The 56,092-nt window shown below is 69.2% G+C and carries 51 protein-coding genes and 1 pseudogene (2 of these 52 running past the window's edge); 26 read left to right on the plus strand and 26 right to left on the minus strand.

Annotation, left to right across the window (positions count from 1 at the left end):
• The 9 genes from hutI to PO605_RS16040 form a co-directional block, all read right to left on the minus strand.
• A protein-coding gene (gene hutI, locus PO605_RS16000) for an imidazolonepropionase (RefSeq protein WP_047470621.1) crosses the window boundary here: on the minus strand, positions 1 to 584 show its start. The gene continues 724 nt to the left of window position 1, outside the view; only the first 584 of its 1,308 coding nucleotides appear in the window; the start codon lies at positions 582 to 584; its stop codon lies beyond the left edge, outside the window.
• Between the two features lie 28 nt (positions 585 to 612).
• Positions 613 to 1,173 carry a HutD/Ves family protein gene (locus tag PO605_RS16005; protein ID WP_047470627.1) on the minus strand — a complete coding sequence of 187 codons (561 nt, stop codon included), beginning with the start codon at positions 1,171 to 1,173 and terminating at the stop codon, positions 613 to 615.
• 23 nt (positions 1,174 to 1,196) lie between these two features.
• Positions 1,197 to 2,930: a urocanate hydratase gene (gene hutU, locus PO605_RS16010; RefSeq protein WP_012202089.1), complete on the minus strand. Its 1,734-nt coding sequence runs from the start codon at positions 2,928 to 2,930 to the stop codon at positions 1,197 to 1,199.
• Between the two features lie 39 nt (positions 2,931 to 2,969).
• Positions 2,970 to 4,541 (minus strand): histidine ammonia-lyase, encoded by a 1,572-nt coding sequence (gene hutH / locus PO605_RS16015; RefSeq protein WP_047470618.1) that lies wholly within the window; start codon positions 4,539 to 4,541, stop codon positions 2,970 to 2,972.
• Positions 4,542 to 4,654: 113 nt separating this feature from the next.
• The gene (gene hutC / locus PO605_RS16020; protein WP_026062963.1) at positions 4,655 to 5,425 is read right to left on the minus strand and encodes a histidine utilization repressor; all 771 of its coding nucleotides are present in this window, start codon (positions 5,423 to 5,425) and stop codon (positions 4,655 to 4,657) included.
• Positions 5,426 to 5,451: 26 nt separating this feature from the next.
• Positions 5,452 to 6,231 (minus strand): ABC transporter ATP-binding protein, encoded by a 780-nt coding sequence (locus tag PO605_RS16025; protein ID WP_012202086.1) that lies wholly within the window; start codon positions 6,229 to 6,231, stop codon positions 5,452 to 5,454.
• Positions 6,231 to 7,115, minus strand: coding sequence for an ABC transporter permease (locus PO605_RS16030; protein ID WP_016447378.1), 885 nt, complete (start codon positions 7,113 to 7,115; stop codon positions 6,231 to 6,233). Before PO605_RS16030 ends, PO605_RS16025 begins: the two co-directional genes overlap by 1 nt.
• Positions 7,116 to 7,133: 18 nt before the next feature.
• On the minus strand, positions 7,134 to 8,108 hold the full coding sequence (locus PO605_RS16035; RefSeq protein WP_013800043.1) for an ABC transporter substrate-binding protein: 975 nt from the start codon (positions 8,106 to 8,108) through the stop codon (positions 7,134 to 7,136).
• Positions 8,109 to 8,380: 272 nt separating this feature from the next.
• Positions 8,381 to 9,271, minus strand: coding sequence for a LysR substrate-binding domain-containing protein (locus tag PO605_RS16040; protein WP_272206631.1), 891 nt, complete (start codon positions 9,269 to 9,271; stop codon positions 8,381 to 8,383).
• 94 nt (positions 9,272 to 9,365) lie between these two features.
• On the opposite strand from PO605_RS16040, the gene PO605_RS16045 reads away from it, so the two are divergent.
• The 3 genes from PO605_RS16045 (at position 9,366) to PO605_RS16055 (ending at position 13,935) form a co-directional block, all read left to right on the plus strand.
• Positions 9,366 to 10,622 carry a CaiB/BaiF CoA transferase family protein gene (locus PO605_RS16045; RefSeq protein WP_016447376.1) on the plus strand — a complete coding sequence of 419 codons (1,257 nt, stop codon included), beginning with the start codon at positions 9,366 to 9,368 and terminating at the stop codon, positions 10,620 to 10,622.
• Positions 10,623 to 10,631: 9 nt separating this feature from the next.
• Complete coding sequence (locus PO605_RS16050) at positions 10,632 to 11,783, plus strand: acyl-CoA dehydrogenase family protein (RefSeq protein ID WP_047471898.1); 1,152 nt, start codon at positions 10,632 to 10,634, stop codon at positions 11,781 to 11,783.
• Between the two features lie 220 nt (positions 11,784 to 12,003).
• Complete coding sequence (locus PO605_RS16055) at positions 12,004 to 13,935, plus strand: RecQ family ATP-dependent DNA helicase (RefSeq protein ID WP_017405658.1); 1,932 nt, start codon at positions 12,004 to 12,006, stop codon at positions 13,933 to 13,935.
• A gap of 100 nt (positions 13,936 to 14,035) precedes the next feature.
• Here the strand turns inward: PO605_RS16055 and PO605_RS16060 are convergent, their stop codons facing one another.
• The 3 genes from PO605_RS16060 to PO605_RS16070 all read right to left on the minus strand — a co-directional run bounded on the left by PO605_RS16060 (position 14,036) and on the right by PO605_RS16070 (position 17,918).
• Positions 14,036 to 14,845, minus strand: a complete 810-nt coding sequence (locus PO605_RS16060) for a DUF4198 domain-containing protein (protein WP_047471901.1) — start codon at positions 14,843 to 14,845, stop codon at positions 14,036 to 14,038.
• Positions 14,846 to 14,851: 6 nt separating this feature from the next.
• Positions 14,852 to 15,340, minus strand: a complete 489-nt coding sequence (locus PO605_RS16065; RefSeq protein ID WP_012202078.1) for a hypothetical protein — start codon at positions 15,338 to 15,340, stop codon at positions 14,852 to 14,854.
• A gap of 172 nt (positions 15,341 to 15,512) precedes the next feature.
• Complete coding sequence (locus tag PO605_RS16070) at positions 15,513 to 17,918, minus strand: TonB-dependent hemoglobin/transferrin/lactoferrin family receptor (RefSeq protein ID WP_272206632.1); 2,406 nt, start codon at positions 17,916 to 17,918, stop codon at positions 15,513 to 15,515.
• A gap of 280 nt (positions 17,919 to 18,198) precedes the next feature.
• Here PO605_RS16070 and PO605_RS16075 point away from each other — a divergent pair, with 280 nt between their 5' ends.
• Genes PO605_RS16075 through PO605_RS16085 form a run of 3 tightly spaced genes read left to right on the plus strand, consistent with a single transcriptional unit; the run spans position 18,199 to position 21,540 of the window.
• Positions 18,199 to 19,572 (plus strand): aspartate aminotransferase family protein, encoded by a 1,374-nt coding sequence (locus PO605_RS16075; RefSeq protein WP_272206633.1) that lies wholly within the window; start codon positions 18,199 to 18,201, stop codon positions 19,570 to 19,572.
• A 7-nt stretch (positions 19,573 to 19,579) separates the two neighbouring features.
• The gene (locus PO605_RS16080) at positions 19,580 to 20,653 is read left to right on the plus strand and encodes a GNAT family N-acetyltransferase (protein WP_047473198.1); all 1,074 of its coding nucleotides are present in this window, start codon (positions 19,580 to 19,582) and stop codon (positions 20,651 to 20,653) included.
• Positions 20,635 to 21,540 carry an arginase family protein gene (locus tag PO605_RS16085; protein ID WP_016447368.1) on the plus strand — a complete coding sequence of 302 codons (906 nt, stop codon included), beginning with the start codon at positions 20,635 to 20,637 and terminating at the stop codon, positions 21,538 to 21,540. Before PO605_RS16080 ends, PO605_RS16085 begins: the two co-directional genes overlap by 19 nt.
• A 36-nt stretch (positions 21,541 to 21,576) precedes the next feature.
• Here PO605_RS16085 and PO605_RS16090 read toward each other — a convergent pair whose 3' ends face one another.
• The 9 genes from PO605_RS16090 to PO605_RS16130 form a co-directional block, all read right to left on the minus strand.
• A complete protein-coding gene (locus tag PO605_RS16090) occupies positions 21,577 to 22,806 on the minus strand; it encodes a DegT/DnrJ/EryC1/StrS family aminotransferase (protein WP_272206634.1) in 1,230 nt (409 codons plus the stop codon).
• Entirely contained in the window at positions 22,799 to 23,293 is a 495-nt protein-coding gene (locus PO605_RS16095) for a DMT family transporter (RefSeq protein ID WP_047217580.1), read from the minus strand. Before PO605_RS16095 ends, PO605_RS16090 begins: the two co-directional genes overlap by 8 nt.
• 164 nt (positions 23,294 to 23,457) lie before the next feature.
• On the minus strand, positions 23,458 to 23,826 hold the full coding sequence (locus tag PO605_RS16100; protein WP_012202070.1) for an EamA family transporter: 369 nt from the start codon (positions 23,824 to 23,826) through the stop codon (positions 23,458 to 23,460).
• Entirely contained in the window at positions 23,816 to 24,757 is a 942-nt protein-coding gene (locus PO605_RS16105; RefSeq protein ID WP_016447365.1) for an alpha/beta hydrolase, read from the minus strand. The genes PO605_RS16100 and PO605_RS16105 overlap by 11 nt, the downstream gene beginning before the upstream one ends.
• A gap of 174 nt (positions 24,758 to 24,931) precedes the next feature.
• Complete coding sequence (locus PO605_RS16110; RefSeq protein ID WP_016452236.1) at positions 24,932 to 25,636, minus strand: MtnX-like HAD-IB family phosphatase; 705 nt, start codon at positions 25,634 to 25,636, stop codon at positions 24,932 to 24,934.
• The gene (locus tag PO605_RS16115; protein WP_272206635.1) at positions 25,629 to 26,573 is read right to left on the minus strand and encodes an HlyD family secretion protein; all 945 of its coding nucleotides are present in this window, start codon (positions 26,571 to 26,573) and stop codon (positions 25,629 to 25,631) included. Before PO605_RS16115 ends, PO605_RS16110 begins: the two co-directional genes overlap by 8 nt.
• On the minus strand, positions 26,570 to 27,328 hold the full coding sequence (locus PO605_RS16120; RefSeq protein ID WP_016447362.1) for an ABC transporter ATP-binding protein: 759 nt from the start codon (positions 27,326 to 27,328) through the stop codon (positions 26,570 to 26,572). Before PO605_RS16120 ends, PO605_RS16115 begins: the two co-directional genes overlap by 4 nt.
• A 15-nt stretch (positions 27,329 to 27,343) precedes the next feature.
• Positions 27,344 to 28,498: an ABC transporter permease gene (locus tag PO605_RS16125; RefSeq protein WP_047473204.1), complete on the minus strand. Its 1,155-nt coding sequence runs from the start codon at positions 28,496 to 28,498 to the stop codon at positions 27,344 to 27,346.
• Complete coding sequence (locus tag PO605_RS16130) at positions 28,495 to 29,964, minus strand: efflux transporter outer membrane subunit (protein WP_047473206.1); 1,470 nt, start codon at positions 29,962 to 29,964, stop codon at positions 28,495 to 28,497. Before PO605_RS16130 ends, PO605_RS16125 begins: the two co-directional genes overlap by 4 nt.
• Positions 29,965 to 30,163: 199 nt before the next feature.
• Here PO605_RS16130 and PO605_RS16135 point away from each other — a divergent pair, with 199 nt between their 5' ends.
• A complete protein-coding gene (locus PO605_RS16135; protein ID WP_016447358.1) occupies positions 30,164 to 30,889 on the plus strand; it encodes a response regulator in 726 nt (241 codons plus the stop codon).
• Positions 30,874 to 32,052 (plus strand): sensor histidine kinase, encoded by a 1,179-nt coding sequence (locus PO605_RS16140; protein WP_016452240.1) that lies wholly within the window; start codon positions 30,874 to 30,876, stop codon positions 32,050 to 32,052. Before PO605_RS16135 ends, PO605_RS16140 begins: the two co-directional genes overlap by 16 nt.
• Positions 32,053 to 32,078: 26 nt before the next feature.
• Here the strand turns inward: PO605_RS16140 and PO605_RS16145 are convergent, their stop codons facing one another.
• Positions 32,079 to 32,732, minus strand: coding sequence for a TetR/AcrR family transcriptional regulator (locus tag PO605_RS16145; RefSeq protein ID WP_047473208.1), 654 nt, complete (start codon positions 32,730 to 32,732; stop codon positions 32,079 to 32,081).
• A gap of 45 nt (positions 32,733 to 32,777) precedes the next feature.
• Here PO605_RS16145 and PO605_RS16150 point away from each other — a divergent pair, with 45 nt between their 5' ends.
• Both PO605_RS16150 and PO605_RS16155 read left to right on the plus strand, forming a co-directional pair.
• Positions 32,778 to 34,472, plus strand: coding sequence for an acyl-CoA dehydrogenase family protein (locus PO605_RS16150; RefSeq protein WP_272206636.1), 1,695 nt, complete (start codon positions 32,778 to 32,780; stop codon positions 34,470 to 34,472).
• 45 nt (positions 34,473 to 34,517) lie between these two features.
• The gene (locus PO605_RS16155) at positions 34,518 to 36,038 is read left to right on the plus strand and encodes a class I adenylate-forming enzyme family protein (RefSeq protein ID WP_047474455.1); all 1,521 of its coding nucleotides are present in this window, start codon (positions 34,518 to 34,520) and stop codon (positions 36,036 to 36,038) included.
• Positions 36,039 to 36,083: 45 nt separating this feature from the next.
• Here the strand turns inward: PO605_RS16155 and PO605_RS16160 are convergent, their stop codons facing one another.
• Together PO605_RS16160 and PO605_RS16165 are read right to left on the minus strand one after the other, a co-directional pair.
• Entirely contained in the window at positions 36,084 to 37,196 is a 1,113-nt protein-coding gene (locus PO605_RS16160; RefSeq protein ID WP_272206637.1) for a siderophore-interacting protein, read from the minus strand.
• Between the two features lie 107 nt (positions 37,197 to 37,303).
• Positions 37,304 to 38,332 (minus strand): helix-turn-helix transcriptional regulator, encoded by a 1,029-nt coding sequence (locus PO605_RS16165; RefSeq protein WP_047472902.1) that lies wholly within the window; start codon positions 38,330 to 38,332, stop codon positions 37,304 to 37,306.
• 135 nt (positions 38,333 to 38,467) lie between these two features.
• Here PO605_RS16165 and PO605_RS16170 point away from each other — a divergent pair, with 135 nt between their 5' ends.
• The gene (locus tag PO605_RS16170) at positions 38,468 to 39,667 is read left to right on the plus strand and encodes a threonine ammonia-lyase (protein ID WP_016447351.1); all 1,200 of its coding nucleotides are present in this window, start codon (positions 38,468 to 38,470) and stop codon (positions 39,665 to 39,667) included.
• A 90-nt stretch (positions 39,668 to 39,757) separates the two neighbouring features.
• On the plus strand, positions 39,758 to 39,907 hold the full coding sequence (locus tag PO605_RS16175) for a hypothetical protein (RefSeq protein ID WP_016447350.1): 150 nt from the start codon (positions 39,758 to 39,760) through the stop codon (positions 39,905 to 39,907).
• Positions 39,908 to 39,999: 92 nt separating this feature from the next.
• Here PO605_RS16175 and PO605_RS16180 read toward each other — a convergent pair whose 3' ends face one another.
• Entirely contained in the window at positions 40,000 to 40,251 is a 252-nt protein-coding gene (locus PO605_RS16180) for a hypothetical protein (RefSeq protein WP_126311565.1), read from the minus strand.
• Here PO605_RS16180 and PO605_RS16185 point away from each other — a divergent pair.
• Positions 40,235 to 42,100, plus strand: coding sequence for a phosphoenolpyruvate carboxykinase (GTP) (locus PO605_RS16185; RefSeq protein WP_047472900.1), 1,866 nt, complete (start codon positions 40,235 to 40,237; stop codon positions 42,098 to 42,100). The genes PO605_RS16180 and PO605_RS16185 overlap by 17 nt on opposite strands.
• Positions 42,101 to 42,515: 415 nt before the next feature.
• Here PO605_RS16185 and PO605_RS16190 read toward each other — a convergent pair whose 3' ends face one another.
• Complete coding sequence (locus PO605_RS16190; RefSeq protein WP_047472899.1) at positions 42,516 to 42,935, minus strand: hypothetical protein; 420 nt, start codon at positions 42,933 to 42,935, stop codon at positions 42,516 to 42,518.
• A 147-nt stretch (positions 42,936 to 43,082) separates the two neighbouring features.
• Between PO605_RS16190 and PO605_RS16195 the strand changes: the two genes are divergently transcribed.
• The 13 genes and pseudogenes from PO605_RS16195 to PO605_RS16255 all read left to right on the plus strand — a co-directional run.
• Positions 43,083 to 44,042, plus strand: coding sequence for a LysR family transcriptional regulator (locus tag PO605_RS16195; RefSeq protein ID WP_016452246.1), 960 nt, complete (start codon positions 43,083 to 43,085; stop codon positions 44,040 to 44,042).
• Between the two features lie 49 nt (positions 44,043 to 44,091).
• Positions 44,092 to 44,982 (plus strand): metallophosphoesterase, encoded by an 891-nt coding sequence (locus PO605_RS16200; RefSeq protein ID WP_034365844.1) that lies wholly within the window; start codon positions 44,092 to 44,094, stop codon positions 44,980 to 44,982.
• 63 nt (positions 44,983 to 45,045) lie between these two features.
• A complete protein-coding gene (locus PO605_RS16205) occupies positions 45,046 to 45,468 on the plus strand; it encodes a universal stress protein (protein WP_016447345.1) in 423 nt (140 codons plus the stop codon).
• Between the two features lie 218 nt (positions 45,469 to 45,686).
• A complete protein-coding gene (locus tag PO605_RS16210; protein ID WP_272206638.1) occupies positions 45,687 to 49,364 on the plus strand; it encodes a choice-of-anchor U domain-containing protein in 3,678 nt (1,225 codons plus the stop codon).
• 172 nt (positions 49,365 to 49,536) lie between these two features.
• Positions 49,537 to 50,217, plus strand: a complete 681-nt coding sequence (locus PO605_RS16215) for a fumarylacetoacetate hydrolase family protein (protein WP_013800012.1) — start codon at positions 49,537 to 49,539, stop codon at positions 50,215 to 50,217.
• Entirely contained in the window at positions 50,214 to 50,975 is a 762-nt protein-coding gene (locus PO605_RS16220) for a fumarylacetoacetate hydrolase family protein (RefSeq protein ID WP_047471865.1), read from the plus strand. The genes PO605_RS16215 and PO605_RS16220 overlap by 4 nt, the downstream gene beginning before the upstream one ends.
• A gap of 27 nt (positions 50,976 to 51,002) precedes the next feature.
• Positions 51,003 to 52,460 (plus strand): 5-carboxymethyl-2-hydroxymuconate semialdehyde dehydrogenase, encoded by a 1,458-nt coding sequence (gene hpaE / locus PO605_RS16225; protein WP_047471863.1) that lies wholly within the window; start codon positions 51,003 to 51,005, stop codon positions 52,458 to 52,460.
• Positions 52,461 to 52,502: 42 nt separating this feature from the next.
• A pseudogene (locus PO605_RS16230) lies at positions 52,503 to 53,498 on the plus strand (tripartite tricarboxylate transporter substrate binding protein); the annotation flags it as partial.
• Between the two features lie 22 nt (positions 53,499 to 53,520).
• Entirely contained in the window at positions 53,521 to 53,847 is a 327-nt protein-coding gene (locus PO605_RS16235) for an aromatic ring-opening dioxygenase LigA (RefSeq protein WP_047471858.1), read from the plus strand.
• 1 nt (position 53,848) lies between these two features.
• Positions 53,849 to 54,667, plus strand: coding sequence for an extradiol ring-cleavage dioxygenase (locus tag PO605_RS16240; RefSeq protein WP_047471856.1), 819 nt, complete (start codon positions 53,849 to 53,851; stop codon positions 54,665 to 54,667).
• Positions 54,668 to 55,102 (plus strand): 5-carboxymethyl-2-hydroxymuconate Delta-isomerase, encoded by a 435-nt coding sequence (locus PO605_RS16245; RefSeq protein ID WP_012202041.1) that lies wholly within the window; start codon positions 54,668 to 54,670, stop codon positions 55,100 to 55,102.
• 1 nt (position 55,103) lies between these two features.
• Complete coding sequence (gene hpaH / locus PO605_RS16250; protein WP_047468572.1) at positions 55,104 to 55,937, plus strand: 2-oxo-hept-4-ene-1,7-dioate hydratase; 834 nt, start codon at positions 55,104 to 55,106, stop codon at positions 55,935 to 55,937.
• A 45-nt stretch (positions 55,938 to 55,982) separates the two neighbouring features.
• On the plus strand, positions 55,983 to 56,092 hold the beginning of the coding sequence (locus PO605_RS16255; RefSeq protein ID WP_016452253.1) for an NAD-dependent succinate-semialdehyde dehydrogenase. 1,345 nt of this gene lie beyond the right edge of the window; the window shows 110 of its 1,455 coding nt (coding positions 1-110); the start codon lies at positions 55,983 to 55,985; its stop codon lies beyond the right edge, outside the window.

Here is a 56,092-nt window from a genome sequence, read left to right on the forward strand (position 1 = left end):
AAGGTGGTGCGCACGGTCACGCCCAGGGCCTGGCCCAGGCGCCGGGCCACGCGCAGCTGCTTGCGCTCGTGCTCCAGCGCCAGGCCGTAGCCCGACTTGATCTCGATGGCGCAGACGCCCTCGTCCAGCAGCTGCTGCAGGCGCGGCAGGGCCTGGGCGAACAGCTCGTCCTCGCTGGCCTCGCGCGTGGCACGCACGCTGGAGACGATGCCGCCGCCGGCGCGTGCCACTTCCTCGTAGCTGGCGCCGTCCAGGCGCATGGCGAATTCGTTGGCGCGCTCGCCGCCATAGACCAGGTGGGTGTGGCAATCGACCAGGCCCGGCGTGGCCAGCATGCCCTGGCCGTCATGGCGCGGCAGGGACGCATATGCGGGCGGCAGGGCCTGCTGCGGCCCCACCCAGGCCACGCGGCCCTGCTGCACCACGATGCAGGCATCCTCCCCGTCATCCACGGCCTGGCCGGCCTCGAACATGTCAGGCGCCAGGCGCAGGTTCTGCCAGCAGCCGTCGGCCGAGGAGGATGGAGCGAGTGCGGAAGCAGGTGCAGAAGCGGATGCAGAAGCGGGTGCGTGGGGCTCGGTCATGGGGTGAGTCCTTGGATGTCGTGGTTCGTCAGCAGGCTTGCAGCAGCACCTGCACCAGCCGCGCGTCGTCGGTCTGCGGCACCAGCTGCTGCGGGTCGGGCTGCTGCGCGCTCCACCACATGCCCTGGCCGGGGATGAGCGCAGCGCCATCCGCCTGCCAGTTGCCCTGCAGCACCATGCACAGGCCGGCGTCGGCGCGGCCGGCGTCGGCAGCGCTGTCCAGCACCTGGACCTGCGCCCGCCACCGGCCGCGCCGTGCCATCACGTTGAAGTCGGTGGAAGTGCCGCCCAGCAGCGAGCAGCCCAGCGCCACATCGCCGGAGAAGGCAAACGGCTGCCAGCGCGCGTCCAGCACATGGTCGATGCCTTCGCCGCGCAGGTGCACGCCGTCGCCATCGAGCAGCATGATCTGCCGGTCCACGCCCGCAAAGGCCGAGAACGGGCCGGGCTGGTCAATGGTGGCCACGCTGATGCGCCAGCCAAAGGCCTCCATGCCCGCCCCGGGCGGCCAGCAGGCGATCTCGCGCGTGCTGCCGCCCCCGTTCTTCCAGGGGCTGGCGGCGATCTGGTTCAGGTCGAAATGCTGCATGGCCGTGGTGTCCTGCAAGCGGCTCACTTGACCATGGGCAGGTTCAGCTGATGGCGCTTGGCCGCAGCCACGGCAATGTCGTAGCCCGCATCCGCATGGCGCATCACGCCGGTGGCCGGATCGTTCCAGAGCACGCGGCCCAGGCGGGCGGCGGCCTCGTCCGTACCGTCGGCCACGATGACCACGCCCGCATGCTGGGAGTAGCCCATGCCCACGCCGCCGCCGTGGTGCAGGCTGACCCAGGTGGCGCCGCCTGCGGTGTTGAGCAGGGCGTTGAGCAGCGGCCAGTCGCTGACGGCGTCCGTGCCGTCCTTCATGGATTCGGTCTCGCGGTTGGGGCTGGCCACCGAGCCGCAGTCCAGGTGGTCGCGGCCGATCACGATGGGGGCCTTGAGTTCGCCGTTCTTCACCATCTCGTTGAAGGCCAGGGCCGCCTTGTGGCGCTCGCCCAGGCCCAGCCAGCAGATGCGCGCGGGCAGGCCCTGGAAGCTGATGCGCTCGCGCGCCATGTCCAGCCAGCGGTGGGTGTGCTTGTTGTCGGGGAACAGTTCCTTGATCTTGGCGTCGGTCTTGTAGATGTCCTCGGGGTCGCCTGACAGGGCCACCCAGCGGAACGGGCCCTTACCTTCGCAGAACAGCGGCCGGATGTAGGCGGGCACGAAGCCGGGGAAGTCGAAGGCGTTCTTCACGCCCTGGTCCAGGGCCACCTGGCGGATGTTGTTGCCGTAGTCCACCGTGGGAATGCCCATGGCCTGGAAGTCCAGCATGGCCTGCACGTGCTGGGCGCAGCCCTGGGCGGCGGCGGCCTTGAGCTGGGCATGGCGCGACGGGTCTGCCGCGGCGGCACGCCACTCGTCCACGGTCCAGCCCACGGGCAGGTAGCCGTTGATCAGGTCATGGGCGGAGGTTTGGTCGGTCACGATGTCGGGGCGGGCGCCGCCGGCCTGGGCGCGGCGCACCAGCTCGGGCAGGATCTCGGCGGCATTGCCCAGCAGGCCGATGGAGATGGCCTCGCCCGCGGCCGTGTGCTGGGCGATGAGCTCCAGCGCGTGGTCGATGTCGCGCGCCTGCTTGTCCAGGTAGCGCGTGCGCAGGCGGAAGTCGATGCTGCTTTGCTGGCATTCGATGGCCAGCACGCAGGCGCCGGCCAGCACGCCGGCCAGGGGCTGGGCACCGCCCATGCCGCCCAGGCCCGCCGTGAGGATCCACTTGCCCGTGAGGTCGTTGTTGTAGTGCTGGCGACCGGCCTCGACGAAGGTCTCGAACGTGCCCTGCACGATGCCCTGGGCACCGATGTAGATCCAGCTGCCGGCCGTCATCTGGCCGTACATGAACAGGCCCTTCTGGTCGAGCTCGTTGAAGTGCTCCCAATTCGCCCACTGGGGAACGAGGTTGGAGTTGGCCAGCAGCACGCGCGGTGCGTTCTCGTGCGTCTTGAACACGCCCACGGGCTTGCCCGACTGGATCAGCAGCGACTCGTCGGCCTCCAGCTTTTTCAGCGACTCCAGGATCTGGTCATAGCACTCCCAGTTGCGCGCCGCGCGGCCGATGCCGCCGTAGACCACCAGGGCCTTGGGGTTCTCGGCCACGTCGGGGTCCAGGTTGTTCTGCAGCATGCGGTAGGCGGCCTCGGCCAGCCAGTTCTTGCAGTGCAGTTCGCTGCCGCGCGGGGCGCGGATGACGCGGCTGGCGTCATAGCGGGGATTGGTGGCAGCGGTGGCAGCGTTGGCGTTGAGGATGGCGTCGTTGGCGTTCATGGCGATCTCCTGGGTGCGTAGGGTGAGCGGTTGCAGGGTTCAGGCAGCCTGGTGGCTGGGCAGGTGGCGGACGATGGCCTGGGGCCAGTCCGTGGCAAGCGCCCACTGGCGCATGGTTTCGATGTCGGGTGCCAGGTAGCGGTCACGGTCCAGGTGCGGAACCTGGCTGCGGATCAGCGCGTACTGCGCCTCGATCAGCTCGGAGCTGTTCAGGCTGCGGTCGAAGTCCATGCCCTGGGCGGCGGCCATGGCTTCCACGCCCACGATGACGGCGGTGTTGCGCGCCATCTCGCCCAGGCGCCGCGCGCCGTAGGTGGCCATGGAGACATGGTCTTCCTGGTTGGCCGAGGTGGGCAGGCTGGTGACGCTGCTGGGATGGGCCAGGCACTGGTTCTCGGCAGCCAGGGCGGCGGCCGTGACCTGGGCGATCATGAAGCCCGAGTTCACGCCGCTGTCGGCGATCAGGAAGGCCGGCAGGCCCGACAGGCCGGTGTCCAGCAGCAGGGCCATGCGGCGCTCGGAGATGGCGCCGATCTCGGCCAGGGCCAGGGCGATGATGTCGGCCGCGAAGGCCACGGGCTCGGCGTGGAAGTTGCCGCCCGAGATCACGTCGCCGTTGTCGAAGACCAGCGGGTTGTCCGAGGCGGCATTGGCCTCGATCACCAGCACGCGGGCCGCATGGCTGAGGTTGTCCAGGCAGGCGCCCATGACCTGGGGCACGCAGCGGATGGAGTACGGGTCCTGCACGCGGCCGCAATGGGGGTGGGAGGTGTCGATGGCGCTGCCGTCCAGCAGCTCGCGCACGGCGGCGGCCACGGCGATCTGGCCAAGCTGGCCGCGCGCCTCATGGATGCGGGCGTCAAACGGCTTGACCGAGCCCTTGATGGCCTCCAGCGTCAGGCAGCCCGCCACCAGGCCGGCGGCAAACACGCTCTCGCCCTGGAACAGGCCCACCAGGGCCAGGGCCGTGGATACCTGGGTGCCGTTGAGCAGGGCCAGCCCTTCCTTGGGGCCGAGCACGAAGGGCTCCAGGCCCACGTGGCGCATGGCCTCGGCGCCGGACACCACCTGTCCATCGATCTTGGCCTGGCCTTCGCCGATCAGCACGCAGGCCAGGTGCGACAGCGGCGCCAGGTCGCCGGAGGCGCCCACCGAGCCCTTGGCAGGGATCACGGGCAACACGTCGGCGTTGGCCAGGGCCAGCAGCGCATCGACCAGCTCGGGGCGCACGCCCGAGTGGCCTCGCGCCAGGCTCACGGCCTTGGTGGCCAGCACCAGGCGCACCACGGCGTCAGGCAGCGGATCGCCCGTGCCCACGCTGTGCGACAGCACCAGGTTGCGCTGCAGCTCTGCCAGGCGGTCATGGGCGATCTTGGTGGAGGCCAGCTTGCCGAAGCCGGTGTTGATGCCATAGACGACCTGGTCCTCATCCACGATGTGCTGCACATGGGCCTGGGCGGCGCGCATGCGCTCGTAGGCGGGCGCCGCCATGGACAGGCGCACGCCGCCCTGCTGGATGGCCCGCAGCTGGGCCAGGCTGACCTGGCCGGGCTGCAGCGTCAGCGCGGTGCCGGGACGGGAGGTGAGGCCGGGAGTCGTGATGGTGTTCATGGTGATGCCCTGTCGGTGTCTGGAAGGATGTGCCAGGATGGATGTCTATGCCTGTCTATACAATATCAATCGAAGCGGAACAGCGCAAGAGCGGGAACCCCGCCTTTCCGGCCTCAGCCGTCGTGCGATCCGCCGTCGGTGCGAAAGCGGCTGCCCAGCCGGTAGCGCATGCCCGGATGCACGCAGTGCACCCAGGTCACGGGCGTGCCCAGGTACCAGGTGCGGCGCGTCAGCGTCAGGCAGGGCTGGTCGGTCTCCATCTGCAGCCAGCGCGCCTGCTCGGGCGTGGGCAGCATGGCGTCCACCACATGCTCGATCTGGTCGAAGGGCACGTTGCGCACCAGGTACACCGAAGGCTGGATCAGCGAGAAGTCCTGCTCCATGAAGTCCGGCGCCATGCGCGGGTTCACATGGCGGTCTTCCAGCTGCACGGGCACGTCGTTCTCGAAATGCACGCCCTGCAGGTGGAACACCGAGCTGCCGGCGGACAGCTGCAGCGAAGCCGCCGCCTCGGGCGAGGCCGACTCGCGGCGCACGCTGATCAGCTCGAAGCGGTGGTCATGGCCGCGCTGGCGGATTTCCTCGGCGATGTTGGCGATGCGCAGCAGCGTGGACTGCGGCTTTTCCTCGGCCACGAACGAGCCCACGCCCGCCACCCGCACGATCACGCCCTGCTCGGCCAGCTCGCGCAGCGCGCGGTTGGCCGTCATGCGGGCCACGCCGAACTCCTGCACCAGCTCCTGCTCGGACGGCACGCGCTCGCCGGCCGACAGCGAGCCATCGGCGATCTTGCGCATCACATGGTCCTTGACCTGCTGGTACAGGGCCATGGGCACCTCCGCCGTCGTTGCGGAAAGACGAGAAGCCGTGGAGCGGGAAGACATGGTGTGGGCAGTGGTCATGAAAAGCGTCAGTGTGCAGCAGCAGCCAGCGACTCTGCGCGAATCTCTTCGGTCAGCCGGGCTTTCAGCTCCATGAACTCGGGCGATGTCTTGACCGTGTAGTGGCGCGGATGCGGCAGGTTCACGGGAATGTCGGCCTTGATGCGGCCCGGCCGCGCGCTGAACACGGCCACGCGGTTGGCCATGAAGATGGCCTCGTCGATGTCGTGGGTGACGAACATCACGGTCTTGCGCTCGGCCTCCCAGATTCCCAGCAGCAGCTCCTGCATGAGCACGCGGGTCTGGTTGTCGAGTGCGCCGAAGGGCTCGTCCATGAGCAGGATCTTGGGATCGTTGGCCAGCGCGCGCGCAATGGCCGTGCGCTGCTGCATGCCGCCCGACAGCTGCTTGGGAAAGTGGTTCTCGAAGCCGCGCAGCCCCACCTTGGCGATGAAGTAGTCGCTGCGCTCCTTTTGCAGCGCCTCGCTCACGCCCTTCTCGCGCAGGCCGAAGCGGATGTTCTGGGCCACCGTCAGCCACGGGAACAGCGTGTAGCTCTGGAACACCATGCCGCGGTCGGCGCCCGGCCCGTCCACGGCGCGGCCGTCCAGCAGCACCTGGCCCGTGGTCGGGAAATCCAGCCCCGCCGCAATGCGCAGCATGGTGGACTTGCCGCAGCCCGAAGGGCCGAGGATGGTGACGAAGTCGTTCTCGCGGACCTCGAAATCCACAGGCAGCAAGGCCTGCGTGCTCGTGCCCTTGTGGCTGGTGAAGGTGCGCGAAACACCTTGAATGGACAGCAGATTCATCACAGGGTGCTCCACTCGAACATGCGACGGTTCAGCGATTTGAAGATGAAATCGGACACCAGGCCGATGAGGCCGATCACGATGATGCCGAAGATGATCTGGCCCGTGTTCAGCAGCGCCTGGCTGTCGGTGATCATGTGGCCGATGCCCGAGGACGAGCCGATCAGCTCGGCCACGATCACATAGGTCCAGGCCCAGCCCAGCACCAGGCGCAGCGTCTCGGCAATGCCGGGCGCGGCGCCCGGGATCAGCACGCGGCGCACCACGCCGGTGTTGGAGGCGCCCAGCGTGTAGGCGGCCTCCACCAGGTCCTTGCGTGCGCCGCCCACGGTGACGGCCACCATCAGCGTGATCTGGAACACCGAGCCGATGAAGATGACCAGCAGCTTCTGCGTCTCGCCCACGCCGGCCCACAGGATCAGCAGCGGGATGAAGGCCGAGGCCGGCAGGTAGCGGCAGAACGACACGAAGGGCTCGAAGAAGGCCTCGACCGGCTTCCAGGCGCCCATGGCGATGCCCAGGGGCACGGCCACGACCGAGGCCAGGATGAAGCCGCCCATCACGCGCCAGACCGTCATGCCGATGTCGTGCAGGAAGCCGTACTCGGTGAACAGCAGCACGCCCTCGCGCGCCATGGTCATGGGGCTGGCCAGGAAGGTCGGGGAGACGAAGCCGCCCAGCGTCACAGCCGCCCAGACGAGAAAGAACAGCACGAAGAAGGCCACACCCAGCACCCACTTGGCCGTGGGGCTGACGGGCTCCAGCGGCGCCATGCGGCGGCGGCGGACGGGGGCTGGCGCCGCGGCGGGCGCGGGAGCGTGCGGTGTGGCGTGGGTCATGGGCTTGTTAGCCGGCTGGACTGCGGAAGTGGATGCGGCTTGCATGGTCATCCCCTGGCGGGCTTACTGGATGAAGCTGGCGTCGTACATCACGCCATAGTTCTCGGGGATGGAGCGGATGATGCCGGCCTCCTTGAGGATCACGGCCGATTCCTTCATGAACGGCACCAGCTCGTTGGCGAAGAATTTCTGGTTGGCTTCCTTGTCGGACCACTTGAGGTAGGAGGCCGACTTGCCGAACTGCTCGCCGCTTTGCTTGACGGCCGTGCCCATGATCTCGAAGGACTTGGTCTTGTCGGCCTCGATCATGGCCACCGCATCGAAATACGACTGGGCCAGGGCCTTGGCGGCGGCCGCGTTGGCCTTGAGCCACTTGGGATCGCAGCCCACGGTGTCCATGACCATGGGGTAGTCGATGGTGGTGGCCAGGATCTTGCCCGCCGCCGGGTTGGCGCGGATGGTGGACAGGTAGGGCTCGTAGCTCATGGCCGCATCGTTCTGGCCGGCCACGAAGGCCTGGGCCGCGGGCTGGGGCTCCAGGGAGACGGTCTTCACATCCTTCATGGTCATGCCGTTCTTGTGCAGCATCCAGGCCAGGCCGAAGTACGGCGCCGTGCCCGGCGCGCTCACGGCCACGGTCTTGCCCTTGAGGTCGGCAAAGCCCTTGACGTCATTGCGCACGGCGATGCCGTCGGCGCCATAGGACTTGTCCATCTGGAAGATCTGCACGATGGGCACGCCGTTGGTGTTCCAGGCCACATGCGTCTCGATGGTGGTGGCCGCGCACTGGATGGCGCCCGAGGCCAGGGCCAGGTGGCGGTCCTTCTGCGGAATCATCTTCAGGTCCACCGCCAGGCCGTTCTTCTTGAAGATGCCGGCCTTGTCGGCCAGGGTCAGCGGCGCGAAGCCGGTCCAGCCCGACATGCCCAGGGTGATCTTGGTCTCCTGCGCGGCAGCGGGCTGCAGTGCGGCGGCAAGGCAGAGGGCGGCGGCCAGCGGCCCCAGGGGCAGGCGGCGGAACGTGGGGATCGAACTCATGTGGCACTCCTCGGTCGGGAAAGCAAGTTGGCAATGGCAGTTTCGGGGTCCGCGGGCAGACCGGTGCGGAAGCCCGAAGTGTGTTTTTGCCGACCAAACATGTATATACAGGATTACCCGGCAAACCTGGCAAGGGCGGAAACCTGCATCCATCTGCGGTCAACACAGAGTGCGGGAGCAAGCACCGTGCCAACCCATCTTGTCCATACAAGCTGGGGAAAGTCCCTGGTCGCGATTCACCACCGTGGTGCAGGCCACCGCACGGCGCGCCGCTACGGTGCAATCACAGCCCGCGCCACCTTCAAAAAAGGTGCAATCAGCGGCGAGGCATTGCCCGCCGGCACGGCCAGCACCACGGGCTGGGGTGCCACGCGGCCCCGGATGCGGCGGCAGGCCAGGCGCTGGCCATCGTGGGCGCGGTCCACCACCGGTCGCGTGGTCAGCACGCTCAGGCCGTGGCCATTGGCCACCATGGAGCGCAGCATCTCGATGGAGGCGAACTCATGGGCCACCAGCGGCGTCACGCCGGCCTCGCGGAACAGCGACAGGAAATACTCGCGGCTGTGCGGCAGGTTGATCAGCACCAGCGGGTGGTCCGCCACTTCGGCCAGGCTCACGCTGGTCCTGGCCGCCAGCGCATGGCGATGCGGCAGCAGCACATAGGGCGGCAACGCCGCCACGGGCAGCAGCTCCATGCGGGGACGCGCCAGGCCCGTGTTGTACTGCAGGGCCGCATCGAGCTCGCCGCGCTCCACCTGCTGCGTGAGCGAGGCGATATCGCCCTCCACCAGCTCCAGTGCAATGCCGGGATGGCGGCGCTGCATCTGCGCCAGCAGCGCCGGCACCCAGCGCGCGCCCAGCGTGCTCAGAAAGCCCAGGCGCAGCACGCCCGCCACCGCCGCCGTGCGCGGCCCCTGCAGGCTGCGTGCGCCGTCCAGCAGCGCCTGGGCATCGCGGCTGCGCACCGCGCCGGCCGCCGTGAGATCCAGCCCCCTGGCATGGCGGCGCACGAACAGCGCCTCGCCCCACTGCGCCTCCAGGTCGGCAATCGCCTTGGAGATGGACGGCTGGGACACGCCGATGGCTTCTGCCGCGCGCGCCGCACTGCCATGGCGTGCAGCGGCCACGAAGTACTCAAGCTGCCGGAGGCTGATATGGATCATCTTTTTGAATGCATTGCATCAGGATTGAATATTTTCCATTGATTCAATTGCGGGCCAGCATGCAGCCATCCACCACCTGTCCATGGCTGCATCAATGACCGAATCCGCCTCGCCCCCAGCCCCTGCCAGTACCGCCCGCCCGCTGGACGGCGTGCGCATCCTCGACTTCACGCGCGTGCTGGCCGGGCCGCTGTCCACGGCCCTGCTGGCCGACCTGGGCGCCGAGGTCGTCAAGATCGAGCCGCCGCAGGGCGACGACTACCGCGCCATCGGCCCCATGAACAACGGAGAAAGCGCGCTGTTCACGGTGATGAACCGCAACAAGCAAAGCCTGGTGCTGGACCTCAAGCACCCCGAGGCCGTGGCCCTGGTCCGCGAGATGGCCGCCCAGGCCGACGTGGTGGTGGAGAACTTCCGGCCCGGCGTGGCCGAGCGCCTGGGCATAGGCGCAAGCCAGTTGCGGGCGCTCAATCCGCGCCTGGTCTACGTCAGCGTCTCGGGCTTCGGCCAGACCGGGCCGCTGGCCCACCGGCCGGCCTACGACATCATCGTGCAGGCCATGAGCGGCCTCATGGAGGCCACGGGCGAGCCCGATGGCGCGCCCACCGTCGTGGGCGAGGCCGTCAGCGACGTGGTGGCCGGCCTGTTCGCCTCCTGGGCCACGCTGGCCGCGCTGCTGCAGGCCCGCGCCACCGGGCAGGGCCAGCAGGTGGACGTGGCCATGTTCGACACCACGCTGAGCTTTCTGGCCACCTCGGTGGCGCGCTACCTGTTCACGGGCCGGCCCGCGCGCCGCGTAGGCAACCGCCATCCGCTGTCCGCGCCGTTCGGCGTGTACCGCGCAGGCGACGGCCACTTCGCGCTGGCCGTGCTCAACAACAAGCTGTTCGCCGCCGCCCTGCAGGCCATGGAGCTGGGCAGCCTGGCCGGCGACCCGCGCTTTGCCAGCGACGAATCACGCTCGGCCCACGAACCCGCGCTGCGCGAGGCCATCGAGGCCTGGGCAGGCCGCCATGAAGTGGCGCAGGTGGTGGCCGCGCTGGATGCAGCGGGCGTGCCCGCCGCACCCATCTGGAACATTGCCCAGGCGCTGGAGTCGCCCCAGAGCCAGGCGCGCGGCCTGCTTGGCGCGGTGCAGGACCCGCGCCTGCCCGGCCTGCGCCTGCCCACCCAGCCCGTGCATTTCAGCGGCGCCGCGCCCAACCGCGCCGAGCGCGCACCGGCCCTGGGCGAGCACACCGACGCCCTGCTCTCGCAGTGGCTGGGCCGGGGCGCCGAAGCCATTGCCGCGCTGCGCGCATCCGGTGCCCTGGGCACTGCGGGCGCGGCCCCCTCTTCCCCATCACATTGAGCAACCGAAATGAACTTCCAACGACTGGGCACCACCGCCGACGACCACGCCATTGCCGATGCCGTGGCCCGCTTTGCCGACGACGCACTCGCCCCGCTGGCGCAGCGCATGGACGAAGAGGCGCTGTCCGCCACCTGCCATGTGCCGGGCCTGTCGGCCCTGGGCGTGATGGGCATGAACCTGCCCGAGGCCCTGGGCGGCCCCGGCGTCACGCCCACGGCCATGCTGCTGTCCCTGGTGGCCATCTCGCGCGCCTGCGCGGCCACCTCGTCCATGATCGGCGCCCACTACCTGGGCACGGACGCCGTGCTCATCGGCGGCGACGACGCCCAGCGCCAGCAGTGGCTGCCGCGCTGCGCCAGCGGCCAATGGCTGGCGGCCTTTGCGCTGACCGAACCGCGCGGCGGCTCGCACCCGGCCGACATGCGCACGCGCGCCGTGCGCGATGGGGACGACTATCTGATCACGGGCGTCAAGCACTTCATCTCCAACGCCGCCGAGGCGCGCTTCATGGTCGTCTTCGCCAAGACCGACATGGAGGCCGGCGCGCGCGGCGTCAGCGCCTTCATCGTGCCGCGCGATCTGCCCGGCATCCAGGTCTCGGCGCCCGAAAAGCTCATGGGCATCCGCGGCGGCCATGCCTTCGAGGTCTCGCTGGACGGCGTGCGCGTGCCTGCCAGCCACCGGCTGGGCGCCGAGGGCACGGGCTTCAAGACGGCCATGAAGGTGCTGGACAACAGCCGCCTGGACGTGGCGGCCACCGCCCTGGGCGTGGCCGAGGCCGCCCTGGCCGCCGCCGCGCAATGGGCCAGTCAGCGCCTGGTCGGCGGCGAGCCGCTGGCCACGAAACAGGGCATCCAGTGGAAGCTGGCCGACATGAAGCTGCGCCTGGAGGCATCGTGGGCGCTGACCATGCAGGCCCTGGCCTTGCGCCAGGCAGGCCAGCCCTTCACCCAGCACTCGGCCATGGCCAAGCTGCATGCCTCGGAAATGGTGGGCTTCGTCACCGACGAGGCCCTGCAGATCCACGGCGGCTACGGCTACACGCGCGAAATGCCGCTGGAGCGCCTGGTGCGCGATGCGCGCATCCTGCGCATCTACGAAGGCTCGTCCGAAGTGCAGCGCAGCATCATTGCGCGTGGAGTGCTGGGCGGCAGCTGAATGCAGCAGCGGGTGGCTAGGAGAAATCTGAAAATGGCACCCTCGCGCCCGGAAAAGGCCGTTGATGCAGAGCGGTTCAAACCCCAGGTCTTCCCTGGACCTTGCGAGGGGGCGCAAAATGGCGGCTGTTGCGGCCTTCGGGCCGCAGCGCATTTGTTGCGGGAAGCGCCCGCATCCCGCCCCCTCCCGCGCCAGCCGCCCCTGCCGAAAGAAGCCTCCGTTGTCCGCCGCGCATTCCGTCCTGCAAGCCGTGTTCGGCTACGAACAATTCCGCGGTCCGCAGGAGGCCATCGTCTCGCACGTGGTCGCCGGCGGCGATGCGCTGGTGCTCATGCCCACGGGCGGCGGCAAGAGCCTGTGCTACCAGGTGCCGGCCATCGTGCGCCAGCAGCAGGGCCACGGCGTGGCGGTGGTGGTGTCGCCGCTGATCGCGCTCATGCACGACCAGGTGGGCGCGCTGCACGAGGCCGGTGTCAGCGCCGCCTACCTGAACTCCACGCTGTCCTATGACGAGACGCAGGAAGTCGAATGGCGCCTGCAAAGCGGCGACATCACCCTGCTGTATGCCGCGCCCGAGCGCCTGAACACGCCCCGCTTCCTGGGCCTGCTCGACGACCTGCATGCCCAGGGCAAGCTGTCGCTGTTCGCCATCGACGAGGCGCACTGCGTGAGCCAGTGGGGCCATGACTTCCGGCCCGAGTACCGCGCGCTGAGCGTGCTGCACGAACGCTATGCGGGCGTGCCGCGCATCGCGCTCACGGCCACGGCCGACGCGCTGACGCGCGCCGACATCGTCGAGCGGCTGCAGCTGGAGAGCGCACGGCACTTCGTCAGCAGCTTCGACCGCCCCAACATCCGCTACCGCATCGCCGAGAAGAAGGACGTCAGCAACCAGCTGCTGCGCTTCATCGAGCGCGAGCACGAGGGCGAGGCCGGCGTGGTCTATTGCCAGTCGCGCAAGCGCGTGGAGGAGCTGGCCCAGACGCTGAGCCAGGCCGGCGTGCCCGCCCTGCCCTACCACGCGGGCCTGCCCTTCGAGACGCGCCAGCTGCACCAGGACCGCTTCCTGCGCGAGGACGGCATCGTCATCGTGGCCACCATCGCCTTCGGCATGGGCATCAACAAGCCCGATGTGCGCTTCGTGGCCCACGTGGACATGCCCAAGAACATCGAGGGCTACTACCAGGAAACCGGCCGCGCAGGCCGCGACGGGCTGCCCGCCGATGCCTGGATGGCCTACGGCCTGTCCGACGTGGTCAACCAGCGCCGCATGATCGACGAAAGCCCGGCCGAGGACACCTTCAAGCAGGTCATGCGCGGCAAGCTCGATGCCCTGCTGGGCCTGGCCGAGGCCACGGACTGCCGCCGCGTGCGGCTGCTGGCCTACTTCGGCGAGCAGTACGGCCTGGGCGCACCGGGAGAAGACGCAGAGACGGACATTGAAGGCCGGCCGCTGCAGCGCGTGGCAAAGACCGCCTGCGGCAACTGCGACAACTGCCTGGAGCCCCCGGCCCTGTGGGATGGAACGGACGCCGCGCGCAAGCTGCTGTCCACCATCTACCGCGTGCACGAGGCCAGCCAGCTGACCTTTGGCGCGGGCCACATCATGGACGTGCTGCGCGGCAAGGACACCGAGAAGGTGCGCCAGTACGGGCACGAGAAGATCTCCACCTTCGGCCTGGGCAAGGACTACAGCGAGCCCCAGCTGCGCGGCGTGATGCGCCAGCTGCTGGCCACCGGCGCCCTGGGCCTGCACAAGATCACCAGCGAGAACAGCGGCCACAGCTTCGACACCCTGTGCCTGGCCGAAGGCTCGCGCGAAGTGCTGCGCGGCAACGTCCAGGTACAGCTGCGCGAGGCCGTTGCAGCGCCGCGCACGCGCACCTCCAAGCGCGCCACCCAGCCCAACGCGGCCGCCGCCAGCCTGGGGCCTGATGCCCAGGTGCGCTTCATCAACCTCAAGGCCTGGCGCGCCGAGGTCGCGCGCGAGCACAACCTGCCGGCCTATGTGATCTTCCACGACGCCACGCTGGCCGCCATTGCCGAGCGCAACCCGGCCTCGCTGGACGACCTGCAGGGCATCAGCGGCATGGGCGCCAAGAAGCTCGACGCCTATGGCGCCGAGGTGCTGCGGGTGGTGGCCACGGGCTGAGGCGCATAGCCCTCATGCACATCGCATGGGGCAGGGCTTCACCATGAGAAAAGGCCTGCACCTCCATGGCGTCAGGCCTTTTTCGTGAAACCGGAACCCCTTACTGCGCCAGCACCCTGAAGGTCAGCGTGTAGTTGTTGCCGTACTGCGGCGCGGCGGCGCCGGCGGGGGCGTCGGCGCGGTAGCGCACCAGGGCCAGGTAGATGCCTGACTTGGGCAGGGCGTAGGAGATGCGGCCCTGGCCATCGGTGGTCAGTGCATCCACGCTGTGCTGGCTGGCCAGGTCCATGGCCGAGCGGAAGATTTCCACCTTCTGCGCGGCCAGCGGCCTGCCGTCGTATTGCACGGTGAAGTCGAACTTCTCGCCCGCGAACAGGTCGGCCGGATGCGTTACGGGCACGATCTCCAGGCCCTTGCCTGAGGGCGCGAGCGCAGCCCGGCTGGGCTTGCCCACCGTGATGTAGGTCTCGGAGACCGACAGCGACTGGTAGTGGCTCAGCAGCCTGGCATCGGCCGGCGTGGGCGTGGCGGGATCACGCGCGGTCTCGACCTTGCCGTTGCGCTCCCACGAACGGAAGACGGCGCCCAGGCGCGGGCCGGTGCTCACGCGGTAGGTGCCCTTCTCGTCGGGCAGCTGGTGCTCGGCCACGGTGCGGGTCTTGAACTGGCGCACATCGGCCACGGGCGTGACCGAGCCGTCGGGCGCCGTCACGGTGAAGCGCGTTTCGCCAAAAGCCACTTCGGGGATGAAGAACTTGTCGGCGAAGCTGGCGTCCACGCTGATGACGGCCCGGGGCGAAGCCTCGAAGCTGGTGGGCAGCAGGTAGGGCGTATGGGCCTGGGCGGAGATGCACACGGCCGACAGCAGCGGCAGCCGCCAGGCCAATCGCTTGGATAGGGTTCCAGCCATGTCCGCTCAGGGCTTCTTGACGTCGTTCTTGTCCACGACGCCATCGGCGTTGACGTCGGCTTCCTTGAAGCTGCGTTCGGCGATGGCCATGTCTTCTTCCACGGTGTATTTGCCGTCGCGGTTCCTGTCCACGATGCCGAAGCGCACATGGGCCTGCTTCATGGACTGGGCATAGCGCTCGTCGGGCTGGCGGCCCGCGTACTGCTGCTTGAGGCGGGCCTCGAACTCGTCCACGTACTCCTTCTCGCTGAGCCAGCCGTCGCCATTGGTGTCGCCGGCCAGGAAGCGCTGCTTGCGCACGGTGTCGTACTCCTGGCGCGTGACCACGCCATCACGGTTGGCGTCGTAGCTGCCCATGAAGGCAGACTGGCCATGCCCGCCCGCCGGCTGGGCCGGGCCGCTGGCGGACGGTGCCGTGGGCGATGCGCAGGCGGTGAGCAGGGCCGCCAGGCCGGCAGCGGCCAGCATGCGGTGGGACAGAGAGAACTCGATCATGAAACGACTCCTGAAGTAGGCAGATACAGCGGCGGCTGCGATGGTGGTGGAGGCGTTCCGGCCGACACCGCCGCTGTAGGGAAGGCCGGCCGGCCCCTGGAGAAACTCCTCGGATCCGCGCCACGCGGCAAGTGAAGGTGGCGTGGGTGCAATGGCATGGTGCGCAGGGTGCTCAGAACGCAACGTTCATGGACACGGCGAAGGTGCGGCCCGGGTTGCTCAGCAGCTCGATGTCGCGGCGGTCGCGCGCCACGCCGGGCTGCAGGCTGCGGGTGCTGGAATAGTCCCAGTAGCGCTTGTCGCCCAGGTTGTAGATGCCGGCGTTCAGGCGCACGTTCTTTGCGACCTGCCAGTAGCCGGCCAGGTCGAAGATGGCATAGCCGGGCACGCGGAACAGCTCGGTGGTCGAGTCGGTCAGGCCGGTGCCCGCGTTCTGGTAGCTGTCGCGGTTGGTGGCCACGGCCTGCTTGCCCGCGACGAAGGTGCCGGTCAGGTTCAGGCCCCATTGCCGGGCGGGTGCGTCATAGCCCACGCCGACGATGGCCTTGCGCGGCAGCACGCTGTCCAGCGGCACATCCTTGTCGCCTGCGTAGTAGGACCTGGAGGTGCCGCGGCTGATGCCCAGCGCCCAGGTGGAGTACAGGCCCCTGGCGGCGGGCATCCACTGGCCGTGGTCCAGGCGCGCGCTGGCCTCGAAGCCGTAGATCTTTGCGCTGTCGCGGTTCTCGGCCTGGTAGATGGTGCCGATGTGGGCGGGCACGTTGACGAACAGGTCGGGACGGCCCGCGCGCAGGTAGCGCGTGTAGGCGATGAAGTCGGAGTACCTGGTATAGAAGACCGAGCTGTTGAAGGTCACGCCCGGCGTGGGCGAACCCTTGAGGCCGAAGTCGAAGGCATTGCTGCTTTCCTCCTTCAGGTTGGGGTTGCCGACCAGGGCGTACTGGCCTGCCGCGTTGTAGTTGCTGGCCATGTTCCACGAGCCGAAGATCTCGCCGGCCGAGGGCTCTCGCCCGCTGCGCTTGAACTGGGCATAGGCGCTGAACGTGGGCGTGAGGTCATAGACCAGGGCGAGGCTGGGGCTGAGGATGGTGTTGCCGCGCGTGCCGCCGTAAATCTTTTCCACGTCGGCGGCCGTGAGCACGCCCGAGACGAAGTTGTCCAGGTCGCGCGTCTTGATCTCCACGCGGTCCACGCGCAACGCGGGAATCAGCGCCAGGCGGCGGCCACCGGCCTGGAAGCTGATCTCGTCCTGCAGGAAGGCGCCGTAGCGGCGGGTGGTGGTGTCGGGCTGGGGCTTCATGCTGCCGGACACGGCCCAGGGGCGCTCCGTGTCCTGGGTCGAGGCATTGACGCCAAAGCTCAGGCGGTGGCGGTCGATGCGCTTGTCGCCCGTGCTCGAGAAACCCCAGGTGCGCGTCTCGTTGCCCGAGACGTTGTGCACCTTGGCGCCCGTGGCCAGCGTGGTGGTGTCGGTGACGTCGTTGGTGTCCGTGTTCTGGAAGAACAGCCGCGTGTCCAGCTGGTCCACCCAGGCGCCGGCCGGGGTCCACAGGTGCTGCAGCTGCAGCGTGTTGCGGCTGGTGTCGCTGTTCTGGCGCGAGCTTTCGGTGATGCTGGTGTTGGTGGTGTCCCAGCCATGGAAGGAGGTGTCGTTCTTGCGGCGATACAGGTCGGCCGACAGCACCAGGCGGTGGGCCGGGTTGATGCGCAGGCCGCCCTTGAGCAGCAGGGCGTTGGAGTTCCAGTCGTCGGGATAGCTGTTGACGATGGCGCTGTGGTTGCGCGTCTCGTGGCCGTCGCGGCGCGAGTAGGCGATCAGGCCGTCGAGGTCGCCCGAGCGGCCAGCGGCCGTGAAGCTCTCGTTCCAGGAGCGGTCGGCCGTGTCATGGCCGATCTTGCCGCCCAGGTAGGAGGTTTTGCCGCCCACCAGGTAGTCCTCGGCGGACTTGGTGCGAAAGCCCACCGAGCCGCCGATGCCACCGGCCGCGCGCCGCGCCGTGGTGGTGCCGGAGAGGATGTCCACGGCCGAGAACATCTCGGGGTCGATGAAGTCACGGCCCACGCCGAAGGTGTTGGCGCCGACACGGCTCACGTAGGGGCGCGTGGTGGCGTCGGGCATCTCGACGCCGTCCACATCCATGCCGATGCGGTTGCCCTCGATGCCGCGGATGTTGTAGCCCGTGGTGCCCGAGCGGTCGAAGCTGCTGCGGTTGCGGCTGGTGCCCGAGGCCGTGCCCGGCGCGGAGACCAGGGGCTGGTAGCGCACCACATCGGCCATGCTGCCGGCCTGCTCCAGCGCCGGGCCGCTGACGGTGGTGGAGGCGCCCGGGGTTCGCTGCGCGGGCTCGGCCGTGTCGACCACGTCGACCTGGGCCAGTGCCTTGGTGGGGGCCTGCGCCATCAGCCGGGCCTCATCGTCCAGGGCCTGAGGCCGGGGCTGGGCCCAGGCGCCGGGCGAGGCCAGGCCGATCACGGCGGCCTGCACGGCCACGGCCAGCAGGCTGGGCCGCAAGGCCGGCGCAGCGCAGGGATTCCAGAAAAGGGAGACAGGGGCGCAGGAGCGTGAAGATGGAGCCATGGCAGGAATCGGGGAACGAGGGTTGCTGGCTAGCTGCCGACCTCTTCGCGGAGTGCTCTTGCGAGACCATTGATTCCCCCCGGGTGTGATTTCTTCCTGCTGGCTTTCCGCGATTCTCCCACCAATTGATAATGATTATCATTTGTTTTGTATCATTTACGTCACAGGGGCAGATCACGGTCCCGCGCGGACCTCCTCCACAAACCCCACACAAAGACTCGACAGCGCAGCAAGATTGCCCGCTCACACTGCGGCGGCTGAATATCTGGAGCCCTTTGCTGTGACCAATAACGCCCAACTCCTGGCCGACGAAGCCAAGTACTGCTCGTTCGGGGATACCGTCCACTACGTCAATCCCCCCAAGATCTTTTCGGGCTGCGAAGGCAGCTACATGTACGACGAGGCCGGCACGCACTACCTCGATCTGCAGATGTGGTATTCGGCCGTGAACTTCGGCTACAAGAACAAGCGCCTCGAGCAGAAGATGATCGAGCAGCTGCAGACCCTGCCCCAGGTCGCCAGCCAGTACCTGCACCCCACCAAGATCGAGCTGGCCAAGTTCATCGCCCAGGATGCGGAGCGCAAGTGGGGCCATGCCGGCCGCGTGCACTTCAACGTGGGCGGCGCCCAGGCCATCGAGGACTCGCTCAAGGTCGTGCGCAATGCCAGCGGTGGCAAGAGCCTGATGTTCGCCTTCGAGGGCGGCTACCACGGCCGCACGCTGGGCGCCTCCAGCATCACCTCCAGCTACCGCTACCGCCGCCGCTACGGCCACTTCGGCGACCGCGCGCAGTTCATCCCCTTCCCCTACCCGTTCCGCCGCCCCAAGGGCATGACGTCGGAGGAATACGCGGACTCCATCGTCCGGGAATTCGCGCGCAAGTTCGAGAACGAATACCACGCCATCTGGGACCCCAAGACCAACCAGTGCGAGTACGCAGCCTTCTACGTGGAGCCCATCCAGGGCACGGGCGGCTACGTCGTGCCGCCGCCCAATTTCTTCAAGGGCCTCAAGAAGGTGCTGGACGACCACGGCGTGCTGATGGTGGTCGATGAAATCCAGATGGGCTTTTGGCGCACCGGCACGCTGTGGTCGGTGGAGAACTTCGGCGTCAAGCCCGACGTGCTGGTCTTCGCCAAGGCGCTGACCAACGGCCTCAACGCCCTGTCGGGCCTGTGGGCGCGCGAGGAACTGATCAACCCCACCATCTTCCCGCCGGGATCGACGCACTCCACCTTCGCCTCCAACCCGCTGGGCACGGCCCTGGGCCTGGAAGTCATGAAGATGACCCACGAGATGGACTTCGGCCGCCAGGTGCGCGAATCGGGCGCCTACTTCCTCGAAGGCCTCAAGGAGCTGCAAAAGCGCCACAAGGAAATCGGCGATGTGGACGGCCTGGGCCTGGCGCTGCGCGCCGAGATCTGTACCGAGGACGGCTTCACGCCCAACAAGGCGCTGCTGGACAAGATGGTGGACATCGGCCTCGAAGGCGGCCTGGAATACAAGGGCAGCAAGCGCGGTCTGGTGCTGGACGTGGGCGGCTACTACAAGAACGTGATCACCTTCGCGCCCTCGCTGATGATCTCGCGCCCCGAGATCGACGAGGCCATGGTCCTGCTGGACCAGTTGCTCACGAAAGCCAAGGCGGCCTGAAGGCGCGATGCCCGCAGAGCGCCTGCACAACCAGCTCGAACCCCCAGGCCTGCTCGCGCAGTTCGCGGCCCATCCTCCCGAGGGCTTCGCACTGCTGCAGGACTGGCCGGCGCCGGCCTTCACGGCGCCCTTCGATCTTCTGACCACGGCGGACGACGCGCTCAAGGCGCGTCTTTTGTCGTTGCCCGGTGGCGGCTGGCTGTCGCGCCGGCTGCGCCTGTCCACCGACTTCGTGGGCACCACGGTCAGCGAGTACGCCGTGCTGCCCATGGGCATCCCTGCCGCCCAGCAGGCTGCCGCGCTGCGTGCGCGCGCAGGCCGGCGCATGCTGACCATCGTCAAGGACCTGCCCCAGGATTCCCCGCTGCTGCCGGACGCCGACAACGCCCATGCACGGGCGCTGGCGCAGGCCCTGGCCGATGCGGGCTTCATCCTGGTCGAAGGCCAGGCCCTGGCCCATGTGCCCATCGACTTCTCCAGCCTGGACGAGTACCTTGCGCGCCTGTCCAGGAGCCGCCGCCAGAACCTGCGCCGCAAGCTCAAAAGCCGCGCGCAGCTGCAGGTGCAGCGCATTCCCACGGGCGCGGCCTTTGCCGATGACGCCTGCGTCGATGCCTACTACGCGCTGTTCGATGCGGTGTATGCGCAAAGCGAGATCCACTTCGACAGGCTCACGCGCGATTTCTTCGCGGCCGTGCTGCGCGATGCAGGCAACGGCGGCCTCGTCTTCGAGTACCGCGCGCTGCAGGACGACGGCGCGCCCGGCGTGCTGCTGGGCTGGAACCTGTGCTTCGAGCACGGCGGCAAGCTGATCGACAAGTACATCGGCCTGTCCTACCCGGCCGCACGCGAGGCCAACCTCTACTTCGTGAGCTGGATGGTCAACCTCGAATACGCCATCGAACGCGGCCTGAGCCACTACGTGGCCGGCTGGACCGATCCCGAGGTCAAGGCCCAGCTGGGCGCCAGCTTCACCTTCACGCAGCATGCGGTCTTCATCCGCAACCCGCTGCTGCGCGCACTGGGCCGGCGCTTTGCCGGCCACTTCGAAAGCGATCGCCAATGGAGCGAACAGAACTGAATGCCCAGCCGGTCGTGCTGGATGTGGATGGCTCGGTGGGGTCCTTGCCCGGCGAGCTGCGCCTGCCGCTGCAGCACTGGCAGGAGCAGGTGCGCTTCGGCTGCGGCCTGCGGCGCTTCGCGCGGTTCCGCGCGGCGCTCGATGCACAGCTGCCCGCCGCGCATGGCACGGCCCTCATGGGCAGCGGCGACTTCCACCATCTGAGCTGGCCGCTGATCGAGCGCTGCATCGCGGCGCGGGCCCTGTCCTCAGGCCGGCCGCTGCGCGTGGTCGTGCTGGACAACCACCCCGACAACATGCGCTTTCCCTGGGGCGTGCACTGCGGCTCCTGGGTGCGCCGCGTGGCCCTGCATCCGGCCGTCTCGCATGTGCACGTGGCCGGCATCACTTCCGGCGACATCGGCCGCGCACACGCCTGGGAGAACTACCTCACGCCGCTGCGCGCGGGCCGCCTGAGCTACTGGAGCGCGGGCGTGGACACGGGCTGGGCGCGCCGCCTGGGCGTGGACTCGGCCTTTCGCAGCTTTGCCAGCGTAGCCGAGCTGTCGCGCACGCTGGCGCGCATGCTGCGCGAGCAGGCCCAGCCCACCTACCTGAGCATCGACAAGGACGTGTTCGCGCCCGAGGTGGTGCGCACCAACTGGGACCAGGGCCGCATGCTGGAGAGCGAAGCCATGGACATCATTGGCGCGCTGTCCGGCCAGATCGTGGGCAGCGACATCACGGGCGATGTGTCTTCCTGGCGCTACGCGACCTGGTGGAAGCGCTGGATGAGCGCGGGTGACGGCCAGGACACGCAGATCGGCGCGCAGACGCTGGCCACCTGGCAACTGGGCCAGCATGCGTTCAACGAGCGCCTAGTGGAGCGTCTGCAGCAGGCCGGCTGAGGCCCCACCGGAGCTGCGGCGACCGGGGCTGCGAGGTCAGGCGGCGGCCTGCTTCGTGGCGCTTTCCAGCACCTGGACCAGATCGCCAAAGCGCGCGTCGTCGAACCACAGGCTGTTGCCCACGGCCACCAGGCGCCGTGCCCAGTCGCGCCCCTGGTCCACCACGTCCTGGCGCGCCAGGCCCAGCACATGGTCGTAGCGTCCATAGTCGGGCAGCACATGGACGAAGGGCAGCGACAAACCCCAGCCCCGCCCCCATTGCGCGCGCAGCAGCGCATCGCGCGTGGCGGCATCGCGCAGGCGCAGCAGCAGCACGGGCCAGACGCCTTGCGCACCCGGCACGGTGTCGCCCACCACCTCGATGCCATCGATGGCCGACAGCCAGGCGCCGCGCTCACGCGCCTGGCGCTGCAGTTGCTGCTGGAAATCCGCCAGCCGCGCCAGCGCGCGCCGGCCCACGCGGCGGCGCCAGGCGCCCAGTTCATGGCGGGCAATGGCGTCGTCGAAATCATCGCCGGCGGCCTGCACCCAGTCGCTGCGCGACAGCGCATCGCGCAAGGGGCGGCCATAGGCCAGGTCCAGCCCGGCGGGGCGGTACAGCGCCGCATAGCCCAGCAGCTCCAGGCTGCGGCGCAACTCCCAGCCCCGGTCCTGGCGCACGCTGGCTGCATGTGTCTCGCGCAGTGCCTCGCGCAGCGCGGGGTCGCGCGCCAGCAGCACGCCGCCCTCGAAGGTGGTCAGGCCCTTGCCCACGGCCAGGCTGTAGAAGCCCACATCGCCCTGCCAGCCCACGGGCTCGCCGCGCAGGCGCGCGCCCAGGGCCTGGGCCGCGTCCTCCACCACCCAGGCACCCACGGCGCGCGCGCAGTCCAGGGCCGTGTCCACGTCGGCCACGCGGCCGCACAGATGCGTGGGCAGCACGGCCAGGGTGCGTTCGCTGCACAGGGCGCGCAGATGGTGGCGGCTCATGTCCAGCGTGTCGGGGCGCAGGTCGCACAGGCGCAGCTGCAGGCCGCAGTGCGCCACGGCCAGGGCCACCAGCGGGCAGGTATAGGCGGGGGCGATGACTTCGCTACGGCCCGGCGCCAGGCGGCGCAGGGTCTGCAGCGCCACCATCAGCGCCGAGGTGCCAGAGCATTCAAGCTGCACGGCGGGCACGCCCAGCCACTGCGCCAGCGCCGTCGCCAGGTCTGCATCGCCCCAGGGCAGCAGGTCGGCCGCGCGCAGCGGCAGGCCTGCCGTGGGCGGCAGCACGCGTTCAGCCATGGCGCGTGCCGTGCTCGGCCGAGGCCGCCAGATGCGCGGCACCCGCGCTGGCCGAACCCGCGCCCGGGTTGCCGCCCGCATGGCCCGGCGTGTCGTCGTCTGCGCCGGGCCCCTCGGCCTCCTGCGTCTCGCTGACGGCCAGGCAGGCGATGCCGGCCACGATGAACAGGCAGCCGATGATCTGGGGCATGCCTATGCGCTCGTCGAACAGCCAGTACGACAGCGCCAGCACGGAAAGAATCTCCAGATGCGATGCCGCAAAGGCCGGGCCGATGGGCGCGCGCTTGAGCAAGGTCATCCACGAGAAAAAGGCGCCGATGTAGCCCACGAAGGCGCCATAGATCCAGGGCTGGCCGAACACGCGCGCCAGCCAGGCCGTGGAGAACTCCAGCGGCAGCGCCGCATTGCCGGCCTGCTTGAAGCTCAGCTGGGCCAGCGTGTCGAAGGCCATGAGCACCAGAAAGCCAATGAAATAGAAACGTTTCATCTCAGTTATTCACGGGGCTGCGCGCCGCCCGCATCGTATGAAACTGGCGAGCCCCAAAGCCAGGGACACCGAGGAAGGGCCGCCCCGCACCGAGGGTGTCGTCCCCCTCCCGCGAAGCGAGAGAGGGGGAAGGCGCGAAGCGACTCAGGGGGTGCTGTTTCATCTCAATGCAGGCCCACGATGGCGACGCCTATGGACACCAGAACGATGCCTGCCACCCGCATGGGTGCCAGCTTCTCGGCAAACAGCAGCCGGCCCGCGATCATGATGGCCACGATGTTGATGGAGCCCAGCAGCACGCCCTCGGACAGCGGCACCAGCGAGAGAAAGGCCAGCCACAGCACGAACTCGGCCACATAGCAGCCCACGCCCAGCCACAGCCAGGGCCTGGAGGCCATGAAGCGCCAGCGCGCCAGGCCGTCGAGGTCACCGGGCTGGCTGGCAGCGGCCTTGAAGGCCAGCTGGCCGCCGCTGTCCACCAGCACGTTCAGCACCCACAGCGTGATGACCAGCGGCGAGAGATCACTGCCCATGCGGTGCAGCCTCCACAGCCCGGCCTTCGCGGGGGGCGGCGCCGCTGGCGATGCGCGCCACGAACTCGGTGGTGCGCGCGATCACGGTGCGGCGGTCGCGGTCGATGGTGACCATGTGGTAGCTGTTGTCCAGCAGCACCAGCTCGACATGGGCCTGGCTGGCGCCGTGCACGATGTCGTGGGCGTTGGCCACCGACGAGATGTCGTCGTTGCGCGCATGGATGACCAGGCAGGGCGAGCGCAGCTGGGGCAGGCGCGCCAGCACATGGGCCGAGAGGCGGCGCAGCTCGATGATGGACCACCAGGGATTGCCCGGCAGGCCGGCCGCCGCGCTGTCGCCCGAGTGCATCTGCTCGACCACGCGTGCGCGCAGCGCCTCGTCCTTGATGCCGTAGGGCGGCTGCTCCATGAACACGCTGCGGCGGCCAATGCCCAGCGCGCGGAACAGCGGCAGCAAAAAGGCCAGGCGCGTGTAGAAGGGGATGCTCCAGCCGTCGTAGCGGAAGGTGGTGGACAGGGCGCAGACGCCGTCCACCTTGTCGGGATGACGCTGGGCCACGGCCAGCGAGAGCACGGCGCCCATGGACAGGCCGCCGACCACCACATGGTCCACATGCTGCGACAGCCGCTGCAGGCCGCCTTCCACGCTGGCCAGCCAGTCGGTCCAGCGCGTGTCCACGAGATCTTCCATGCTGCCGCAATGGCCGGCCAGCTGGACCGCATAGACGGTGAAGCCCTGCTTGTTCAGCCCCTTGGCCAGCAGGCGCATCTCGGCCGGCGTGCCCGTGAGCCCGTGCACCAGCAGCACGCCGGTGCGCGCGGCAGCGCCCGTGCCGGGCATGACGAATTCATGCTCGGTCACGCAGACGCTGTCCAGCCCCGTGGCAGGCTCGCTGCGCTGAACCAGGGAGAGCCCATCACTCAAATTCATGTCAATTTTCCATGACGCTGCGCGTCGCCCTCTGTCCATGAAAATGGCGTGCCCCGAAGCCAGAGGCACCAAGGAAGGGCCTGGGCCGGCCGCGCCGCCCCGCACCGAAGGTGTCGTCCCCCTTGGGGGGCGCCGTGCAACGGGAAGGAGCGAAGCGACTCAGGGGGTGGTATGTCATGCCAGCGCCTCCAGGCCCAGGACGACCTTGTCGAGCAAGGCCGTGGCCTGCTCGAAATGCTCGAAGGGCGCATGGGCGATGCCCCGGCTTTCGCAGTGGGCGATCAGCTTGTACTTGGCCAGCACGAAGTCGGCGCGGCCCGAGACGCAGAAGTCCGAGGTGCTGTCGCCCACATAGAGCACGCGGCCATGCTGGGCCTGCTGCTCGGCCAGGCGCTCGCACTTGCAGTTGCCGCTGGCGCGCGCGCACTGCGCGCTGGCCCAGGGCGAGTCCAGGCGCCAGCTGCGCTCGCCGGTCGGCACCAGACGGTTGGCGATGACCTGCAGATGGCCCAGGCCATGGCGCTCCAGCACATGGCGTATGGCGTAGTCGATGCCGTCGCTGACCACCTGCACCACCATGCCGTGGGCCTGGGCGGCCGCCACGAAGCCGGCAAAGCCGGGATCGATCTCGATGGTGTCCAGGTGGGCGCGCAGCTCGGCCTCGTCCATGTCCAGCAGCGCGACCTGGCCCTTCATGCATTCGCGCGAGCCGATCTCGCCGCGCTCCCAGGCGTCTTCCAGCTCCTGCCAGCCGGGCTTGCCGAAGCGGTTGAGCAGGGTGTCGGTCACGTCCAGCAGGCTGATCGTGCCGTCGAAATCGCTTTGCACCATCCAGCCGGGCGCGGCGGTGTCCAGATACAGGGGAATGCGCTTATTCATGGAACTGCACCCTTACGTTTTGGCCCACGCGCACGGCGGCGGCGGGAGCTTGCTCGAAGACCAGCACACATTCGATGACACGCACCGGCCCGCGCTGCTGGTCGTCCTGCAGCCGCGCCGTGCCATAGACGGGGCTGATGCGCAGCACGCGTGCCGAAGGCAGCTGCTGCTGTGCGAAGCCATCGGCATCCAGCGTCACCGTGGCCCGCATGCCTTCGCGCACGGCGGCGGCGAAGCTTTCGTTGATTTCGGCGCGCACCTGCAGCGGGCGCTGCGGCAGCAGCACCACGGCCGGCGTGCCGGGCACGGCCTGGCTGCCCGCGTGGGTGGCCAGGCGCACCACGGTGCCGGCCTCGGGCGCGCGCAGTTCCTGGCGCTTGTGCTGGGCGCGCAATTGTTCGAGCTTGCGCTGCGCCACCTGGGCCTCGGCCGCGGCCACGTCGATCTCGGCCTGGGCATCGCGCAGCGCCTGCGCGGCCTCGTCCACGTTCTGCGCATCGGCGGCGCCTTCGCGGGCCGCGGCCTGCCAGCGCGCCAGGGTCTGCTTGAGCTGGGGCAGGCGCGCGGCGCGTGCCTTCTGGCGGGCCTTGGCCAGCTGGGCCTCGGACTCGGCCACGGCCAGGTCGGCCTGGCCCGTCTCGTCGGCCAGCCTCAGCAGCAACTGGCCGCGCTGCACGGACTGGCCTTCCTTGACGGACAGCTGCTGCACCACGCCGGCCACGGCGGGCGACAGGTCCAGCAGCCCGCCTTCCACCTCGATCTTGCCGCGCGCCACGGCCACGGCCGCCGGGCCGCTTTGCTGCGCCCTGGAGCTGGCCTGGCCCGCATTGGCGGGCGCATCGTGCGAAGGACCGCAGCCCGCCAGCAGCGCGGCGGCGGCCAGCGCCGCAGCCAGTCCGGCAGTGGAAGCGGCAAGGCCGCTCAGGGGGTGCTTCATTGTTTTTCCTTCAACGGGGAGGTCTGGCGCCAGTCGCTGCGGATGGCGCCGTCCTCCATGCCGAGCACGCGGTCGGCATGGCGCACCAGGCGCGGGTCATGGCTCACGCACAGCACGGTCGTGCCATGGTTGCGCGCCGCGCGGTGCAGGATGTCGATGACGCGCTGGCCGCTTTCGGCATCCAGCGCACTCGTGGGTTCGTCGGCGAACAGCAGCTGCGGCGCCTTGGCCATGGCGCGCGCAATGGCCACGCGCTGCTTTTCGCCGCCCGACAGTTCGGCCGGGCGCATGTGGGCGCGGTGGGACAGGCCGACCTCGTCCAGCGCCTGCTGCGCGCGGCGCAGGGCCTCGTCGCTGCGCAGGCCCATGTAGCCCAGGGGCAACTGCACCTGCTCGATGGCCGTCAGTGCCGGGAACAGGTTGAAGCCCTGGAAGACGAAGCCCGTGTGGCGCAGGCGAAACTTCTCCAGCGCCCGCGTGCCCAGCTTGCCCAGGTCCTCGCCCAGCGCCATGGCGTAGCCGCTGTCCGGCGCCTGCAGGCCCGACATCAGCGACAGCAGGGTGCTCTTGCCGCAGCCCGATGGGCCAGAGATCAGGCTCAGTTCGCCCGCGTACAGCGATACCGACAGGCCCTGCAGCACCTGCACGCTGACCATGCCCGACAGGAAGGACTTGCACAGCCGCACGGCCTCCAGGCTGGGCGCCGTGCGAGGCACCGCCGTGGGCGCGGGGGAAGAGGCATTCATCACGTTCATGGTGTCTGGAAGTCTTCAGCGCAGCAGCGTGGCCGGGTCGGCGCGCAGCAGGCTGCGCATGGCGCCCAGGCCCGACAGCAGGGACAGCACGGCCACCAGCACGGCACAGGCCAGCACGGCCGATGCGTTCAGCGCCACGGGCACGCGGTAGGCCGTGGCCACGGCCAGCAGCACGGCGCTGGCCAGCGCGGCCATCACGAAGCCCAGGCCGCCGATCCAGCAGGCCTGCTCCACCACCACGCGGCCCAGGGCCGCGCGGCTCACGCCCAGCGCGTTGAGCACGGCGTACTCGCGCGACGAGGCAGCCACCACGGCCTTGAGCGACTGGCTGGTGACCACCGAGCCCACCAGGCAGACGATGACGGCCATGAACAGCACGCCCGCGCCGGCGCCCGTGTCGAACATCCAGTAGCGCTGCGAGCGCCGCGCGAATTCCTTGGCTGTCCATGCCTCGTAGGGGCCGAAGCTGGGCGTGGACTGGTTCAGGCGCTGCTGGACGGCCTTGGCCGAGGCGCCGGGGCGCACGCGCGCCACGAAGTAGGTGCTGCCCTGGCCCGGGTCACCGCCAATCTCGCGCGCCGTGGCCAGCGAGGCCAGCACGTTCACGCCGCCCAGGCCGCGCAGGCCGTCCACGGCGGCCACCACCTGCACGCGGTGGTTGTTGACCCAGGCCACGCCGCCCTCGCTGGCGCCCAGCGTCTGCAGGTCGGCCCGGTCCACGATCACGGCGCCGGGTTCGCGCAGGCGCTGCCGCTGCCAGGGCTGGAGCACGCGGGAAAACAGCATGGAGGCATCATCGGTGGCAATGCCGGACAGGTAGACCGACACGCCGCCGCCGTGTTCGCTGGCCGCGCCGCCAGCCGGCGTGCTGGAGCGCCAGTCGCCATCGACCCAGACGTAGGGCTCGACGGCAGTGATGTCCGGGTCCATGCGCAGGCGCATGTCCACGTCGCGGCCGATGGTGCGGCCGAAATTCACGCTCTGCGTGCCCGGGTAGCCGATCCACAGATCGGCCGAGGACGCCGTCACATACAGCGCGGCCGATCCGAAGATGCCCAGCACCAGCGCGGCCTGCATGGCCAGCAGCACGCCGGAGAAGCCCACCGCGAAGACGGAGGGAATGAACCGGCGCCACTCGTGCACCAGCGTCTTGCGCGCCAGCGCGATCATGAGGATGCCCCCCGAGCCACGGGCGCAGGGCCGTTGCCGGAATCGTCCTCCGGCCTGTCCTCGGCAGGCAGCGGCGCGCCGCCCAGGGCCTTGTACAGCGCCACATAGGCCAGGGCATGGGCGGCCAGGGCGGTGGTCTGCTCGCTGCGCGCCTGCAATGCGGCGCGCCGGTACGCCAGACCACCGAACTCGCTGTCCAGGCCCAGCTTCTGGCGCTGGTGCTGCACGCGTTCGCGCTCGGCCAGCACCTGCTGCGAGTCCTGCAGCGCGGCGATGCGCTGGCGCTGGGCACCGATGGCGGCCAGGGCGGATTCGACCTCGGCCACGCCGTCCAGCACGCTCTGGCGGTAGCCCTGGATGGCAGCCTGCAGCGCCAGCTCGCTGGCATCGGCCTGCGAGCGGCGGCGGCCCCAGTCGAACAGGGGAATGTCGATCTGCGGCCCGAAGGTGGGCGCGTTGTCCTGCGTCGTGCGCAGGTTCTGGGTGATGTTGAACGAATACAGCAGCGAGCCGCCGATCACGAAGCGCGGGTACAGCGCCGCTTGCGCAATGCCCTGCTCGGCTGCGGCGCGTTCCACGCCGGCCTGCGCCACCTGGATGTCGGGGCGCGTGCGCAGCAGGTCGGCCGGAAGGACCGCCACGCCCAGCGCCTGCGGGCCGGGCAGCGGCGCTGTCGCATCGGCCTGCAGCCATTGCGCATCGGGCCGTGTGCGGCCCAGCAGTGCGGCCAGCATGTGGGCGCTGCGGGCCTGGGTTTCACGCAGGCCCGCACGCAGGGCAGCGCTCTGGCCGGCCTGCAGCTGCAGCTGGCGCACGGCCTCGGCCGTGCCCAGGCGCTGCTGCTGGCGCACCTGGGCCAGTTGCAGGGCACGCGCATCCAGCTGCGCCTGCTCGTCGATCAGGGCCAGCTGGCGCTGGGCCATGCGGATGTCCAGGTAGCGGTGCACCACGTCGGCCACCAGGGCCACGCGCGCTGCCTGCAGGCGGCCCCGTGCATCGAGCACGGCAGCTGCGGCATTGCGCTCGCCGGCCTCGCGGGCGCCGAACAGGCCCAGGTCCCAGCTCACGTCGATGCTGGCGTGGAAATACGAGTCGATGGCTGCGATGTCCTGCAGCGTGCGCGCACCGGCCGTGAACACGGGCCGGAAGGCAGCGCCGGCCGTGCCCGCCAGCAGCCGCTGCTGGCGCAGGCGCGACTGGGCCTGGGACAGATCGAGGTTGGCGGCCAGCGCCTCCTCGACCAGGGTGTTGAGGGATTCATCGCCCCAGGCCTTCCACCAGCCCTGCAGGTCGGGTGCGGCGGCCGAGCCAGGTGCACCCGGCGCGGCGGCGGGCAGGGGCTGTGTCCACTGCGCAGGCACCGAGCCGTCGAGCTGTGCCGGGGGCGGCGATGAGCAGCCGGCCAGCGCCAGGGCGGCGCCCAGGCACAGGCTGGAGAGGCGTTGCGTCGCGGCGGCGTGGTTCACGGGATGGACAGGCGGGAGGGGATGATCGAGGGGGAGGACCGGGAAAACGAGGCCAGGGAACCATGTCCCCGGATAGCCATTGGACGCGGCCAAGCTTGCGCGAGGTTGCAGGCTTTATGGAGGGAATATGGAGACATACGGCCCGTGCAGCCTCGGCCCATAATGGGCCCCCGAGGCCACGCCAGGCCGCTTTTGCGCAATGAACTCCACAGCACAGCCAACGGCAACCACCCCCCTCGTGCTCGTCGTCGAAGACGAGCCCGCCATCGCCAGCATCCTGACGGCCTATCTCGAGCGGGACGGGCTGCGTTCGCGCATGGCCTCGGACGGGCAGGAGGCGCTGCAGCTGTTCCGCCAGCTGCGGCCCGACCTGGTGCTGCTGGACATCCACCTGCCCGGCATGGATGGCATCGACGTGCTGCGCGCCATCCGCGATGACAGCCAGACGCCCGTGATCATGGTCACGGCCCTGGCCGACGATGTGGACAAGCTGCTGGCCCTGCGCCTGGGCGCCGACGACTACGTGGTCAAGCCCTTCAATCCGCCCGAGGTCGTGGCCCGCGTGCGCGCCGTGCTGCGACGCACCCAGGCGCGCAAGAACCCGGCACCCGCGCCCATCCGCGTGGGCCCCATCGAGATCGATACCGAGGCGCACAGCGCCGTGGTCTACGACAACGAGGGCCGCGCCCTGCCGCTGCCCCTGACGCTGACCGAGTTCCGCCTGCTGGCCTGCCTGGCGGCCCAGCCCCGGCGCTGCTTCTCGCGCTCCCACCTGATCGAGCACTGCCTGCCCGAGAGCGATGCGCTGGAGCGTGTCATCGACTCGCACCTGTCCAAGCTGCGCCGCAAGCTGCAGCTGGCCGGCCAGGAAGGCCTGATCGAAACCGTGCGTGGCATCGGCTACCGGCTATGGCCCTGGGACTGAGGCCCAACCGCATCTGGGTGCGCTTCGGCCTGTGGATCACGGCCACCGTGCTCAGCACCATCGCCCTGCTGGCCATCGGCGTGCTGGTGTTCTCCGAGATCCAGTACCGCGACTTCTACAACAGCCTGCCGCCGGCCGTGCAGATCGAGCTGGACGAACTCAACGCCCAGTCGCTGGAGGACAGCCCGCGCGCCATGCAGATCTATGGCCAGTACTGGACGGGCGATCTGCTGTTCGGCGAGAAATGGTCGCTGGTCATCGGCCTGCTGGTGTGCCTGCCCTTCGGACTGGCCGTGGGCTTTTGGGTGTCTCGCCTGGTGACGCGGCCCCTGGCGTCCATGGTCGAGGTGGCCAAGCGCGTGGAGCTGGGCGACTTCAGCGCGCGCGCCCTGCCCGGCAAGGCCCACGGCGAGATGGCCGAGATGGTGGTGGCCTTCAACCGCATGATCGATTCGCTGGAGACGCTGGAGACCGAGCGCCGCGCCACGGCGGCCTCGATCTCGCATGAGCTGCGCACGCCGCTGACGGTGCTGCAGGCGCGACTGCATGCCATCTGCGATGGCGTCATCGCGGCGGACGACACCGAATTGAACACCCTGCTGTCCCAGGTCGAGCACCTGGGCCGGCTGGTGGACGACCTGCACACGCTGTCCATGGCCGATGCAGGCCAGCTCTCGCTGCAAAAGCAGCGCATGGACCTGACCCTGCTGGTGGCCGAGACGCTGGACCAGCTCCACCCCCAGCTGCAGCAGCACGGCATGCAGCTGGACCTGTCCCTGCCCGGCCCCACCGACGAAGGCATGACCGACATCCGCGCCGATGCCGACCGCATGCGCCAGATCCTCTCCAACCTGGTCAGCAACGCCATGCGCCATGCGGCCAGCGGCGCCTGGCTGGGCGTGGCGCTCACGGTGGAGTCCGATATCGAAGGCCGCGCCTGGACCGTGCTGCGCATCAGCGATGCAGGCCCCGGCCTGCCCAGCGAGCTGCGCGCCCACCCCTTCCAGCGCTTTGCCCAGGTGCCCGGCAAGCGCCGCCGCGAGGGTTCTGGCCTGGGCCTGTCCATCGTCAAGGCGCTGACCCTGTCCCAGGGCGGCAGCGTGGAGGCCGACGATTCCGAGCGGGGCGGCGCCCGCTTCACGCTGCGCTTTCCGCGCATCTGAGTCTCGGGCCCCTGGGCCCTGAGGGACTACGCAGCCTGCGCCTTGCGCAGCAGCGCATGAATGGCCCAGCCCAGCGGCTCGCGCAGTTGCTGCGGCGTCTGCTGCGGCCCCAGCGCCAGCAGCGACTGCGACACCCAGCCATAGGTCATCGTGTGCAGCAGCCGCGCAAGGGGCTGGGCCGGCTCGGGCAGCGGCGGATCGCAGTCCTGCAGCGCCATGGCCCACAGCTGCACATAGGCCTGGTAGTGGCGCCGGAAGGGCTCGGGCGCGGACACCTTGCGCTCGAGCATGAACAGCGCAGCCCACATCGGCGCCTCGCGCGCAATGCCGTCCACCAAGGTGTCCAGCAGCCGGTCCACGCGCGTGGCCGGCGCCATGTCGGCGCATCCCTGCAGCGCCTGCAGTCCCTGGGCATGCAGGGCCTGCACCTGGCGGTGGATGCACATGGCCGCCAGCGTGTCCATGTTGCCGAAGTATTCGTAGAAGGTGCCCAGGCCCACGCCGGCCACGGCCGCCACCTCGCGCACCGTGGTGCGCTCGTAGCCCTGCTCGATCACAAGCCGAACAAAGGCGTCCTGCAGCGCCTGCGAGGTGGCCTGCGCGCGCGATTGCAGGGGGCGGCGCCGCACTTTGGGCGGCTGCGGCTGCTGCCTTGAAACCCGAACACCTTTGCTGGGCATTTTTCCTAGACTTTTGCGTTGAGACCCACGATCACGGAGACACGCATGAGCACCGGCCAGACTTTGCAGACACGGCACACCTGGAACACGCACGACGTCCTGAACCAGGTCGACGAACTCACCGACTTCAACCTGCTGGAGGCCGACCCCGCCCTGGCCGAGGCCCTTCAGCGCAGCGGCGCTGCGCGCCACATCCCTTCGTTGTCGCGCTATGCGCAGCAGTTGGGCGAGCGCGCCACCTGGGAGCTGGCCGAGCAGGCCAACCGCCACACGCCCGAGCTGCACCGCTTCGACGCACGCGGCCGCATCATCGACGCCGTGGAGTTCCACCCGAGCTGGCACACGCTGCTGGGACTATACCGGCAGCAAGGGCTGATCTCCCTGCCCTTCGAGGACAGCAGCGCGGGCCGCTGGAGCGCCTGGGCCGCAGGTTTTTACCTGCACGGCCAGGTCGAACAGGGCACGCTGTGCCCGGCCACCATGACCACGGCCGCCATCCCGCTGCTGCAAAAGGAACCGGCGCTGTGGCAGCAGCTGCAGGGCAAGCTGTTCAGCCACAAATACGATCCGCGCGACCTGCCCGTCGCCGACAAGGCATCGATGTGGCTGGGCATGGGCATGACCGAGAAGCAGGGCGGCTCCGACGTGCGCGCCAACACCACGGTGGCCATGCCGGTGCACGCCGGCGGGCGCGGCGGCGAGTACCTGCTGCGCGGCCACAAGTGGTTCTTCTCGGCCCCCATGTGCGATGCCCACCTGGTGGTGGCGCGCATGGGGGAAGGCGGTGGGCAGGCCTGCTTCTACGTACCGCGCTGGCGCCCCGACGGCACAAAGAATGCGGTGCGCGTGCAGCGCCTGAAGGACAAGGTCGGCAACCGCAGCAACTCCAGCAGCGAGGTGGAGTTCGAGGACGCCTGGGGCATCCTGATGGGCGAGGAAGGCCGGGGCATTCCCACCATCATCGAGATGGCCACCTACACCCGCCTGAACTGCGTGCTGGGCAGCGCCGCCATCCTGCGCTCGGCCACGGTGCAGGCCCTGGCCTATGCGCGCCGGCGCAGCGTCTTCGGCAAGCGGCTGGCCGAGCAGCCGCTGATGCGCAGCGTGCTGGCCGATCTGGCGCTGGAGAGCGAGGCCGCGCTGCAGATCGCCATGCGCCTGGCCCAGGCCTACGAGCGTGGAGGCGACGAGGGTGATCCGCTGGAGCGCGCCTGGAAACGCATCATGACGCCGGCGGCCAAGTTCTGGGTCTGCAAGCGCGGCGTGGAGCTGACGGGCGAGGCCATGGAGGTGCTGGGGGGCAACGGCTATGTGGACACGGGCGTGATGGCGCGCCTGTTCCGCGAGGCGCCCGTGAACTCGATCTGGGAAGGCTCGGGCAACGTCATGTGCCTGGACGTGCTGCGCGCCATCTCGCGCGAGCCCGACGGCGCACAGCTGCTGCTGCAGGACCTGATCGACACGGCAGCGGGCGAGCCCGCGTTGCTGCAGCAGGCGCAGTCGCTGGCACGGCGCCTGTCCGGCCCGCCTGACCAGCTCGAGGCCCAGGCACGCCGCCTGGTGCAGGACCTGGTGCTGCTGGCCCAGGCCTGCCTGCTGCGCCGCCATGCGCCGCCCGCCATGGCCGACGGCTTCATCGCCACGCGCCTGGGGGCGCAGCAGGGCGCCATGGTGGCGGGCGCCTTCGACCCGGCAGGCCTGGACATCGCCGCCATCCTGCAGCGCGCGCTGCCCGCCTGAAGCGGCCACCGGCCCACCACACAACAAAGCACAAGGAGACAAGACATGAACCTGCTCGACGCCTTCGACAGCGCCGTGCGCAAGACGCCCGCCAAGGCCTTTCTGCGCGACCGCGGCGCCTCCATCAGCTATGCCGACATGCAGCGGCGCTCGCAGCGCGCTGCCGCCGTCCTCCAGGCCCAGGGCGTGGGCCGGGGCGACACCGTGGCCCTGATGTGCCTGAACACGCCGGGGTTTGTCGAAGCCCTGTTCGGCGCCTGGCGCCTGGGCGCCGCGCTGGTGCCCGTCAACCACAAGCTGCAGGCGCCCGAGCTGCAGTACATCCTCGGCCACGCGCAGTGCAAGGCCCTGGTGTTTGACGCCGCACTCGCGCCCGTGGTCGCCGCCGCGCAGCACCCCTGCGCCCGACTTGTGACCGAGGCGCAAGAGGCCGTCCCGGGTGTCCAGGACTGGGACACGCTGGTGGTGGCCGCCAGGCCCATGGAAGGCGCGCGGCCCGCCGATGGCGACATCGCCCAGGTGCTCTACACCTCCGGCACCACGGGCCGGCCCAAGGGCTGCCTGCTGAGCCACCGCGCCGTCACGCTGGCGGCGATCACGGCCGCGCTGGGCCTGTCCATCACGCGCGAGGAACGCACGCTGATGGCCATGCCCATCTGGCATTCCTCGCCGCTCAACAACTGGTTTGGCGGCACGCTGTACATGGGCGGCACCGTGGTGCTGCTGCGCGAGTACCACCCGCAGCATTTCCTGCAGGCCGTGCAGGACGAGGGCGTGACGCTGTACTTCGGCGCGCCGGTCTCCTACTTCGCGCCGCTGCAGATGCTGCCCGACTTTGCCCGCTACGACCTGAGCAGCGTGCGCGCCTGGGTCTACGGCGGCGGCCCCATAGGCGCCGACATGGCGCGCAAGCTGGCCACGGCCTACCGCAGCGACCGCTTCTACCAGGTCTACGGCATGACCGAGACCGGGCCCACGGGCACCACGCTATACCCCGAGGAGCAGGTGGAGCGCGCAGGCTCCATCGGCCGCGTGGCCCTGCCCGGCGTGGACATGCGCGTGGTGCGCGACGACGGCGAGGATGCCGGCCCCGGCGACACCGGCGAGATCTGGCTGCGCACCGGCAGCGTGATGGACGGCTATCTGCACGACGCCCAGGCCACGGCTGCCGCCTTCGCACCGGGCGGCTGGTACCGCACGGGCGATCTTGCGCGCCTGGACGACGCGGGCTATCTCTTCATCGTGGACCGGACCAAGGACATGGTCATCACAGGGGGCGAGAACGTTTATTCCAAGGAGGTGGAGGATGCGATCTCGGCCCATCCCCAGGTCGCCGACGTCGCCGTCGTGGGCCGGCCCCACCCCGAATGGGGCGAGACCGTCATCGCCCATGTGGTGCTGCGCGGCGAGACCGCGCCCGGTACCGAGGCGCTGCAGCAATTCCTGGCCGACAGGCTGGCACGCTACAAGATCCCGCGTGAATTCGTCTTTGCGGCCAGCCTGCCGCGCACGCCCACAGGCAAGCTGCAGAAATTCCTGCTGCGTCAGGAGCGCAGCGCCCCCTGAGGCGCCGGCCCCCTGCGTGGCCTGCTTCGCGGCCTACTTGGCGGCCTACTTCGCGGCCTTGAAATCCGACTCGCTCATGCCCCGCCGCCAGTAGGCCACGACCAGCTGCTCGTGCTTTTCCAGCCCGCGCTCCTCGCGCGCCCACTGGCGCACGGCCTGGGCGGTGTCGAACTCGCCAGCGGCCCAGACGAAGCGGCTGGCGGGATGACCGGCCAACGCATCCGGCCAGCGCACGGCGCGCAGCGCGTCGATCAGCAGCGTGGTGGTCCCGGCCTCGGCAGCGCCGCGGTGCAGCCAGTGCCATTGCAGGCCTGCGGGCGCCTGCACGGGCTGCTCGTCCTGCGGGCCCTGGACTTCGGCGAAGACATGGCCGCGCGTGTGCGCGGGCAGGGCGGCCGCAATGCGCAGCATGGCCGGCAGGCCGGTGTCGTCGCCGGCCAGCAGCATCCAGTCGGCCGGGGTGGCCGTGCGCCCGCCGGGGCCGGTCATGCCGATGCGCTGGCCCGGCTGGGCGCGCGCGGCCCAGGCCGACCCGGGGCCTGCATCCTCGTGCAGCACGAAGTCCACGTCGATCCATCCGTTGGCGCCGTCTTGGGCCATTCCCATCGCACGCATGGTGTACGTGCGCATGTCCAGGCGCATGTCACCCTCGGGCAGGCGCAGCAGGCCGCTGGCCGACAGCGTGGGCCATTCGGGCTCGGTCACGCCCGGCTGCGGAAACAGCAGCTTGACGTGGATGTGGGTGTCCTGCGCATAGCGCGCCATGTCGTCGCAGGCAAAGCGTACGCGGCGCATGTGCGGCGTGAGGTCGCGCACGGCCAGCACCCGCAGCTCGCGGAAGGCCGGCGGGCGCTGCAGCGCGGCGCCGTCACCCTCCCAGGCCAGGGAGCCGTCGGCGGCGCCCGTGGACTCCAGCAGCAGGTGGGCCAGCATGAGCTTCATGTCCTGCAGCAGCTCCACGCCGGGTGCCGCCACCTCCGCATGGACGCGCCCGTCCTCCAGCCACAGCTGTCCCCGGCCGCCTTCGTAGTCGGCCACCCAGCGCGTGCCTTCGCGGCGCACGGTGATGTCGTGCTCCTGCATGTGCCCGACGATGGCGGCAATGGCTTCGTCGGGCCTGTCCATGTGCACCGAGGTGCGCGCCTGCAGCTGTGTCATTCGCGTATGTCCTTTCTTTTGCCAGATTGCAGCACCGCCTGGCGCAAGCAGGCTTTGCGGCAGGCCTGCCGATGTTTGCGCCACGCGCCAAAGACGCCCGCCGGGCGTCAGACCCGGGCACGCACCAGCTTGGGAGAGATGCCGAAGCGGCGCTTGAAGGCCGTGGAAAAGTTGGCCGCGCTGGAATAGCCGGCCCCATGCGCGACCTCGGCCACGCTGCAGCCCGTCTGCTCCAGCGCGGCCCAGGCGCGCGCCAGCCGCTGCTCGCGCCGGTACTCGTCGATGCTGGAGCCATAGGCCAGGCGGAACTGGCGCTGCAGCGCACTGGCGCTCAGGCCCACTTCGCGTGCGATCTCGGCCAGCGTGCGGCAGCCGTCGCCGCCGCTGTCCAGCAGGGCCTTGAGGCGCGCCATGCGCCGGTGCTCGCGTATGCCCAGCACGCCCGGCACGGTCTGCGCCGGATCGGGCTCGGGCGCCTCGAGGGACTGCACGGCCTCGTGCACCAGCTCCAGCGTGCGGCTGGCCAGCAGCAAGGGCGCCGAGCCCTCACGTGCCAGCTGGATGATCTGCTCGGCCACCGCCACGGCACGCGGCGAGGGCTGCCAGGGCCGTATGGCCAGCAATTGCTGCTCCATCCAGTGCTGCAGCAGCGGCGGCGCCGCCATGGGCAGGGTCTGCGCGGCAAACCACTGCGGCTGCACGGTGATGCTGAGCTTGCGCTCGAACTTGCCGCGCCGCCACTGCCGCATGAACATGTCGCCGGGCCGCGTGTGGATGACGGCCCCGCAGGCCTGCACATGGGCACCGGCGGCGCTGGCGGGCGCCACCTGCAGCTGCAGACCCTGGTTGCCGAAGGCCACGTCCACGCACCCCTCCAGCAGCACGACCATGTGCAGGCCCGGCACGGCCGGCGAACGCGTGCTCATGGTGCGAAGGTCGCGGGCCTCCACGCCATGCAGCCACAGGCCGGGCTGGACCTGCCAGGCCTGCAGGTGACCGGCCAGCAGCGCATCCTGCGCCGTGACCTCGGCATCGAGGATGCGGTAGTCGGGCCCGCTGAAATCACAGGCACGCAGCGTGCCCCGCCCCAGCCAGCGCGGAGGGCGTGCAGGTGTTTGGACAGAGGAGAAAGCCATGGCCAGCCGGAGCGGTGCGCGCCCCACAAACAAGAATGATTCTTATTTTATGAAAGCCCCCTGCACCACGCTGGCTGCGGGGAATCCATTGCACGGCCTGGCGCGCGCAGGCCCGCGTGTGCGCCACAATGCGCCATGCTCAGCCTCCAAGACATCCAGAACGCCGCCGGCCGCCTGCGCGGCGCCGTGCTCGAAACGCCCTGCGTGGAATCGCGCACGCTGTCCCAGATCACGGGCGCGCAGGTGTATCTCAAGTTCGAGAACCTGCAGTTCACGGCCTCGTTCAAGGAACGCGGCGCCCTCAACAAGCTGGCCCAGCTCTCGCCCGAGGAGCGCGCACGCGGCGTGGTCGCCATGAGCGCCGGCAACCATGCCCAGGGCGTGGCCTACCACGCGCAGCGCCTGGGGGTGCGTGCCGTCATCGTCATGCCGCGCTTCACGCCGGGGGTGAAGGTGGAGCGCACGCGCGGCTTCGGCGCCGAGGTCGTGCTGCACGGCGACTCCCTGGCCGAGGCGCGCCAGCACGCCTACGCGCTGGCCGAGCAGCAGGGCCTGTGCTTTGTCCATCCCTATGACGACGAGCAGATCGCGGCGGGCCAGGGCACCCTGGCGCTGGAAATGCTGGCCGAACAGCCGGATTTGGACCTGCTGGTCGTGGCCATTGGCGGCGGCGGCCTGATCGCGGGCGTGGCCACGGCGGCCAAGGGGCTGAACCCGGACATCGAAATCATCGGCGTGCAGACCCAGCGCTTTCCGTCCATGTTCAATGCCGTGCGCCAGGCCGAGCTGCCGATGGGCACCTCGACCATCGCCGAAGGCATTGCCGTCACCCAGCCCGGCGCGATCACGCAGGAAGTCGTGGCACGCCTGGTGGACGACATGCTGCTGGTCGATGAGGGCGACATCGAGCAGGCCGTGCTCATGCTGCTGGAGATCGAGAAGACCCTGGTCGAGGGCGCGGGCGCCGCAGGCCTGGCCGCGCTGCTGCGCCATCCGCAGCGCTTTGCGGGCAAGAAGGTGGGAATGATCCTGTCGGGCGGCAATATCGATCCACTGCTGCTGGCAGCCATCATCGGGCGCGGAATGGTGCGCTCCGGGCGGCTGGCGCGCATCAAGGTCAGCGCGCGCGACGTGCCCGGCGTGCTGGCGCGCATCACGGCCACGGTGGCTGCAGCGGGCGCCAATATCGAGGAAGTCCACCACCAGCGCGCCTTCACCATGCTGGCCGCGCAGAGCGTGGAAATCGAGCTGGTGCTGCAGACGCGCAACAAGGCCCATATCGACGAGGTCATAGCCGCCCTTCAGGCCGAAGGCATGCAGGTCAATGCCGTCTAGCAGGCCCGGTGTCATGGCTTTCCCCGAAGGCGCCAGGGGACAGGCCTGCCTAGAATCAGGCATCCCCATTGGCAAGCCAGGAGCTTTTGCATGACGCACGATCCCGCAGCGCACCACGGCGAGCAGCCGGCCCCCGAAGACGCCACCGAGGCCGTCGTCCCCTACATGCCTGTCATCCTGCCCCTGGCAGGCGCCGTGCTGATGTTTCTGCTGGCCTTCATTGCCGTCAACATGGCCTGATTCCGGCCCTCCTGCCCCTGCACCAGGCCCCGCTTTGCGGGGCTTTTTGCTTGCCTTTTCAACAGGCAATTTCATCGTTCATATTGCATACTTCAATGCATAGAATGCATAGTTTTTGCCATTCGTTTGCTGACAAATTCGTGACCGCTCCCTAGAATCGAATCCCCAGCCGGTGCGCCGCCAGCTTCCGCCAGCGCCGCTTCGCCGCCCAGAGAAGAGCTTCCTTCGCGCGCCGACTGAACGAGAGCCCGTTTCTCAAAGTTGGCGCGGTGCAGCAGGCGCGTCCCCTTTGAAAAACTGGTTTTTTCAATTGAAGGAAGCTCCGCGATGAACGCACCCGTCATACAAGGCCTGAACATCCAGGCCCCCGCCTATGTCAAGAACAGCCGCCTGATCGCCTGGGTGGCCGAGATGGCCGCACTGTGCAAGCCCGCCAAAATCCATTGGTGCGATGGCTCGCAGGAGGAATACGAGCAGCTGTGCCAGCAGCTCGTCGATGCCGGCACCTTCAAGAAGCTCGATCCCGTCAAGCGCCCCGGCAGCTACCTGGCCTGGTCCGATCCGTCCGATGTGGCGCGCGTCGAGGACCGCACCTACATCTGCTCGGCCAACAAGGAAGACGCAGGCCCGACCAACAACTGGATGGCCCCGAACGAGATGCGCGCCACGCTGCAGCCGCTGTTCGACGGCTGCATGGCCGGCCGCACCATGTATGTGGTGCCTTTCTCCATGGGCCCGCTGGGCTCGCCCATCGCCCACGTGGGCGTGGAGCTGTCCGACAGCGCCTATGTGGCCGTCAACATGAAGATCATGACCCGCATGGGCCGTGCCGTGTATGACGTGATCGGCGTGGAAGGCGAGTTCGTGCCCTGCGTCCACACCGTGGGCGCGCCCCTGGCCGAAGGCGAGAAGGACCAGACCAGCTGGCCCTGCAACAAGACCAAGTACATCGTCCACTACCCCGAGACGCGCGAAATCTGGAGCTATGGCTCGGGCTACGGCGGCAACGCCCTGCTGGGCAAGAAGTGCTTTGCGCTGCGCATCGCCTCCACCATGGGCCGCGACCAGGGCTGGCTGGCCGAGCACATGCTCATCCTGGGCGTGACCAACCCCGAAGGCAAGAAGTACCACGTGGCTGCGGCCTTCCCCAGCGCCTGCGGCAAGACCAACTTCTCCATGCTGGTGCCGCCCAAAGTCTTCGAAGGCTGGAAGGTCACCACCATCGGCGACGACATCGCCTGGATCAAGCCCCAGGCCGACGGCTCGCTGCGCGCGATCAACCCCGAAGCCGGCTATTTCGGCGTGGCCCCGGGCACGAACTACCACACCAACCCCAACTGCATGGCCAGCCTCGACAAGAACGTGATCTTCACGAACGTCGCGCTGACCGACGACAACGACGTGTGGTGGGAAGGCATGGACAAGGACACCGGCAAGCTGCCTGATCACCTGATCGACTGGCAAGGCAAGGACTGGACGCCCCAGATCGCCCGCGAGACCGGCGCCAAGGCCGCCCACCCCAACGCCCGCTTCACCGTGGCCGCGACCAACAACCCCGCGCTGGATGAAGCCTGGGACGATCCCAAGGGCGTGAAGATCGACGCCATCATCTTCGGCGGCCGCCGCTCCACCACCGTGCCGCTGGTGACCGAGGCCCGCAACTGGACCGAAGGCGTCTACATGGCCGCCACCATGGGCTCGGAAACCACGGCCGCCGCCTTCGGCGCCCAGGGCGTGGTGCGCCGCGACCCCTTCGCCATGCTGCCGTTTGCCGGCTACAACATGAGCGACTACTTCCAGCACTGGCTCACGCTGGGCGCCAAGATCCAGGCCCAGGGCGCGGCACTGCCCAAGATCTTCACCACCAACTGGTTCCGCAAGAATGCCGACGGCAAGTTCGTCTGGCCCGGCTACGGCGAGAACATGCGCGTGCTCAAGTGGATGATCGACCGCCTCGAAGGCCAGGCACAGGGCGAGCAGACCGCCTTCGGCATTGCGCCCCAGTACGCCGAGATCAACTGGACCGGCCTGGACTTCTCCGCCGACCAGTTCGCCAGCGTGACCAGCATCGACAAGGCCGCCTGGGCCGAGGAAATGCAGCTGCACACCGAGCACTTCGACAAGCTGGCCCACAAGCTGCCCCAGGAGCTGCTGGTGACCAAGGCCGAACTGGAAAAGCGCCTGGGGACATAAAGCTCCCCCTGAGCGGCTACGCCGCTTCCCCCTCTCGCTTCGCGGGGGGGGACGGCACCCTCGGTGCGGGGCGGCGCGGCCGGCGTAGGCCCTTCCTCGGTGCCCCTTGCTTTGGGCAGCGCCAGTTTCATGGACTGTGGAAGATGCACAGAACAATGAATCCCTGAGTAGCTCTCGACCCATGGAAAAAGCCTCGCACTGCGAGGCTTTTTTTGTGGCGTTTCAACGACGCCCCCCAGACAACAAAAAAAGCCGCGCCTTGTGGGCAGCGGCTTTTTTTGTGGACAGCGCCAAAAACTGGCGTGACCTAAAGCGAGAGACACCGAGGAAGGGCCGCCCCGCACCGAGGGTGTCGTCCCCCTCCCCCGCGAAGCGGGTAGAGAGGGGGAAGCGGCGTAAGCCGCTCAGGGGGAGCTTAGTTACCTTGCCTATCCATGGCGCGGGCCAGATCGGCCATCAGGCGGGCGTCCTGCAGGGCGGCGTTCCAGATGCGCTCGTCAGCGGCGGCCTGCTGGCGGCTCTCGGTCCAGGCGCGGTAGCCGGCACGGGCCATCATGGCGGCGCGGCGGGCGGGGGCGGAGAACAGGGCCAGGCCCATGAAGGCGGCAACCCACAGCACGACCCAGGCGCCCAGCATGTGGCCGTCGGTCCAGTTGTGGGCGACCTCGTTGACCACCACCATCAGCGCGGCCACCAGGGCAGCGAGCAGCAGGGCGCTGGCGCCGCGCTTGCCGGAGAAACGCTTGGCAGCGCTCTTGCGGTCGTCGGCGGCTTGATAGACATGCACCACACCAGGGTGCTCGACACAGTAGGAGTTGTAAATGAAGTTGCTCATGGCAGATAAACCCAGTTAAATGGCCGCTTTTGACGGCGTGGCGGGCGACTAGGGGTAACTATAGGGTTTACCCTAGAGTTCTTCAAATTTATATCTTGAATCTGTAGCATTCACACCAGTGATGACTCAGCGCTCGCTGCCACGGCCATGTCCGCCCTGAACTTCCGCACACTGGATCTGAACCTGCTGCGCGTCTTCGACGAGGTGATGGCGGAGCGCAGCCTCACGCGGGCGGCCCACAAGCTGGCCATCACCCAGCCGGCCGTGAGCAATGCGCTGCGCCGCCTGCGCGAGGCGCTGGGCGACGAGCTCCTGGTGCGCCAGGGCCAGGGCGTGGAGCCCACGCCGCGCGCGCTGGCGCTGTGGCCCGTGATCCGCGAGGCGCTGCAGCAGCTGCAGGACACGCTGACGCCAGGCGAATTCCACCCATCCACCGCCACCGCCACCTTTGTGCTGGCCATGGCCGACGCCACGGCCGCCACGCTGATTCCTCCCATGTTCAGCCTGCTGGAGCGCGAGGCGCCCGGCATCGGCATCCGCGTGCTGCCGCTGACCACGCGCGACCCGCGCAGCCTGCTGGAGGCCGGCGAGGCCGACATGGCCGTGGGCTACTTCCCCGCCGCGCTGGCCGACCTGACGGCGCGCGCGCAGTCGGGCGCCCTGGTGGCCTTCGACAGCCGGCGCCTGTATGAAGGCGAGTACCTGTGCGTGATGCGCCAGGGCCATCCGCTGGCCGATGTGCCGCTGACACTGGACAACTACTGCGCGGCGCGCCACATGCTGGTGAGCTTCTCGGGCCGCTCCTTCGGCTTCATCGACGAGGCCCTGGCCTCGCTGGGCCGCACGCGCCAGGTGGTGCTTACCGTCAACCAGTTCTTCACGGCCGGGCGCGTGGTCATGACCTCCAACCTGCTGACCATATTGCCGCGCCACTTCGTGCCCGTGACCGGCATGGCCGACAAGCTGGTGCTGCGCGAGCTGCCCTTCGACGTGCAGCCCGTGCACGTGGACGCGCTGTGGCGCCGGCGCGGCCAGCATCCTCAGGCCTACGACTGGCTGCTGCGCACGCTCACGCGCTCTGCAGAGGCGACCTTCCCGCACACCTGAGCGCCGTTTGCGGGGCGCCCGCGCCAGCGCAGGTTCTACACTTGGCCGCATGAAGATCCAGCTGCTGTCCGACCTGCACCTCGAGGCCCATCCGCATTTCATCGCCGAGCCCGCACCCGATGCCGACGTGCTGGTGCTGGCCGGCGACATAGGCTCCTACCAGAGCGGCAGCCTGCTGCCGGGCCAGGATTTCGGGCTGGAGCGCTTCTCTCCCCTGCCCCAGTACGCGGGCTGGCCCTGCCCCGTGATCTTCGTGCCGGGCAACCATGAGTACGACATGCAGGACTTCGACGCCGCCCACGCCCGCCTGCGTGCCACCTGCGAGCGCATGGGCATGGTCTGGCTGGAGCGCGAGACGGCCGTGCTGGACGGCGTGCGCTTCGTGGGCACCACGCTGTGGAGCGACTACGACGCCATGTCCATGCATGAAGGCGTGACCGATCTGGCCCGGCTGCTCAAGCTGCGCGAGAAGGCCTTTCGCGCCGCCAATTTCTACCTGCAAAAGACCGGCGGCACGCGCGACGGCGAGCCCTTCCTGGCCGAGCCCATGCGCGAGCAGTCGCTGGTCTGCCAGCAATGGCTGCGCCAGGCGCTGGCCAGGCCCTTCGATGGCCCCACGGTGGCCGTCACGCATTTCGCGCCCAGCCTGCGCAGCGCCGACCCGCGCTACGGCCTGGTGCCGGGCACGGCCGGCTTTTGCAACGTGCTGGATGAACTGCTGCCCTTTGCCGATCTGTGGCTGCACGGCCACCTGCATTCGCCCAGCGACTATGTGGCCGAGGGCCTGCGCGGCGATGGCAGCGCCTGGCGCTGCCGCGTGGTGGCCAACCCGCTGGGCTACGCGCGCAAGGGCGAGCAGGAGGGGTTTTCGCCGCGCTCTACCATCGAGTTGCCGGTGCATGCGACCGCAGGGGCGGCAGAGGCACCGGCCCGTGCTTGACCTGGATCAAGCACTCCACCCCGGCTTGGGCTTAGTCTCGGGCCATATCCAAGGAGGACCTTCATGAACATCCTGCTCGCTGTCGATGGCAGCCCCTACACCCAGAAGATGCTGGCCTACCTGACCTCGCACCCGGAGATCCTGGGTTCGGCCCACAGCTACAGCGCCATCACCGTCCAGCCCCAGCTGCCGGCCCGCGCGCGCGCCGCCCTGGGCAAGGACGTGGTGGACGAGTACTACGCCGAGGAGTCGACCAAGGTGCTGGACCCCGTGTGCAGCTACCTGGCCGAGCACGGCGTGCAGGCAGCCCGCCTGAGCAAGGTCGGCCCGATTGCCGACTCCATCATCAAGGCGGCCGAAGAAGGCAAGTTCGACCTGCTGGTCATGGGCACGCATGGCCACGGCACGCTGGGCCGCCTGGTCATGGGCTCGGTCAGCACCCAGGTGCTGGCCGGCAGCCAGGTGCCTGTGCTGCTGATCCGCTGATCGACCGCTCGATACGCTGCCCCGTGCACACGCAGCGCCCATAACCAGAAAAAGCAAAGCGCGGGCATCACGGCGCAATGAGGCAAGGACGGCACCCTGAGGGAGCCGTCTTTTTTTTTTGCATGGTGCCTTCCCACCATCCTGCGAGCCTGCCGTCACCGGGCTGTCACAGCCGCCTCTTACAGTCGCGCGATTTGTCACACAGGGGGATGGTGAGCATGCGCGCGAGTACTTTGGATTGGCGGCACAAGGCGATTGCAACGGCCTGCCTGGCCCTGTGTGGCGCTGCATGGTCCGCGCCCTTCACCCCGGGCAACCTGGTGGCCTACCGCGTGGGCACGGGCACAGGCGCGCTGCCCGTGTTCCTGGATGAGTACCGCGTGGACGGCACGCTGGTGCAATCGCTGCCGCTGTCAGGCGGAGCGACGCCGCTGACGGCCAGCAGCAAGGGCTCGGAAGGCCTGCTCAACCGCTCGGACAATGGCCTGTGCCTGGTGGTTCCTGGCTATGCCGTGGCCACCGGCGGCACCGAGCCCAACGGCGTCACGGCAGCGGCGGCCCCGCGCGCCGTGGCCGTGGTGGGGTTCGACTCCGACGTGAAAAGCCTGCGCGCGCTCGGCACCACGGCCTTCAGCAAGGACACCATCCGCGCAGCAGCCAGCAGCGACTGCGGCGCCGTCTGGGCCAGCGGCAAGGGTACGGCCACGGCCAACAATGGCATCTGGCATGTGGCTGCCGACGGCACGGGCATCTCCCAACTGAACAGCAGCAATGTCCAGGGCCTGGCGGTCGCCGGCGGCCAGTTGATCGCCGCCATCAACGGAGGCTCGCTCAACCAGATCGGCACGAATTTGCCGACCACGGGCATCCAGACGGCCCTGCCCCTGGCGGGCCTGACGCCCTCCACCTACCGCGGCATCGCCTTCCTGCAACTCGATGGCGGCCCCGCCCTGGCGAACACCGTCTACGTGGCGGACAACGATACCGGCGCCATCCGGAAATTCCGCCTCTCGATGGACGGCACCAGCTGGCAGCCCGCAGGCTCCATTGCCGGCCTGTCCAAGGTCCACGGCCTGGCCGCCTTCGATACCGGCGGCGGCAATGTGATGCTGATGGCCACCGACACCACGGGCCGCCTGTACCGCGCCTTCGATCACGGCGGCTACGCCGGCACGCTGTCGGGCACGGCCGAGTCCATCGCCGCGCCGCAGGACGGCGTGTTCTATGGCGTGGCCTGGGCCCCGCTGGAGACCGTGCCGGCGACCGTGCCCGCCGCCCCCTCCAACCTGGCGGCCACCCCGGCCGGCAACCGCGTGACGGCCGCCTGGGACGCCGTGCCGGGCGCCGCCTACTACGTGGTGGAGCTGTCGCAGGACAGCTTTGCATCGGTAGCCTCCACGGCCGTGGCCCTGGGCAACAGCCAGGCGCTGGAAGGCCTGCAGCCCGGCAGCTATACGCTGCGCGTGCGCGCCGTCAACGGCCTCGGCGGGAGCACGGCTGCAGTGAGCGTGCCTTTCATTGCCTCGGCCCCGCCGACGGCCTCGCTGCCCGAACTGACCGCGTTTTCCGGCGTGGTCGGCGACGCCAACGACCCCCTTGCCTCGGCAGGCATCGGCTTCACGGTGCAGGATGCGGGGGGCGCTGGCGGCGTACAGGTCACTGCGCGTTCGAGCAACCAGGCCGTGGTGGCCGACGCCGGCCTGGCCGCGTCCAACCAGGCCGGCAACGCCGTGCTCAGGATCACGCCCACGGGCGTGGGCTATGCCGACATCACCGTCACGCTGACCAACGCGGGCGGCGCCTCCGTCAGCCGCACCATCAAGTACGCGGCCTCGGCCAACACCGCAGCCAACACCAGCCCGCGCTGGCTGGCCGGGCGCTCGGACGCATCGACGGCCATCGTCATCGATGCCGCCACCATGCTGGTGGGCGACGACGAGGCGCCCGCCCAGGATGCCTCGGGCAATGCGCTGCCGGCCGGCAACTCCTTCTCGGCCTATGGCCCGGCCGGCGGGCTGCCCATCAAGCCGCTGATGCTGGACAGGACCGCCCTGGGCCTGGCCGATGCCGCCGCCTGCACCGCCCCCGGCCTCACGGGCCTGGACAGCTGCAAGAGCGACGAGGAAATGGACATCGAGGCCAGCTTTGCCCTGGGCAGCCGCGTGTACGTGGCGGGCTCGCACTCCAACAACAAGAGCGGCAAGTCGCGCACCGACCGCTGGCGCCTGGCTGCGATGGATGTGACCGGCTCCGGCGCCTCCACGGCGCTGACCGCCAGTGGCTACTACCGCTGGCTGCGCGAGGACCTGCGCAGCTGGGACGCGGCCGCGCATGACGGCCTTGCCGCCAACTACCTGGGCCTGGTGGCCAGCTCGGACGGCGGCGCCACCAAGGCGCCCGAGGCCGAGACGATGAGCGGCTTTTCCATCGAAGGCATGTCCACCAGCCCCGACAACGGCGCCGCATGGCTGGGCTTTCGCGCGCCGCTGGTGCCGGCGCCGGGCGCGCCCGCCGTCACGGCCGACGACGCCACGGGCCGCACGCATGCGCTGATCGTGCCCGTGACCAACTTCGCGGCCCTGCCTGCGGCCGATGGCGGCAGCAAGGGCAGCGCGTCCATGGGCCAGCCGATTCGCCTGGACCTGGGCGGCCGCGGCATCCGCGAAATCCGCAAGAACGCAGTCGGCGAGTACCTGATCATTGCCGGTCCCTCGGCCAGCGCCACGGGCACCGCGCCGCGCAACTTCCAGCTCTATTCCTGGGACGGCCGCGTGAACAGCGCAGGCCTGGCCCTGAACCTGCGTCCGCGCGCTGCCGACCTGGCCGCCATCACCGCGCCCCACACCGCCTGCTCGGCCGAAGGCATAGGCGCCATGCCCGCCAGCCTGGACGCGGGCGGCAGCGTGGACATCCTCAGCGACTGCGGCGATGCCGATTTCTTCGGCGATGGCACCGTGGCCAAGGACCTGCCCTATGCCGCCTGGAAAAAGGCGCGCCTGGACAGCCTGGCGGTGCCGGCGCTGTCCACCGTGGCCCTGTCCGCCCAGGCAGTGGACCAGACATCGGCCGTGGTCCAGGCCACGCCCAGCGTGGGCGGCAGCCTGCGCGCCGTGGCCCTGCCTGCCAATGCGCCCGTCCCCAGCTGGGAACAGGTCATGGCCGGCCTGGATGCCGCCGGCCTGCCGGCCCCTGCCAGCAACACGGTCAGCACCGCAGCCGGCACGGCCGCCACGCTGTCCTTCACCGGCCTGGACCCTGCCGTGAGCTACCGCGTGCATGCGGTCAACCTGCCGGCCTCGGGCACGGCCAGCGCGCCGGCTGTGCTGGCCCTGAGCAAGCCCGTGCCCATCGGCACGCAGATCGGCACGGGCAGCAACACGGCAGGTGTCAGCAACGGCACGGGCAATGTGGGTGCGGACCAATGGCAGTTCGCCTCGAACTCGGCAGGCTTTCAGCCCGCGCCCTCGCAAAGCCCGCTGCCGGGCGGCCTGCGCATGCCCTACGGCAGCCTGAGCTTCGTGCTCATGGGCGGCACGCCGGGCTCCATGGCCACCATCCGCATGGACCTGCCTGAAGCCGCACCCGCCCAGGCCACGCTCTGGAAGTACGGCCCCACGGCCGCCACGCCCACGGCGCACTGGTATGAGCTGGCCGCATCGGCCTACCGCTTCGCACCCGACCGCCGCTCGGTGAGCTTCGACATCACCGACGGGCAGACGGGAGACAGCGACCTGACCGCCAACGGCGTCATCGTGGACCCCGTGGCGGTGGCCGCGCCTGCGGCCCTGCCGCCCGGCGCCACGGCCACCCCCGTGCCCGGCCTGTCCACACTGGCCCAGGCGCTGCTGGCGCTGGCCCTGGGCGGCATCGCCGCACTGCGCCGCCGCCGCGGCTGACGCCAGCACCGGCCAGCCCCCGCCAACACCGGCAGCGCCCGGTGCCCCCTCAAGCCCCTGCACGGTTCGCCGCGCAGGGGCTTTTTGCTGCGGCCTGGGAAAACCCTGAATCCACCGTGTTGACGGGGCTTGTTGCAAAAACAATAATTACCACGTTAACTAAATCCACACCATGCAGATTCAGCCTTTTCTCCTGGATGACGGCCTTGCGCTGGGCACGGTCTACGGCACGCTGCTCAACCAGCAGGCCACCGTGCAGCGCCTGTCGCCGCAGTTCGACAGCGCGCCCTACAAGGCCGCTCCGCGCGCGCCCGTGCTCTATCTCAAGCCGCGCAACACCTGGGCGCGCGATGGCGCTGCGGTGGCCGTGCCGGCCGATCCCGGCGAGGTCCGCGTCGATGCCAGCATCGGCCTGGTGATCGGCCGCAGCGCCACGCGCGTCAGCGAAGCAACGGCCCTGGACCATGTGGCCGGCTGGCTGATCGCCAGCGACCTCACGCTGCCGCACGAGAACTACTACCGCCCCGCCATCCGCCAGCGCTGCCGCGACGGTTTCTGCCCGCTGGGCGCCCTCGTTCGCGGCACAGGCTTTGACGCACAGGCGGCCACGCTCACGGTGTCCATCAATGGTGAACAGGTCTGGCAGCGCGGCTTTGCCGACCTGGTGCGCCCGCCCGCAAGGCTGCTGGCCGACGTGACCGAATTCATGACGCTGTCGCCCGGCGACGTGCTGCTGCTGGGCCCGGGCGAGGGCGCGCCGCTGGCGCGGCCCGGGGACCGCGTGGTCATCGAGGTGCCCGGCCTGGGCCGGCTCACGCATTCGGTGGTGGCAGAACAGGGAGCAGCAGCATGAAGCACGGACGCGTCATCTTCGAAGGACAGACCCTGCAGGTCACCGAAGGCCCGCACGGACAGGTGCAGCTGCCCGATGGCCGCCTGGTGGCGGAGACCGCCGTGCAGTGGCTGCCGCCGCTGCAGTTCGGCACCGTCTTCGCGCTGGGCCTGAACTATGCGGACCATGCCAAGGAAATCGCCTTCAACAAGGCGCCCGAGGAGCCGCTGGTCTTCCTCAAGGGCCCGAACACGCTGAACGGCCACCGCGGCCGCACGTACCGGCCCGCCAACGTGGCCTACATGCACTTCGAATGCGAGCTGGGCGTGGTCATCGGCAAGACCTGCCGCAACGTGCGCCGCGAAGACGCCTACAGCGTGGTCGCCGGCTACTGCACGGCCAACGACTACGCCATACGCGACTACCTGGAGAACTTCTACCGGCCCAACCTGCGCGTGAAGAACCGCGACGGCGCCACGCCCGTGGGCCCGTGGTTCGTCGATGCGGCCGATGTGCCCGACCCCATGAACCTGCGCCTGCGCAGCTGGGTCAACGGCGAGCTCAAGCAGGACGGCAGCACGCGCGACATGGTGCATGACATCCCCTCGCTGATCGCCCACCTGTCGGGCTTCATGACGCTGAACCCCGGCGACCTCATCCTCACCGGCACGCCCGACGGCGTGGCCGACTCCCGCGTGGGCGACGAGATCGTCACCGAGATCGAAGGCCTGGGCCGCCTGGTCAACACCATCGTCGGCGACGCGCCGGCCGCCTCCTGAACCCACCGCACACGCCAAGGAATCCCCATGCGCATTGACCACCTGATCGACGGCAAGGCCGTCGCCGGCAAGGACTATTTCGAGACCGTCAACCCCGCCACCCAGGAGGTGCTGGCCGAGGTTGCTGCAGGCGGCGAGGCCGAGGTGCAGGCCGCCGTCGCCGCCGCGAAGAACGCCTTCCCGAAATGGGCCAACACGCCCGCCACCGAACGCGCCAAGCTCGTGCGCAAGCTGGGCGACCTGATCGCCCGCCATGTGCCCGAGATCGCGCAGACCGAGACCAACGACTGCGGCCAGGTCATCGCCCAGACGGGCAAGCAGCTGGTGCCGCGCGCGGCCGACAACTTCTACTACTTTGCCGAGATGTGCACGCGCGTGGACGGCCACACCTATCCCACGCCCACGCACCTGAACTACACCCTGTTCCACCCCGTGGGCGTGTGCGCGCTGATCTCGCCCTGGAACGTGCCCTTCATGACGGCCACCTGGAAGGTGGCGCCCTGCCTGGCCTTCGGCAACACGGCCGTGCTCAAGATGAGCGAGCTGTCGCCCATGACGGCCGCGCGCCTGGGCGAGCTGGCGCTGGAGGCCGGCATTCCGCCCGGCGTGCTCAACCTGGTGCACGGCTACGGCAAGGACGCGGGCGAGCCCCTGGTGCGCCACCGCGATGTGCGCGCCGTCTCGTTCACGGGCTCGACCCAGACCGGCAACCGCATCGTGCAGGCCGCCGGCCTCAAGAAGTTCAGCATGGAGCTGGGCGGCAAGAGCCCCTTCGTGATCTTTGACGACGCCGACTTCGAGCGCGCGCTGGATGCGGCCGTGTTCATGATCTTCTCCAACAACGGCGAGCGCTGCACGGCCGGCAGCCGCATCCTGGTGCAAAAGGGCATCTACGCGAAGTTCGTGGACCGCTTCGTGGAGCGCGCCAGGAAGATCACCGTGGGCGACCCGCTGGACGAATCCACCATCGTCGGCCCCATGATCAGCGCCAGCCACCTGGCCAAGGTGCGCCACTACATCGAACTGGGCCGCAAGGAAGGCGCCAGCATGCTGTGCGGCGGCCTGGATGCGCCCGTGCTGCCCGAGCGCGTGCGCAAGGGCAACTACGTGCTGCCCACGGTGTTTGCCGACGTGGACAACCGCATGCAGATCGCCCAGGACGAGATCTTCGGCCCCGTGGCCTGCATCATCCCCTTCAGCGACGAGGCCGAAGCCGTGCGCCTGGCCAACGATATCCAGTACGGCCTGTCCAGCTACGTCTGGACCGAGAGCGTGGGCCGCGCCCACCGCGTGGCCGCCGCCATCGAGGCCGGCATGTGCTTCGTCAACAGCCAGAACGTGCGCGACCTGCGCCAGCCCTTCGGCGGCACCAAGGCCTCGGGCACGGGCCGCGAGGGCGGCAGCTGGAGCTACGAGGTCTTTTGCGAGCCCAAGAACGTGGCCGTATCGCTGGGCTCGCACCATATTCCGCACTGGGGCGTCTGAACGGGCGACCAGCGACAACGACAAAGAGAACCGAGGAGACAAGACATGCAACGCCGCCATTTCCTGCAATCCACCGCAGCCACCACGGCCGCAGCGCTGATGCTCCCGGGCCTTTCCCAGGCCCAGCCCGGCAGCGCGGCCGGCACCTGGCCCGCCAGGCCGCTGCGCATCATCGTGCCCTTCACGCCGGGCGGCACCACCGACCTGGTGGCGCGCCTGGTGGGCACCGAGCTGGGCAAGTCCCTGGGCCAGCCTGTGATCGTGGAGAACAAGCCCGGCGCGGGCACGGTGATCGGCGTGGACTATGTGTCCAAGCAGCCGGCCGACGGCTACACCCTGGTGTGCGTGGCCAACAGCTTCACGGCCAACAAGACGCTGGTGAAGAACCTGCCCTACGACACCACGCGCGACCTCAAGCCCGTGGCGCTGATGGGCCTGTCCGAGCATGTGCTGGCCACCCACCCGGGCAGCGGCCTGAAGACGCTGGCCGATCTGCGCAGCCGCGCCAAGGCCAGGCCCGGCGAGCTCAGCTATGCCTCGTTCGGCAACGGCACCTCGGCCCATCTGTCGGGCGCCCTGCTGTGCCAGGAGATGGGCATCGACATGGTCCACATCCCCTACAAGGGCCAGGGCCCGGCGCTGGCCGACCTGCTGGGCGGCCAGGTGGACGTGATGTTCGGCAACTGGCCCGAGTTCCGTGGCCATGTGCAAAGCGGCAAGCTGGTGGCCCTGGGCATGGCCACGCGCCAGCGCTCGCAGTTCGCTCCCCAGGTGCCCACGCTGGCCGAGCAGGGCGTGGCGCTGGAATCCAACTCCTGGCAGGGGCTGCTGGCACCCGGCGCCACGCCCGATGCCCTGGTGCAGCGCATCAACGCCGCCGTGGTCAAGGCCCTGGCCGAGCCCGCCGTGGTGGACGCCTTCGCGCGCGGCGGCATCGTCTCGCAGGCCGGCACGGCGCAGCAGTTCGCAGCCTTCGTCACCAGCGAAATCGCCAAGTACGAAGCCATCATCCGCCGCGCCAACATCACGCTGGGCTAAGGCTGGACCACCGGGAGACGCCATGAGCCTGTACACCATGCAGAAATTCCTGTTCCAGCTCAACCGCGAGCCCGAGGTGCAGCGGCGCTTTGCAGAGGACCGCGCCGCGCTGCTGGCCGAGTACGCGCTGGAGCCCGAGGAGTACGAAGCCATGTTCCACGGCGACATCGGCAAGCTCTACGTGCTGGGCTGCAACGGCCAGCTGCTGATGCACTTCGCGCCGCTGCTGGGCATGCCCTGGGCCGACTACCTGCAGGCCATGCGCGACGGCGTGCAAAAGCACGGACCGGTGCGCGCGGGCGTCTACGCGATGACCACCGGAACCAACGAAAAGATCGCAGGAGTTTGAGATGAGTCTGGTATTTGCAGGCGTTTGCAGCCATGCGCCCGGCATCACGGGCCGCGCACACCTGGCCGATCCGGTCACCAAGGATGCCTTCCATGCCGCCTTCCGCGACATGGGCGCACGGCTGGAGGCGGCGCGGCCCGATGCCGTGATCGTCATCGCGGCCGAGCACTTCGCCAACTTCTTCATGAACAACATGCCGGCCTATGCCATCGGCATGGCAGACCACTACGAAGGGCCCATCGAGGACCCGGCCTGGCTGGGCATAGAGCGCCACCGCATCCCCGGCAATGCCGAGCTGTCGCGGCGCCTGATCACCGAGGTCATGCAGACCGTGGACGTGGCCTTTGCCGAGGAGTGGAAGTTCGACCACGGCATCATGGTCCCGCTGCACTTTCTGACGCCGGCCTATGACAAGGACATCATCCCGGTCAACATCAACTGCCAGGGCCCGCCGCTGACGCCGCTGCACCGCGCCTGGGCCTTTGGCGAGGCCCTGCGCCGCGCCTGCGACAAGGCGCCCGAGCGCATCGCCATCGTGGGCACGGGCGGCATTTCGCACTGGCCGGCCACGCCCGACTCGGGCAAGGTCAACTGGGAATGGGACCAGCAGTTCATGGACCGCTGGTGCCGCAACGACCGGGACGCGCTGCTGTCGTACACCGACGCCGAGACCTACCGCGACGGCGGCCAGGGCGGCTTCGAGATCCGCAGCTTCATCGCCGTGGCCGCCGCCGCGCGCGGCGCGGGCCAGGTGCTGTACTGCCAGCCCATTCCCATCTTCGCCGTGAGCTGCACGGCCGCCACCATGGAGGTGGCCTGAATGCCGCACGTGGTCATCCTCTACACGGCCAGCCTGGACGCGCACACCGACATGACGCAGCTGTGCCGCGCCCTGGCCGACACCATGCTCACCGTGCGCGCCGAAGACGGCGCCCAGGTCTTTCCCACGGGCGGCACGCGCGTGCTGGCCTACCCCGCGCCGCACAGCGCCGTGGCCGATGGCGGGGCCGCGGGCCGCGCAGCGGGCGGCGATGGCGACTACGGCTTCATCTACATCAACCTGCGCATGGGCCGGGGCCGCTCGGCCGCCGTGCAGCAGCAGGCCGGCGACGCCCTGCTGGCCTGCGCGCGCCGCCATCTGCAGCCGCTGTTCGCGCAGCGCCACCTGGGCCTGACCGTGCAGGTCGATGAAAGCCCGGGCCAGGTGTATGACGGCAAGCACAGCACCCTTCATCCCCTCTTTTCCAGGCCTTGAAATGTTTTCCCAAGAACTGTTGACCCAACTGGCCCAGGAGCTGGACCGCAGCGAGAAGACGCGCGTGCAGGTCGAGCATTTCTCCAAGCGCTTTCCCGGCATGACCGTGGAGGATGGCTACCGCGTCTCGCGCGAATGGGTGCGCCTGCAGATCGCGGCGGGGCGCAAGGTGATCGGCCACAAGATCGGCCTGACCTCGCGCGCCATGCAGATATCGAGCCAGATCGACGAGCCCGACTACGGCACCCTGCTCGACAGCATGCTCTACCGCTGCACGCCGGGCCAGGTGCTGGACATCCCGGCCGCGAATTTCATCGCGCCGCGCGTGGAAGTGGAGCTGGCCTTCGTGCTCAAGGCGCCGCTGCGCGGCCCGGGCCTGCCCGGCGGCAAGGAGATCACGCTGCAGGACGTGCTGGACGCCACCGACCACGTGACGCCGGCCATCGAGATCATCGACGCGCGCATCGAGCAGTTCGACCGCCACACCAAGGCCATGCGCAAGGTCTACGACACCATCAGCGACAACGCAGCCAATGCGGGCATCGTCACCGGCGCCGGCCGCGCTGACCCCCAGGTGATAGACCTGCCCTGGTGCGGCGCCATACTGCGCTGCAACGGCGTGGTCGAGGAGACCGGCCTGGCTGCCGGCGTGCAGGGCCATCCCGCCATCGGCGTAGCCTGGCTGGCCAACAAGCTCTCGCCCTGGGGCGAGGCCCTGGAGGCCGGCCAGACCGTGCTGGCCGGCTCGTTCACGCGCCCCGTGGCCGCCAAGCCTGGCGACCTGTTCGATGCCGACTACGGCCCGCTGGGCCGGCTGCAGTTCCGTTTTGTCTAGGCGCCGTCGTCCCGACGCCTGCCCCGCCCTTATTGGAGATTTCCCATGCCGCTTGCACTGCGCGACCCCAGCCTGCTCAAGAACCTCTGCCTGATCGACGGCCAATGGCTGGCCGCCGACGATGGCAGCCGCATCGACGTCCACAACCCCGCCAC

Source organism: Delftia sp. DT-2 (assembly GCF_028401915.1).
Lineage (GTDB): Bacteria > Pseudomonadota > Gammaproteobacteria > Burkholderiales > Burkholderiaceae_C > Comamonas > Comamonas tsuruhatensis.

Coding starts and splice junctions, on each gene's coding strand:
- PO605_RS16190 (WP_047472899.1), bottom strand. CDS start 42,935: ATGAGCAACTTCATTTACAACTCCTACTGTGTCGAGCACCCTGGTGTG.
- PO605_RS16025 (WP_012202086.1), bottom strand. CDS start 6,231: ATGAATCTGCTGTCCATTCAAGGTGTTTCGCGCACCTTCACCAGCCAC.
- PO605_RS16105 (WP_016447365.1), bottom strand. CDS start 24,757: ATGAATTTGAGTGATGGGCTCTCCCTGGTTCAGCGCAGCGAGCCTGCC.
- PO605_RS16205 (WP_016447345.1), top strand. CDS start 45,046: ATGAACATCCTGCTCGCTGTCGATGGCAGCCCCTACACCCAGAAGATG.
- PO605_RS16005 (WP_047470627.1), bottom strand. CDS start 1,173: ATGCAGCATTTCGACCTGAACCAGATCGCCGCCAGCCCCTGGAAGAAC.
- hpaE (WP_047471863.1), top strand. CDS start 51,003: ATGCGCATTGACCACCTGATCGACGGCAAGGCCGTCGCCGGCAAGGAC.
- PO605_RS16150 (WP_272206636.1), top strand. CDS start 32,778: ATGAGCACCGGCCAGACTTTGCAGACACGGCACACCTGGAACACGCAC.
- PO605_RS16115 (WP_272206635.1), bottom strand. CDS start 26,573: ATGAAGCACCCCCTGAGCGGCCTTGCCGCTTCCACTGCCGGACTGGCT.
- PO605_RS16175 (WP_016447350.1), top strand. CDS start 39,758: ATGACGCACGATCCCGCAGCGCACCACGGCGAGCAGCCGGCCCCCGAA.
- PO605_RS16030 (WP_016447378.1), bottom strand. CDS start 7,115: ATGCAAGCCGCATCCACTTCCGCAGTCCAGCCGGCTAACAAGCCCATG.
- PO605_RS16185 (WP_047472900.1), top strand. CDS start 40,235: ATGAACGCACCCGTCATACAAGGCCTGAACATCCAGGCCCCCGCCTAT.
- PO605_RS16210 (WP_272206638.1), top strand. CDS start 45,687: ATGCGCGCGAGTACTTTGGATTGGCGGCACAAGGCGATTGCAACGGCC.
- PO605_RS16110 (WP_016452236.1), bottom strand. CDS start 25,636: ATGAATAAGCGCATTCCCCTGTATCTGGACACCGCCGCGCCCGGCTGG.
- PO605_RS16155 (WP_047474455.1), top strand. CDS start 34,518: ATGAACCTGCTCGACGCCTTCGACAGCGCCGTGCGCAAGACGCCCGCC.
- PO605_RS16145 (WP_047473208.1), bottom strand. CDS start 32,732: ATGCCCAGCAAAGGTGTTCGGGTTTCAAGGCAGCAGCCGCAGCCGCCC.
- PO605_RS16195 (WP_016452246.1), top strand. CDS start 43,083: ATGTCCGCCCTGAACTTCCGCACACTGGATCTGAACCTGCTGCGCGTC.
- PO605_RS16240 (WP_047471856.1), top strand. CDS start 53,849: ATGAGTCTGGTATTTGCAGGCGTTTGCAGCCATGCGCCCGGCATCACG.
- PO605_RS16050 (WP_047471898.1), top strand. CDS start 10,632: ATGAACTTCCAACGACTGGGCACCACCGCCGACGACCACGCCATTGCC.
- PO605_RS16045 (WP_016447376.1), top strand. CDS start 9,366: ATGACCGAATCCGCCTCGCCCCCAGCCCCTGCCAGTACCGCCCGCCCG.
- PO605_RS16165 (WP_047472902.1), bottom strand. CDS start 38,332: ATGGCTTTCTCCTCTGTCCAAACACCTGCACGCCCTCCGCGCTGGCTG.
- PO605_RS16215 (WP_013800012.1), top strand. CDS start 49,537: ATGCAGATTCAGCCTTTTCTCCTGGATGACGGCCTTGCGCTGGGCACG.
- PO605_RS16090 (WP_272206634.1), bottom strand. CDS start 22,806: ATGGCTGAACGCGTGCTGCCGCCCACGGCAGGCCTGCCGCTGCGCGCG.
- PO605_RS16140 (WP_016452240.1), top strand. CDS start 30,874: ATGGCCCTGGGACTGAGGCCCAACCGCATCTGGGTGCGCTTCGGCCTG.
- PO605_RS16200 (WP_034365844.1), top strand. CDS start 44,092: ATGAAGATCCAGCTGCTGTCCGACCTGCACCTCGAGGCCCATCCGCAT.
- PO605_RS16065 (WP_012202078.1), bottom strand. CDS start 15,340: ATGATCGAGTTCTCTCTGTCCCACCGCATGCTGGCCGCTGCCGGCCTG.
- hutU (WP_012202089.1), bottom strand. CDS start 2,930: ATGAACGCCAACGACGCCATCCTCAACGCCAACGCTGCCACCGCTGCC.
- PO605_RS16220 (WP_047471865.1), top strand. CDS start 50,214: ATGAAGCACGGACGCGTCATCTTCGAAGGACAGACCCTGCAGGTCACC.
- PO605_RS16060 (WP_047471901.1), bottom strand. CDS start 14,845: ATGGCTGGAACCCTATCCAAGCGATTGGCCTGGCGGCTGCCGCTGCTG.
- PO605_RS16120 (WP_016447362.1), bottom strand. CDS start 27,328: ATGAACGTGATGAATGCCTCTTCCCCCGCGCCCACGGCGGTGCCTCGC.
- hutC (WP_026062963.1), bottom strand. CDS start 5,425: ATGTCTTCCCGCTCCACGGCTTCTCGTCTTTCCGCAACGACGGCGGAG.
- PO605_RS16235 (WP_047471858.1), top strand. CDS start 53,521: ATGAGCCTGTACACCATGCAGAAATTCCTGTTCCAGCTCAACCGCGAG.
- PO605_RS16040 (WP_272206631.1), bottom strand. CDS start 9,271: ATGATCCATATCAGCCTCCGGCAGCTTGAGTACTTCGTGGCCGCTGCA.
- PO605_RS16080 (WP_047473198.1), top strand. CDS start 19,580: ATGCCCGCAGAGCGCCTGCACAACCAGCTCGAACCCCCAGGCCTGCTC.
- PO605_RS16100 (WP_012202070.1), bottom strand. CDS start 23,826: ATGGGCAGTGATCTCTCGCCGCTGGTCATCACGCTGTGGGTGCTGAAC.
- hpaH (WP_047468572.1), top strand. CDS start 55,104: ATGTTTTCCCAAGAACTGTTGACCCAACTGGCCCAGGAGCTGGACCGC.
- PO605_RS16245 (WP_012202041.1), top strand. CDS start 54,668: ATGCCGCACGTGGTCATCCTCTACACGGCCAGCCTGGACGCGCACACC.
- PO605_RS16085 (WP_016447368.1), top strand. CDS start 20,635: ATGGAGCGAACAGAACTGAATGCCCAGCCGGTCGTGCTGGATGTGGAT.
- hutH (WP_047470618.1), bottom strand. CDS start 4,541: ATGAACACCATCACGACTCCCGGCCTCACCTCCCGTCCCGGCACCGCG.
- PO605_RS16035 (WP_013800043.1), bottom strand. CDS start 8,108: ATGAGTTCGATCCCCACGTTCCGCCGCCTGCCCCTGGGGCCGCTGGCC.
- PO605_RS16125 (WP_047473204.1), bottom strand. CDS start 28,498: ATGATCGCGCTGGCGCGCAAGACGCTGGTGCACGAGTGGCGCCGGTTC.
- PO605_RS16160 (WP_272206637.1), bottom strand. CDS start 37,196: ATGACACAGCTGCAGGCGCGCACCTCGGTGCACATGGACAGGCCCGAC.
- PO605_RS16170 (WP_016447351.1), top strand. CDS start 38,468: ATGCTCAGCCTCCAAGACATCCAGAACGCCGCCGGCCGCCTGCGCGGC.
- PO605_RS16095 (WP_047217580.1), bottom strand. CDS start 23,293: ATGAAACGTTTCTATTTCATTGGCTTTCTGGTGCTCATGGCCTTCGAC.
- PO605_RS16135 (WP_016447358.1), top strand. CDS start 30,164: ATGAACTCCACAGCACAGCCAACGGCAACCACCCCCCTCGTGCTCGTC.
- PO605_RS16180 (WP_126311565.1), bottom strand. CDS start 40,251: ATGACGGGTGCGTTCATCGCGGAGCTTCCTTCAATTGAAAAAACCAGT.
- PO605_RS16070 (WP_272206632.1), bottom strand. CDS start 17,918: ATGGCTCCATCTTCACGCTCCTGCGCCCCTGTCTCCCTTTTCTGGAAT.